Raw genomic sequence first — 57,355 nt, 5'->3', positions numbered from 1 at the left:
CTCCAGGCGGCTGCCTCCTTGAAGCCGATGACGTGCGCGGTGCGGTGGGACAGCAGGTCCACCGCCAGCGACACGACCACCGTCGCGGCGAACGCCACCCACAGCCAGAGCGGGACCTCGAGCACGCCGAACACCTTCACCATGGCCCGCGCGAAATACGCCGGCCTCTACACAGGAGTGTCCGGCATCGCGCCCCCGGGAGCATGCGGAGCGGGTGAGACCCGGCACAGCCGTACCGCAACCAGCCCTCCGCGCACCCGCTCATCGACCTTCCCGGAAGGTCATCGGCGGGGCTGTCCGCCGGCACCGACGGTCCGGGACTGGAAGACGTCACGGCAGTGCCCGGCAGGTGCTGCTGGACGGCGACGAGCCGACCATGGTGGTCGCCCACAGCACGGCGGCACCATCACCGCGGAAGCCGTGGTGAGCCGTGGCTACGGGTGGAGGCCGGCCTCACCCACGACGCGGACGCCCGTCTCCTCCCCCGGGCGGACGGACAGGGGGCCCGCGACGCGGATGCCGACCGGGGTGTCATGGCCCTGGACGGCCACGGTGACCATGGCGTCGTGGCCGTAGTACGAGACATCGGTGACCGTGCCCCTGACCGAGCCGTCGGAGTCCGTGTCGGTCAGCCTGAGCTGTTCCGGGCGGAGGAGGACTGTGCCGGCGCGGAGCCCGTCGGGCGGGGCGGCGAGGGGCACGGCGCCCAGGGCGGTCAGGGCCGTGCCGGCGCCTTCGACGGTGCCGGGGAGCAGGACGGCGTCGCCGACGAAGCCGGCGATCCAGGGGTCGGCGGGGCGCCGGTAGAGGTCCTGCGGGGTGGCGCACTGCGCGACCCTGCCGTCTCGTACGACGGCGACGAGGTCGGCGGTGGACAGGGCTTCCTGCTGGTCGTGGGTGACGAGGACGGCCGTGGCGCCGGTCGCCCGCAGTGCGGACCGCACGTCCGCCCGTACTCCCGCCCGCAGTGCGCTGTCGAGGGCGTTGAACGGCTCGTCGAGCAGCACGAGCCCGGGTCGCGGGGCGAGCGCGCGGGCCAGGGCGACGCGCTGTTGCTGGCCGCCGGACAGCTCGTGCGGCATGCGGTCGCCGTATCCGGCGAGGCCGACCAGTTCGAGCATCTCGTCCGTGACGCGCCGTCGTTCGGAGCGGTCCGCGCCGGTCAGTCCGAAGGCGACGTTGCGGGCCACGCTCAGGTGTGGGAAGAGGGCGCCTTCCTGGGGCACGATGCCGATGCGGCGCCGCTCCGGCGGGAGGTGGACGCCGGGCCCGCTCAGGAGCCGGTCGCCGAGTCGGACGGTGCCCTCGTCTGCGCGCAGGAATCCGGCGACGATGCGCAGCATGGTGGTCTTGCCGCAGCCGGAGGGGCCGAGGACCGCCGCCAACGCGCCTGCGGGGACGGTGAGTTCGAGGCCGCGCAGGATCGGCTCCCCGGCTCCGTAGGACTTGGTGAGCCCCTCGACGTGCAGTGCGTTCATGTCGTTCATGTCCGGTGCCTGCCTAGGAGGTACGAGGGGACGGCGGCCAGCAGGATCAGCACGGCGGCGTACGGGGCGGCTGCCGCGAAGGATCCGGCGCCGGTCTCGGTCCACAGCCGGGTGGCCAGGGTGTCCATGCCGGTGGGGCGCAGGAGGAGGGTGGCGGGCAGCTCCTTCATGCAGACCACGAAGGTGAGCGCGGCCCCGGCAGCCACGCCCGGGGCGGCCAGCGGCACGGTCACCTCGCGCAGCACCTGCCACGGCCTGCGCCCGAGCGACCGGGCCACGTCCTCCATGACGGGCGCCGACTGGAGCACGGCCGCGCGGGTCGCGGCCACCGCGACGGGGAGGAAGAGGACCGCGTACGCGCAGATCAGCAGCGGGAGTTGCTGGTAGAGCGGGTAGGCGTAGCGCACGGCGAAGAACACCAGGGCGAGCGCGACGGTGATGCCGGGCAGCGCGTGCCCCGCGTACGCCGCCTGCTCCAGCAGACGGGCGCCGCGCCCCCGGTGCCGGGCGGCGATCACCCCGACCGGCAGGGCGAGGACCGTGGTGAGACCGGCGCCCGCCGCCGCGACCCCGAGCGTCGCCCAAGCCGTCTCGGCGAGTCCGCCGAGGTCCCAGGTGGCCGAGGAGCCGACGGCCAGCCAGTACCCGAGGGTGCCCAGCGGGAAGGCGACGGCCACGGCCACCACCGCCGCGCACCACAGCAGGGCGAGCGTCCGCCACCGGCCGAGGGCGAACGGGACCGCCGGGCGTGCGGTGCCCGTACCGGTCCTGGCGTGCCCGGCGCGTCCGCGCGTACGGGCTTCGGCGGCCACCAGCGCGACGGTCATCACGACCAGGACCACGCTGAGGGCGGCGGCCGGTGTCCGGTCGAAGGAGGCGCGGTACGAGGTGTGGATGGCCCGGGTGAAGGTGTCGTACCGCATCAGTGACACCGCGCCGAAGTCGGAGAGTACGTACAGCGCGACGAGCAGCGCCCCGCCCGCGGCAGCCGGGCGCAACTGCGGGAGCGTGACCCGGAGGAAGGTCCGCAGCGGCCCGTGGCCGAGGGAGCGGGCCGCCTCCTCCTGCGCCGGGTCGATGCCTCGCAGCGCGGCGGCGACCGGCAGCTGGACGTAGGGAAAGCTGACCAGCGTCAGGGCGAGCGCGGCGCCGCCGAACCCGGCGAGGTCCGGCTCGGCCGACAGCCAGGCGAACGCGGCGACGTAGCTGGGCACGGCCAGCGGCAGCGTGGCCAGCACCGACCAGGCCCGGGCTCCGGGCAGTGCGGTACGCACGGTCAGCCAGGCCAGTGAGATCCCCAGGACGAGGCAGGCTGCCACGACCGCGACGGTCAGGCCGAGGCTGCGGCCGAGGAGGTCGAGGGTGCGTTTGTCGGCGACGACGTCCCAGGCGAAGGCCGGGCCGCGTTCCAGGGCGCGGACGGCCAGGTAGCCGAGGGGCAGCAGGGCGAACAGGGCGGCCACGCAGGCGGGGACGAGCAGGACCAGGGGTGGCCTGCTGTCGGCCGTACGTGGTTTCCGTGGTGGGCGGGACGGCGTACGTGTCCTTCCGGCCATGGACGGCGATGTGCGCACGGCGGGTCAGACCAGTCCGGCGTCCTGGAGCATGGCCAGTGTCTCCTGGAGGGACTCCAGCCTGCCGAGGTCGATGTCGGGCGACTGGAGCGACTCGAACGGCGGCAGGCCCTCGACGGTGCTGGTGACGCCCGCGGCCAGCGGGTACTCCTTGGTCGTGTCCGCGAAGTAGGTCTGCGCGTCCTTCGACAGCAGGTAGTCCACGGCCTTCTGGGCGGTCTCGCTCTGCCCGCCGTCCTTGAGGATGCCCGCGCCGGCGACGTTGATGAGTGCGCCGGGGTCCTTGCCGGGCAGGAAGTGCAGCTTGGAGTTGACCTTGTCCTCACCCTTCTCGGCGACCCGCTCGTACCAGTAGTAGTGGTTGACCAGGCCGAGGGAGACCTCGCCGGCCTCGACGGCGTCCAGGGTGGCGAGGTTGTGGGCGTAGGTCTTGGAGCCGTTCGCCTTGAGGTCCTCCAGCCACTGGCGGGTGGTGTCGTCGCCCTTGAGGACGCGCATACCGGTGACGAACGCCTGGAAGGAGGCGTTGGTCGGCGCGAAGCCGACCTTGCCCTTCCACTCCGGCTTCACCACGTCGAAGACGCTGTCCGGGACCTCGCCCTCGGTGACTTCGTCCGGGTTGTACGCGATGACGCGGACACGTCCCGAGAGGCCGACCCAGTCACCGTCGGATCCCCGGTACACCTCGTCGACCTGGTCGAGGGTGGCTGCGGGCAGCTTCCGCAGCATGCCCTCCTTGGACAGGGCGCCCAGCGCGCCGGCGTCCTGGGAGAAGAACAGCCCGGCCTTGGTGCGGGCGCCCTCCTCCAGGATCTGGGCGGCGAGTTCCGCGCTGTCGCCGTACCGCACCTCGACCTCGGTACCGACGGCTTTCTCCAACTTGTCCAGAAGTGGCTTGACCAGCTTCTCGTTGCGGCCGGAGTAGATGACGAGGGAGGAGCCGGAGCCGTCGTCCCCGCCGTCCTTGTCGTCGGAGCCGCACGCCGCGAGGGCGGGGAGCAGCAGACCGGCCGCGACCAGCGCGGTCATCCGGCGAACCGAGGGGCGTCGCATGGTGTGCCTTCCTGCGGGGCTCGCCTGAACGCCACCGTGGTCATGTCGGTGGAGAGCTAAGGACGAAGCGATCCTGTGTGTTTGCCATGGCTTGATTATGACCATGTTATGAATAAGGTAAAGCTTACCTAATCGTCAAGGGTTCAGTGCTTAGCGGACGTTGCCGCAGAAAGGGCGCGCCCCGTGCCTTACCCATCCAAGTTCCTCTCGATTCCATCCCCCGGGCGCGCGCCGGTTCCGGCTCCCCACCCGACGGCGACGCCTCGCCCGTCCACTGTCCCGAGCGCGCCTCCGGTGCCGCACGAAGACCCGAACCGCGTACCGTTCGCGCGTGGACTCGCTGCGTACGGCGACCGCGTCGCGCTCATCACGCCGACGGGACAGCTGTCGTACCGCGAGTTGGCCGAGCGGGTGGCCGCGACCGCCGAGCGCCTCGGGCCCGTACGGCGGCTGGTGCTGCTGGCGGGGGCCAATCAGGCCGATGCCCTCATCACCTATCTGGCCGCTCTGTCCGCCGGTCACCCCGCCCTGCTCGTCCCCGGCGACAACGAGAGCACCCTCCGCTCACTGACGGAGGCGTACTCCCCCGACGTGGTGGCACGACCGGATGCCCGCGGGACATGGACCCTCGACGAAAGGCATCCCGAGAGCGCCCACGTCCTCCACCCGGACCTCGCCCTGCTGCTCAGCACCTCCGGCTCCACCGGCTCACCCAAACTGGTCCGCCTCTCGCACGAGAACGTCCAGGCCAACGCCGAGTCCATCGCCGCCTACCTCGACATCACCGACACCGACCGCGCGGCCACCACCCTCCCCATGCACTACTGCTACGGCCTCTCCGTCCTCCACAGCCATCTGCTGCGCGGCGCGGGGCTGATCCTCACCGAACGGTCGGTGTCCGAAGCCGCCTTCTGGGAAGAGTTCCGCGCCGGGCGCGGCACCTCACTGGCAGGAGTGCCGTACACCTTCGACCTGCTCGACCGGGTCGGCTTCGAGCGGATGGAACTGCCGCACCTGCGCCGTGTCACCCAGGCCGGGGGGCGGCTGGCGCCGCAACGCGTGGCCCGGTACGCCGAGTTGGGGCGCAGTTCGGGCTGGCAGCTCTTCGTCATGTACGGCCAGACCGAGGCCACGGCCCGCATGGCCTACCTCCCACCGCACCTGGCCGCCGAGCGTCCCGAGGCCGTCGGCGTGCCGATACCCGGCGGCTCCTTCCGGCTGCGGCCGGTCGACGGACACGGCCCGGACACCGGTGAGCTGGTCTACTCGGGGCCGAACGTGATGCTCGGATACGCCGAGAGCCCGGCCGACCTCGCCCTCGGCCGGACCGTGGAGGAACTGCGCACCGGGGACATCGCCCGGCGCGCGCCCGACGGGCTCTACGAGATCGTGGGCCGCCGCAGCCGCTTCGCGAAGATCCTCGGGCTGCGCATCGACCCCCAGCGCGTCGAGTCCCTCCTGGAGCAGCGCGGGGTCACGGCGTACTGCGCCGGGGACGGGGAGGCGCTCGCGGTCGCCGCACTCGGAGAAACCGGCGACCAGGCACGGATCCGGCGGCTGGTGGCGCAGGAGTGCGGGCTTCCGCCCCGCGCCGTACGGGTCCGGGTCCTCGCCCGGCTCCCTCGCCTGGCCACGGGCAAGCCCGACTACGAGGCCGTTCGGCGACTGACACGCCCGGCGGACGAGGAGGCCCCCTGCCCGGGCCAGGACCTCCGCCGTCTCTACGCGGAGATCCTCGACCACGCCGACGTCACCGAGGACAGCAGCTTCGTCGGCCTCGGCGGTGACTCCCTGTGCTACGTCGAGATGTCCCTGCGCCTGGAGGAGGCCCTGGGCCACCTGCCCGCCGACTGGCACAGGAGGACGATCCGCGAACTGCGAGCCGTGGCGGCGCCCGCCACCGAAGGAACTCAAGGGGCCGCGGACGGCGAGGGCGGGCGGGAACCGCGGCGGGCCCCGCCACCCCCGGGACTCCGCAGGACGCTGCGCGCCTGGACCAGCCCGGAGTCGTGGCGGACCCGCCGCACGCTGGAGACCGGCATCGCGCTGCGCGCCATCGGGATCGTCCTCATCGTCGGCTCGCACATCCAGCTCTTCGAGATCAAGGGCTTCGCCCACGTCCTCATCTGCGCCGCCGGCTACAACTTCGCCCGCTTCCAGCTGACCGACGCCGTACGCCGGGAACGCGTCCGGCACATGTGGCGCGGCATCGCCCGCATCGCGGTACCGAGCATGGCGTGGATCACGGGAGCGGTGCTCCTGACCGACTTCTACGACCCGGCCAACGCCGTACTGCTCAACAGCCTGCTCTCCCCGGGAAACGACCGCTTCGACCGGGCCTACTGGTTCGTGGAGGCCCTGGTCCACTTCCTCGTCGTCCTCGCCGCCCTCATGGCCGTGCCACTGCTGGACCGGCTGGAGCGGCGGTACGCGTTCGGCGTCCCGCTGGCACTCACGGCCATCGGCCTCGTCGGCCGCTACGACCTGCTGGACCTGGCGCCCGCGCGCCCCCACCTGAGCCCGACAGTGGTCTTCTGGTTGTTCACGCTGGGATGGGCGGCCGCCCGAGCCGGCACCGTACGGCAGCGGGCGCTGCTGACGGCGGTGCCGCTGCTCACCGTGCCCGGTCTGTTCCAGGACCAGCCCCTGCGCACCGGCATCGTGATCGTCGGTCTGGGGCTGCTGATCTGGGTACCGGTCCTGCCCAGCCTCCGCCCGCTCAACGCCCTCGCGGGTGTCCTGGCGAGCAGTTCCCTCTACATCTACCTGACGCACTATCAGGTCTATCCCTACCTCCAGGAGGACTTTCCGCTCACCGCCCTGTTCGCCTCCCTCCTGGTCGGCATCGGCTACTCGACGGTCGTGACCCGGGTGACGAGGAGGGTCCGGTGGCTGTGACCGCGACGCTCCGCCACCAGGGGCAGACATGCGCGATCGCGACCGCACATCGAGGTAGCAGCCTGCGGGCCGGGCACCCCGGACACGCCACGAGCTGCGTCGGCGGCCGGCCGCCCTTGCGGTCTCGTCGTGCCCGCCGCGTGCCCGCAAGTCGGCGGTGCAGCTTCCTGGGGTGCCGTGCGTACGGTCGCCCGGACCAGGGACCGCGCCGGCCCGGTTACCGCGTCCGATGAGCGGCGTCGCAGTGGGCAGCGTGGCGGTGCCGTCGGCCTTCCCGCCGGGAGCGGGAGGGCCGACGGCACCTCATGGAGCCTCGGACGGTACGGGGGCTCCGCTAGGAGGCGTCACGCACCGTGCCGGTGAACTCCGGGCCCTCGACCGCCTCCCCGTCCTCGTCGTAGGTCCACAGGCGCAGCCGCAGCGACTCCGTGTCCTCGCTCAGTTCATCGGTGACGGTGGGCACGGACATGTCGATGCTCAGGCTGCCCGCGGGCACTTCGGACATGAGCAGCGTGCCGTCCGGCAGTGCCGCGGACAGGGGGCGCTCGGGATCCGGCGAGGCCCCGAAGTGCTCGTCCAGCCACGTCGCGGGGACGTCCGTCGTGGACAGTTCGGTGCCGTCGGAGACGGGGAGCAGCTGCAGGTCCGTCCACAGGACCACGTCGGCGGTGGCGGAGAGGGTGATCCGCCAGACCAGCGGTTGCCCCTCGGTGACCTGGTCCGCGACCGGTGTCATGGTCACCGTGGGCTGGGGGTCGTCGTTCTGCGCGGTGACGCCGCCCAAGTAGGAGCCGACCACCGCGCCGCGTACGGTCTTGACGGCCACCCGGTGAAGATCGTCGGAGCTATAGCGGGTGTTGCCCTCGACCGTCACCGGCACGTCGACGCGGGTGCCCGCCCTGACCTTCACCGTACGTGCGACCGGGCGGTCGCTGCCCGGCTCGTCCACGAACAGCCGGACCTCGCCGCCGCCCGACCCGGAGACCTGTACCGGCACCTGGTAGGTGCGCGTGCCGGAGTCGCCTTCCATGACGGTCAGGTGGCCGACGTCCACGCGCGCCAGCTGCGCGGGCTCGACGACGGGGGTGCCGGGGCGCCAGCCCTGGGCGTCCACCAGCCATGCCGTCCCGGACTCGGTACGCGGGGTCAGGTGCAGGGTTTTGACGTGGCCGAGGTCGATGCGCTCCCGGATCTCGGCGGACAGCGGTACGCGGACCTCACGCGCCCAGTAGGAGGAGGTGCGGGAGGTGCCCGGCACGCCGTCGACGCGGACCCTGCCGAGGTCCGCCCGCTTGCCGGAGGTGTCGGTGAGGGCGACGTCCAGGTCGGTGCCGGTGGTGTTCGGCGGGACGATCACGCGCAGGCTCAGCGACGTCGCGCCGGGCAGGGAGACCGGGTGAGCGGGGCTGAGTTCGGTGGCGGTGCCGGAGCGGCTCCAGTTCATGGCCAGCGCGTACCGGTCCGGCTCCTCGCCGGGGGTCACCCTGCGCCACTGGGCGAAGTGCGGGGAAGCGGTCAGGAGGTCGGGGTCCAGACAGGAGACGCTCGGGTCCGGGTCCACCTGGGCGCACAGCCGGCCGCCGCTGACCGTGGCGGAGGAGGCGGGAAGGAACACCCCCGAGCGGGCGGCGCCGACGGCGTGGGTGAGGACGCGGGCGGGTCCGGCGGAGGCGGCACGCGCGGGGGACCCGTCGAGCAGCGGGCGGGCCCTGTCATCACCGGCGACGAACAGCCGGGCCGCGGTGGCTATGTACGTCGAGCCCGCCTTCTGCTGCTGCTCGGCGGTGAGCCGGGTGGCGGTGCCGGGAGAACACAGCGGGTCGTGCTCGTCGCCGCCGTAGGAGAAGTCGTCGGAGGCCGGTGCCGTGGCCTGGCCGGGGGTCCACTCGCTGTTGAAGTAGTTGTGGTTCGCGCCCGTCATGTAGACCGCGCTGTGCAGGGCCTTGCCGCGGCTGACCCCTCGGGTGCCGTCGACGTAGAGCTCGCCCTGGAGGTCGATGACGTCTCCGTCGCAGCCCGGCAGGATCGTCACCGACGGCACGTCGGGTGCGGGGTTCTGGCCGAAGATCGTGGGGCCTATGAGGACGGTTCCGCGTATCGTCCAGCGGGTTTTGCCGTGGTAGCCGTCCTGGTCGGCGGGCGGCGGGGTGAGGCTGTCCAGCGCGGCCCGGTCGGCGCCCTCACCGCCACGGGAGTGGCCCACCAGGAGCACACGGCCGAGGTCGGCGCGGGGCACCCGTCGTACGACCTCGGGGGCCGTGGACGGGTCGGCGGCCCAGTCCGCCCAGTGGGCCAGGTGCAGCCGTATCAGCGAGGAGCGGGCCTGGGCGCCGGCGTCGTCGGCCTGCCAGTCCTGGGCGTTGACGGAGTTGGCCGAGATCGAGACCGTCACATAGCCCTGGGAGGCCAGGAGTCGCTGGTCGTGCAGGTAACCGCGGTAGCTCGGCACCGACTCGTAGTCGGCCGGGCACGGCCACTCCAGGGTTGCGTCGTCGCCCTTGAAGCAGGTCACGTGGCGCCCGTGGAGGAACAGTGCCAGCGGGCGGCTGCCGGTGGCGTCCTCCGGCGCGACCACCACGGCCTTCATCTCCACCTCGGTGTCGTAGCCGGGCAGGTGGACCGATGGCAGGGAGTACTCACCGCTGGTCGTACGGAACGAGCCGGGCACGCCGGGGTCGACCTTGTTCACGGTCCCCGCCTGGGGCAGGCGCGACGGACTTGACGATCTGTCGGGTCTCCGGCGCTCACGGGCCGCGTCGTTCGCTCCGGCCGCGTCCAGACGGCGGCCCGCGGCCTCGACCCGCAGGTCGTCCGTCCTTCCGAGGCGCACCCCGTCGAGCGGTAGCCGGAAGGTGCGCCCGTCCGCGGCGGGTCTGGGGATGCCCAACAGGCGTTCCCCGCTGCGGAACTCGACCTGGGCATCGCCCACCGGCACCTTCTCGGGCGAGCGCCACACCAGCTCTGCCGACTCACCGGAGCCGGTGGTCAGCCAGCCTTCGGGAAGTCCCGGAGACGCGGGAGCGGACGGCTGCCCGGACTCCGGTTCCGGCGCCGCCAACGCCGCCCCCGGCGCCGCCAGCGCCAGCGCGAGGGCCGCTGCCACAGCGGCCGTCACGCGCGAGACACGGATCACTTCTGTTCCTCCTCATGTTCAGCGCCCCGAGAACCCCACGGGCTCCGGGCTCCCCCGACGCACCAAATGCAACACATCCGATCACCCTGTCGCCTCCTCGCACAGCATTCGCACAACTTCCGTCCCTTTCGGGCAACAGAGCACGTGTAACCAGGGGCAGTTGGTCAGTCGGCGCGCCAACGTCCGTGCACGTGAAGGGTGTTCACTGATCCCCAGTCGCGGGGGTGCGGCGGCGTGCCCGCGCGCTAGGTGGCGCAGGGTCTGGGCTTGCTGATGGTGGGCCCACCACACCCGAGTTGCAGGGGCTCACTCCGCTGCACCGCGACCGGGACTTCGAGCGCGTCGCCGCCGTCACCGGCCAGGCACTCCCGTGGTACTGCCAGGGAGTCGGCAAGCAAACCAGGACGGGCAAGGGCTGCGGCGGAGGGCTGTGCGCCGGCGGAGCGCTCGCCGAACTGGGCAGCCGCACCAGCCGAGCCAAGCGCGGGGCCCCTCCGCTCAGGCACCCTGCCCCCTGCGCTTCGAAGCCGTGCCCACAGCGTGCCCAACAGACCGGACGACCACGGTCAGCAACGGTGCCACCGCGCCCGGGCGACGACACCGGTGCGATGAATCTCCGCAGATCACCTAGTACTCGGCAGGTCGGTGACGCGCGGTACACACGGCAAGTGGCCAAGGCTCGAAACCTGGTGCAACACCTCAGGACCGAGCAGAGGAGCGGCTACCTCGCAACTGTTCGGCGTGGCATCGCCGAAGGGGACCAGCAGACGTGGGAGCAACTCATCGATGTCAGTCCCGAGCCGGCGATCCCGCCCGGGACGGATACCTGGAGGCCGCGACGACCGACACGTACCTCGCAGTCGAGGAGGCCGCCCTCGATCTGGAAGAGGTATGAAGCGTCACCGCCCTGGGTCTCACCGAGGCTGGCAGCACCGCTCCTCAGGTCAGTGGTCCCGGGGTCAGGCCACCGCGTTCAGCAGGCCGGCCAGCACGTCGGGCCGTTCCAGGGCGATGAAGTGGCCTGCTCCCGACACCTGCGTGAAGTCGGCGGCCGGCAACAGCTCCTTGTCGGCTTGCCGGTCCGAAGGACGGGACCAGTCCTTCTCGCCGTAGACGAGGTGGACGGGCGCCTTGACCTCGCGGTAGCGCGAGCGGGCGGCGATGAGGCTGGGCAGGCTCTGGTACACGGCCCGGGCGACGCTCGGGTAGCCGGAGCGGCTGCCCACCTGGAGGAGCTCGTCGACGTAGTCCTCCCGCAGCGCGCTCTTGTCGACCAGCCCGCCCTGCAGGATCCTGCGGAGGGCGGCCTTGGGCTCCACCCCGGCGACCACCGGGCCCACCCCCGGAGTGAGGACACCGCCGACCACCACGCGGGCGAGGAGGCTGGACCGGGCGATTCCGCCGGGGAAGTCGTAGGTGTTGGACGCGACGACGCGCCGGACCCGCTCCGGGAGATCGGCCGCTGTGGTCAGGGCGAGCACCGCCCCCATGGACTCCCCGACCAACGTCACGTCGTGGAGGTCGAGTTCGGTCAGGAGCCGCTCGACGCCCGCGCGCATGGCCGGCTCGTCGTACGACGCCCCGGGCACGATCTCCGAGTAGCCCATCCCCGGCAGGTCGAGGGCATACACGGTGTACTGGTCCGCGATCAGCGGGATGAGGTCGCGGAAGTGCTCGGCCTGCGTGCGCACGGTGTGCAGCAGGACCAGGGGGGCGCCGGTGCCCGCCTTGAGGTAACGCAGGGTTCCCTCGCGGCCGTCGAGCGCCGCGCGCGGGGCGAGGGTGTGGCTGGTGGTTCCCGGAATGTGGATCGTGGGACGTGACTCGTGGCTGGGCATCTCGCCGACTCCTCGGGCGTAAAAGGGGGGTGTTACTTCGCCAGCTGGGTGTACAGGCCGGCCAGTTCGCCGGCCAGGCCGGCCTTGACCTGCCGCGAGATGTCATCGGCGAGCACCTCGTACGCGCCCGTCTCGACGCCGTCGAGGGCGAGTGCGGCGACGTCACGCGGGTCGGACTTGGGCGCCTCGACCTCCGCCGCCAGGTCCGTGTCGACGTAGCCGACGTGAAGTCCGGTGACGGCGATGCCACGCGGCTGCAGCTCCAGGCGCAGGGAGTTGGTCTGCGACCACAGAGCGGCCTTGGACGCGCTGTAGGAGCCGCCGAGGGCCAGCCAGGAGAGCACGGAGTGCACGTTGAGGAGGTGGCCGCCGCCGTTGCGCTCGATGAGGGGCACGAAGGCGCGGGTGAGAAGCAGCGGACCGTAGAAGTTGGTCTCGAACTCCCGGCGTACGTCGTCGACCGGGGCATCCAGGAAAGACGCGCCGACCGAGGCACCGGCGTTGTTGATCAGCACGGTCACGTCTTGCGCCTGAGCGGCGGCGGCCGCCACGGAGGCCGGGTCGGTGACCTCCAGCGCCACCGGGACCGCGTCGGGGTGCGTCACCGTGCGCGGGTCGCGGGCCGTGGCATAGACCTTGCCGGCACCGCGTGCGTACAGCTCTTCCACCAGGGCCTTGCCAATGCCTCGGCTGCCGCCGGTGACGAAGACGTTGGCGCCCTTGAGTGCGGTCATGACTGCCTCCACAGAATGAGAAACCGATCGGTTTCCAGCACTGTAAACCGATCGGTTTCCCGACACAAGCCCAACAGGCCCCCCGGCTTCACCGGGGCGCTCCGTGCCCGTGCATCCCGGCCGGACTCATCGCACCCACCGCGACCGCCCTGCCCCCCCCCGATGCGGCGCACGGCGGCCGGCCTCGCGGCGGCCACACTGTTCGGCTTCGGCGTACCGCGGTGGTACGACCGCAAGGGACAGCCCTTCCCCAGGCCGTCGCCGAGCCCCTTCCCCCGGGACCCCGTGGAAACCGATCGGTTTTTATTTCGTCCGTTTCGGGTTAACCTCGCGGTATGACCACCGAAGTGAAGCTGAGCCCCAGGGAGCGGTTGCTGGAGGCGGCGGCCACGCTCACCTATCGAGACGGCGTCAGCATCGGCGTCGAGGCGCTGTGCAAGGCGGCGGGGGTGTCGAAGCGCTCCATGTATCAACTGTTCGAGAGCAAGGACGAACTCCTGGCAGCAAGCCTGAAGGAGCGCGCCTCCGCCTACGGGGCGACTCTCCTGCCTGCGGCGGACGACGGCCGGTCACCCCGCGAGCAGATCCTGTACGTCTTCGCACAGGTGGAATCACAGGTCGGCGCCCCCGAGTTCCGCGGCTGCCGGTACCTGGCCGTGCAGATCGAACTCAAGGACCAGAGTCACCCCGCGAGCCGGGTCGCCCATCAGGTCAAGGCGAACCTGACCGCCTTCTTCCGCGCCGAGGCCGAGCAGGGCGGGGCGGGTGATCCCGATCTGCTGGCCCGACAGCTCAGCCTGGTCTTCGACGGCGCCAGCGCCCGCGCGGGAATCCAGGCCGACAACCTGACCGGACTCATCGTGCCCACGGTGACCACCTTGCTCGACGCGGCAGGCGTACGCTGACGCGTCGCCCGTCCAGAAGACTCCCTCAGCTCCCTCACCTCCCGGTGCTCGCGGGAAGCCCGATGGCCGTAAGCGTGTTGCCGAGCCTGCGGCACGCGAAGAAGCTTGCGGTCCCGTCGGCATCGGCGCCCCGCGACAGGTGCACGGTTTCCCGGATCGTCATCAAGCCGGCCCGGACGACCTCACCGATCAGGTCATCGCCCTGCGCCTCGGCGGGCCGCCACGGCGGCATATCCCTGCCGCATGGCACACCGCGGATGTCCGCAGGGGACAGGGCGGTGGGCAGGAACCGCCGGGGGGAGCGGGGAGCATGCGATGTCGGTGAAGGGTGATGCGGTGCCGGGCAAGGCGGTTCCTCTCCGTGGCGCGCAGGCATCTGCCATGCAGCGCTGCACGGAGGCCGCCGCGACCGCGGACGCACCCTGCGGGTGCCGGCAGGCTTGCGGATGCTCGCAGGCAACGGCGTGCCGAGGCCGCAGGTCGCAGCGCGGGGGACTGTGCGCTCTTCGTGTTCGTCTTGTGTGGTCGTGGGCTGCCGGCGCTGCCGCTCTCGTGCCGTTGGGTGCACGAGTACCGTGTCGGGTGACTCAGCGGTGGGCGGCGCGGTTCATCTCGACGACGTCGTCGACGGTGGGGTTGGCACCGAGGGCGGCGATGCGTTCCGGGAGGCTGTCGCGGATGGCCGCGTCCTTGACGCGGTCGGCCGCGGCCAGGGCCGCCGGCAGCTCGTCGAGGGTCAGCTCGGTGCAGTAGGCGGGGCTGTTCGGCTGCTGGCGCCAGGAGTCGGCCAGTGTGCCGGTGTCGTAGGGGTCGAAGCCGGTGTCGTCCACCAGGCTCATGGCCACCTTCCGCGCCTCCTCGAAGTCGCCGGCGACGGGGATGGCGAGGCGGCCGGGAGTTCCGGCCGGGATGCCCTTGGTCCGCTGGGTTTCGGCCAGCGCGGCGTTCCACGCCTTGACCACGGGGCGGCCGAGCAGCTCGGCTGTGTACACGCTCTCCACCTGGCCGTTGTCCACCGCCTCGATCGGCTCGCTGAGCATGCCGGGGTAGTAGTTCGAGGTGTCGATGACCACCGTCTCGGCGGGGACCGAGGCGAACAGGTCGGCCAGCTTCCCCGCCACCCCGAAGGGGATGGCCAGGACGATGACGTCCCGGCCCTGGACGGCGTCGGCGAGGTCCGTCGCGCGGGCCCCGGACTCCAGCACCTCGGCCCGGACAGCCCCGGGGCCACGGGCATCGGCCACCTGGACGTCATGCCCGGCCGTGCTGAGCTTGGCAGCGAGGTTGCCGCCGATGGCACCGGCGCCTATGACAGTAATTTTCATGATTTGTTCCTTGAGAGGTTGTGCCGCCCCTGAGGGCAGCGCGATGTGATGGCCGTGCGGTGGTGCCGCCTGGCGTTGCGGGAGGGACGGGCCAGGTGCCTGGCGGTTTACGCCTGGGTGTCCTGGCGGCGGTAGCCGCTCGCGATGAGCGTGCGGAGCCGGTCGAGCGACTCTCCTTCGGTGCCGGTGCCCTTGATCCAGGCGACGGAGCAGGCCGCGAGGAACAGGTCGCGCCCCCGCACCGACGCGCGCACGTGCCCCGCGAGCTGCGCGGCTCGCACGTACTGGTCGGTGGCGGTGATGAGGATGCCGCAGGGGATGGTGAGCGGGTTGTCCGGCTCCTGCGCCCGGGCCGCGGCCATGAGCGGGTCCGGCAGCCCGTTGAAGGCGCTGAAGTAGTCCTCCATCGCCCGTAGCCACTGTTCCAACGCCTGGGCGGCGTCGTCGAGTTGCTCGATGTCCGCCTGGCGGGCCACGAGCTCCTCGGAGCGGGTCTGCAGCACGGCCGCCAGCAGCGCCTCCCGGGTGGGGAAGTGCCGGTACAGGGTGCCGGGCCCGACGCCCGCCTCCTTGGCCACCGCTTCGAGGGAGGTGCCGACCCCGTGTTGCAGGAAGTGACGCTGAGCGGTCTCCAGAAGGGCCGTGCGGTTGCGCTGAACGTCCGCGCGGGGCTTGCGTCCCCGCTGCTCACCGGTGCTCATGCGTCCTCCTGCCTGCCGTGATCTGGCGACCACATCAAAACGGATGCTGCCTCCACACTTGGTCGAGAGTAAAACGGAGGCAGCGTCCGGTCAAGTCGGCGGCCTGAGCGCCGAGCCCGGCCCGCCCCGGTCCAGGGCGTCAGGGCGTGAGCTGCTGGTGCCCTATGACGGAGAGCAGTTCGAGCTTGCTGTGGCTCTCCGTGCCGGGGCGGGTGGTCAGCACCACCAGGGTCTGGGCGCGGTACTCGGTGTACAGGACCTGGGTGTCGACATCGATGCGGCCGAGTTCGGGATGGAGGATGGTCTTGCAGTCGTCGTACTTCTGTGCGACCTCCTGAAGTTCCCACATGCGGACGAACTCGGGGCTGTGTTCCTGGAGTTCGGCGACGATCCGGGCGGCTCGGGGGGTGTCGTTGCCGGCCGTCAGCGCGGCCCGCAGGCGTGCTGCCTGGGCGCGGCCGTGGCGTTCGTGGGTTTCCTCGGGAACCATCAGACGCTCGGCCGGGTCCATGAACCAGCGGTAGTAGCCGCTGCGGGCCAGATCGGTGATGAGGGTCCCCTCACTCGAACCAAGTTGAGAGTGGGGGAGGGTCTGGTCGCCGAGCAGCGCGACGGCCAGCGGGTTCATCGCGAGGGTGTCGGCCAGGTCGGTCTGCACCATGGCCGGGGAGTCGTTCAGGCGGTCCAGGACCCGCATCAGCGTGGGGCAGACATGTTCGGAGGGGCGGTGGAAGCGGGCGGGGCGTTGTGGCCGATGAGGACGAAGAGATGGTCGCGTTCGTCCAGGGTCAGCCGCAGCGCCCGGGCGAGGGCCGTGGTGATCTGGACGGAGGGCTGCGGAGCACGCTGCTGTTCCAGCCGGGCGTAGTAGTCGGTGGACATGCCGGCGAGCTGCGCGACCTCCTCGCGGCGCAGCCCCCGCGTACGCCTGCGCGGCCCCTCGACCAGCCCGACGTCGCGGGGGCGCAGCGCCTCACGCCGTTGGCGCAGGAATGCCGCCAGTTCCTTCTTGTCCATGCCGTCCATCCTCGCCGTAACCCGCCCGGCTATCCAGAGACCGCTGATCCATGGCTGAGCAGTCCTTTCCCCCTCGCGAGAAGCCGCTCGTACGGCCGACGCCGACGCCGAGGGCGCTCGCAGCGAGACGATCCGATGGTCCCTTGACCCACATGACCCACATGACCCACATGACCCGCTGGGAAATCGCTGACCGTCGGCGGTACGCCGCAGGGGCCGCAGGCGGTACGCCGCAGGGGCCGCCGGTACGGAAGGCGGCCCGCGGTGTTCGCGTTCGTTCATGATGTGGCCCGACAGGAGCTGCCCGCGTGCTGATGTACCGCGTCGGTCACTACAGGTCGGTCAGCTGCCGCTGATCATGGCGAGGACGTCGTCGTAGGAGCCGTTGACCTGCGCGTCACGGATGAAACTGGCGCGCTCGACGACCAGCTCCTTCGCGTCGGGCTTCTCGCGCAGCAGATCGAGGGTCTCGGTGAGGAAGTCGTCCAACGGCATGGACTGGTCGCTGTCCTGCTGGCCCAGCAGGGTCGTGCGCACGCCCGGCGGGACCACCTCGATCACCTGGACGCCGGCGTCGGCACCGGCGAGCTGGATACGCAGGCTCTCGGAGAAGGAGTGCAGCGCGGCCTTGGTCGCGCTGTAGGTCGGGGTGCTCTGGTACGGGACGAACGCCAGCGCCGAGGTGACGTTCATGACGACCGCGTCGTCCTTGCCCGCGAGCAGGGGCAGGAAGGCGTACGTCATCCGGATCGTGCCGAGCAGGTTGACCGTGACGTGGTCCTCGGCGATCGGGAGTTCGGCCGGGTCGAGGAGGTTCTCCCGCAGCATGATGCCGGCGTTGTTGACCAGGACGTTCAGCTCGGGGTGGCTCGCCGCCACGGTCTCGCGGGCCCGGGCGATCGAGTCGGGGTCGGCGACGTCGAGGACGAGCGCGTCGATGCCGGGGTGCTCGGTCGTGATCGCGTCGAGGAGTGCCTTGCGCCGTCCGGCGACGATCACCTTGTTGCCGGCCTCGTGCAGCCGCAGGGCCAGACCGAGGCCGATGCCCGAGGTGCCGCCGGTGATCAGGATCGTGTTGCCGGTGATCTTCATGGGGGTTCTGCTCCTTGGGTACGACGGGCTGGTGAGCGCCCGCAGCCTCGACCGTAGGGGCGCCCGCGCAGGGGCGGGAGAGGACCGTTCATCCATGGACCGGCGGTCCCTGGCTGGTGGAGTGGCCCCCCACATAGCGGATCCGGTGTCGCTACGGCGTCACGGCATCCGAGGCCGGCCCTGGCCGCGCCCACACTGGCTTCCCTTTCTCTGACACGCGGTCCGTCGCACCCGGCCAGTGGCTGTGGGTGCGTCCCGGGCACGCGCACAGCTGGCATCCGCCCGGCACGGCCCGCGGCCCGTTCATCCTCGTCAGCGGAAGCAGCGAGGCGAAGTCACGTGCCGTCGCGTTGTCGTCGAGGGTTGCGTCAAGGACGGTTTCTCCAGCGGTCAGGCGGATTCTCATAGGGGTTCTGTCCTCCGGGGCGCTGTTGGAGTGATCGGCTCGAAGTCGGACGACGGCAGACGCGACACCTGTCGTGCGCTCCTGCCGCATTGCGGCCTTTCAGCCCCGCGGTGCGACGCGGTGCGACGCGGATACGGTTCCCGTCAGGATCGGCTGCGAGGAAGGTCAGCCCGAACCCCGCATCATGAGGCTCGCGCAGGATCGTGACCCCCTGGGAATTCCACTGCTCAAACGGTAACGGGTGAGTCCTGGGCGGATAGTTCTTCAACCAGTTCCATACAGCGCAGGCGGGCTGGGGAGAAGTCGTAGGGCATCTTGCCGATGGCTTCGAACGCGCTCATGGAGTCGGCCTCCCGCCTGCCGGAGTCGAGGTCGGCCTCGTCCTCGCCGTCATCGGCGGTGGCAGGGTGCAAAGTGTCCCAGGCGTCGAAGAGGGCATCGTCGTCCTTCTCCAGGCCGGACTCCTCGATGACGGCCTGCAGGGCGCTTTCGAAGGCGTGCCGCTCGACGGCCACTCGAGCCACCCGTGGATCATCGACGGCGACGCTGTCATCGAGTGCCTCCTCGGCGTCATCGATGCGGTCGGAGTCCTCCCGCAGAGTGGGATGCGTGGCCAGGGCGACGAAGCGGGTGGCCTGGACGGCCGCGCCGAGCGGGCCGAAGATCCGCTCCATGACCAGCAGACTGTCCAGGTCCGCCTGACGCAGGGAGCCCTCGGGCAGGCTCTTGAGACGGTCGGTGACGAAGTCGGAGAGCAGGCCCATCCGGCTGCCTTCGGTGCGCATCCGCTGCACAGCGGTCCGCTGCCGCCGCAATTCCGCCTCCTGCTCGGCGAGGGTTTCCTCCAACCGCTCCAGGATTCCCGCGATACCGTCTCCGCTGTCCGCACCGGCGGAAGCCGTACCGGTGATAAAGGCGTCACGGATGTCGTCCAGGGCGATCCCGGCGTCGGCCATCTTGCGAATCCACAGCAGTCGGATCATGTCCTTGTACCCGTAGCGGCGGCGGTCATCGCCGCCGCGCTCGGGCTCGGGGAGCAGGCCGATCTCGTGGTAGTGGCGAATCGCCCGCGGCGTGGTGCCGGCGAAGGCCGCCGCGTCACCGATCTTGACCTGGCGGGGTGGCATGAAGGACGAATGCATGAGCAGGGACCTTTCCTCAAGGGGCCGGGACGCAAGTCCACCGGACCACATGCCGCTACGGAAGGTGCAACCCCATGCACACCGCCCCGCGCCAATGCCAGGAAACGCGCCCTTCCTCCGTAACGACCGCAGGCCCGTCGTTTCCTGTCGGGGCATCCGCACGACGGCAGGCTGAGGGTCCACAGCCACTGATGAAAGCGATGAGCACGCAGGGGCCGCGAACCGGCCGTTCGAGTAGATCAGCGACTACAACACGGCTACAACCGCCCCTCGATACCCGCAGCTTCCCAAGCTGAGAGTGCGCGTTCGATTCTCGTCACCCGCTCCACAGTGACAACCCAGGTAACCGGCCTGGGGTTTGTTTGTTGTCCAGTCCGATTCGAGGGCAGTGCGCCCTCCGCATGTGCTGACTAGTCCGGGCGATCGCCGCGACGCAGCGCGCGGGTGCACCAGCCGATGATCGCGGTGTTGACCGCTGCCCCGAGAGCGACGGCGATGACGGCCATGACGATGTTGTCCGGCAACGCGAGGAGCACAAGGCTGGCGGGGGCGGTGGCAAGGAGTGGGATGACGCCGGCCATGGACTCGTCCGAGCTGTCGCCGATGGTCACCACCAGGGCCCACGCGAGCAGGACGGCACAGACGACGAGGTAGCCGAGGCCTACGACGCCGACGTGGTCGCGCAGTCGGCGGAGGACGGATCGGCCGGAATCGGAATCGGTGTCGGTGTCGGTACCGGTCATGGGGAAACTCCTCGGTTGCGTCTGGGTGGTCAGAGGTGGGTGCCCGGTGGGTTCGGGCGGGCGAGGCCGAGGTCGTACGCGAGGATCGTCGCCTGTACGCGGTCGCGCAGGCCGAGCTTGCGGAGCAGCGCGTTCACGTGGGACTTCACGGTGCCCACGGTGATGCCGAGTTGCTCGGCGATCTCCGTGTTGGTGAGTCCGGCCGCGACCAGGGTGAGGACGCCCCGCTGGCTGCCGGTCAGGCTGTCCAGTTCGGGGGAGCTCCCGGCCGGGACCGCGGCGGGTGGTCCGGACGCGTAGTGGCCGATGAGGCGGCGGGTCGCGGACGGGGCGAGTACGCTCTCGCCGGCCGCCACCTCCCGGATGCCCTGCAGCAGTTGGGAGGGGAGAACGTCCTTGAGGAGGAAGCCCGAGGCGCCGGCGCGCAGCGCGTCGAAGACGTACGCGTCGAGGTCGAAGGTGGTCAGGACGAGGACGCGGGGCGCGTTCTCCCGTCCGGTGATGATGCGGGTGGCGGCGATGCCGTCCAGTTCGGGCATGCGTACGTCCATGACGACGACGTCGGGAGCCAGCTCCTGGGCCAGCCGCACCGCGGCGGCGCCGTCGGCGGCCTCGCCGACGACCGTCATGTCCTCCTCGGCGTCGATCACGGCGGCGAACCCCGCCCGTACGATGCCCTGGTCGTCGACGACCAGCACCTTGAGGCTCATCGGTGTCTCTCCTCGTTGTCCTGGTTGTCCTGGTTGTCCTGCGCGGCGGCGAGTGGCAGCCGGAGGCGGACCGTCCCCTGCGGGCCGGTGGACACGGTGCCGCCGAGCGCCGCGACCCGCGTGGTCAGCCGCTCTCGTACGGCCGAGGCGGCGGCGCGGGGCACCCCGGTGGCTGTGAGCGTCAACGTATCGTTGTCCACGTCGAGTTCGAGCATCGCAGGCTCCTCGCCGCCGGCCGCGAGCAGCGTCTCGGCGGCGCGGTAGGCGGCCAGGTCGACGGCGGTGGGCAGCCGTTCCGGTACACGGTCGGTCAGCCGTATCTCGATGTCCCGGCCGGTGGCCCGGAGTTGGTGGGCGAGCAGGTCGAGGGCCTGAAGGGTGGGCTGCGGCCGTAGTTCGGCCTCCGTCCCGCCCTCCCGGACGGTGTCGAGCAGGGTGCGCATCGCGGCCAGGGCCTCCCGGGCACGGGTCGCTGTCGCGTCGAGTCGGCCTGCCTGCGCCTCGGTGACCATGTCGGCGGCGCGGGCCAACACCGTGGTTTCGAGACCGGCGGCGATGCGGCGGCGCTCGGTCCAGGCGTCCCGGACGGCCTCCTCGGTCCAGGCGGCGAGGCGTTCGTCGTGGGCGCGGCGGTCGGCCTGTCGGCGCCGGGTGCGGAGGCGTCCGGTCAGGTGAGCCGCGGTGACGATGAGGGTTGCGCCGACCGTGGTTCCCACGATGACCGTCCAGAGGGAAGCGGCCGTACCTCGGTCCAGAACCGCGCTGGTGGCGGCCACGGCGTGCACCAGCACCGTGAGGACCGTGAGCAGAACGGTCGTGACGTGGCCGCGGGCCGGTGAGGGCTGGTCGCTCCCCCGCTCATGAGGGATCCCCTTCGCGGCGGAGCCGCCTTTCGAGACAACTCCGCGCCTCTTTCGGGGCGTTGCGGATCGGGTCGGTTCCCTCGCGAGGGCCGCGCACGTGGCCAACAGGCTCAGCGCGGGCGGGAGGAGGACGGGACCGCCGTAGTTCCCCACCGCCATCGCCACCGGCCACAACAGCGCCAGCCCCAGCAGCATCCCGTACGCCGTCCGCGGAGCCCGCCGCAGCCACAGCAGGGCCACCGCCTGGCCCGCCGCCAGCAGGGCGAAGAAGACACCCGCGGATACCCGCGTCGCGCTCGACGCCTCCTCGGCCCGGATGACCAGCACGGGCAGCAGCGGCTGCAGGACCAGGCCGGCCGCCGCCACCACCTGCGCCACGCGGTAGGTCCTCGGCGCCGACGGTTCCACCGTCGTGGCCGTCCGGCCCGGCAGTACCGCCCGTACCTCCCAACCGCCCTCCGCCGTCGGGCCGCTGTGCACCGTGCCGCCCGCCTCCCGTGCCCGGGAGCGCAGGAAGCCCTGCCCGCGGCCACCGCCGAGTCCCGCACCGTGCGCCACCGCACCGGCCTGCGGGGGCGTGCTCGTGACCGCGACGTCGGTGCGGGTGTCGCCGTACCGGCACAGCACCCTCGTATGCGCGCCGGGGGCATACCGTGCCACGTTGGTCAGCGCCTCGCGCACGATGCCGTACGCCGCCTCCGCGACGGCGCCGTCCGGCAGGGGGCCGATCTCGCAGTCCACCCGCTGGTCCAGGCGCCGGAACCCGGCGACCAGGTCCAGCAGGCGTTCCTCCGGTGACGGCACCTCCCCGCGGGAGGGCGCCGGCGCTCGTGCCGCGCCGAGCGCACGGGTGACCTCGCGGCCGGTCTCGACCGCGAACTCCAGTGCCTCCGCGGCCAGTTCGGGACGGCGGTCGCGCAACCCGAGGGCCGCTCCCGCCGTGACCACCACGGCTGTCAGATGGTGGGCGCTGATGTCGTGCAACTCCCGTTCCATACGGCGCCGTTCGACCGCCGGGAGCCGGTGGCGCTCGGACTCGGCCCGCTTCAGCAGTTGTTCGGCGGCTCGCCGTGCGCGACGGGTTCGCCGTACGCGAAGGCCGGCGCCGCACACGGCGGCGTACAGCAGAGCGGTCAGGACGAGGTCGAGCCCGTCGCGGTCGCTGAGCCCGTGCAGGGTGATGCCCTGGAGGAACTGCCAGGCGGCGAGCGCCACCACGCACAGCACGGCGGTGAAGGTGTCGCGTTCGGTCGCCACGGCGAACAGGGCCAGCGTGACACCCGCGGTCCCGAGCACCGCCATCGCCCCGGCGGGCAGCGGTCCGGCACCCAGCGCGCAGGCTGCGGCGACCACGACGAGGGTGGCCACCGGGCGGGTACGGCGCAGGGCGAGCGCGGCCGTCACCACTCCGGCGACCAGGGCCGCCACGAGAAGGGCGGACACGGGAGGGACGGCCCCGCGCATCAGCGGTGCCCCGGGCCACACCACGGCCTGGGCGCAGATCAGCAGGACCGGGAACAGCCGGTCGTCGGTTCGATTCATGGCGGATCAAGGCTATGGCCGCAGGTGAGCGGCCCGACTCCGGCTGGAGGCGGATTCCGGTCTCTTACCTGGGTTGCAGAGTCTCTACCTGTGGTTCGACGCGCCAATCGTCCCGCAGCGCGAGGACGGCCCCATGCCCCCGGCCATAGGCTCGATCACATCGAGAACGCGGTCGGCCACCGCTTCTACGACCACTTCCGAGACCCGGCTCTGCCAGCGGTTCTTCCAGTTGCTCTGCCAGCGGTTCTTCATTTTCTTCCACGTTCTTCCGGGCATCCAGCCCAACTCAGCCACCCATTCAAGGGGATCACCCATGTCCAAGCGCGTTGTCTTCTCGTCGCTCATCGGCGCCGTCGTCCTCGGCGGAGTGGCCGCCGGCGGTCTCGCCCTGGCCGCCGCCCCCACGGAGCCCACCCTGGAGCACGGCTCGGCTCGCTACACGGCTCCGTCCGACGGCAGCGCGGGCTCGCTCACCTACACCGTGGACGTGAGCGACGACTCAGGCATCCGGAGCCTCAAGGTCCTTGCCTGGCCCGCGAGTTCGAAGCTCGACCCGACCGCCGCGGAGCTTCGCTCGGCGGATGAGAGCGCCAAGTGCCGGAGCACCTCGGACGAGACCGTCCGCTGCACCTACGGGGAGAAGGTCACGAAGCAGGAGGCCGCCGACCTGGCCAAGGGCACCTGGTACGTCTCGGTACTCGCGACGGCCAAGGACGGGGACACGGCGTTCGTGCCCCGCGCCGCCACGTTCGACGTCGCACGCTGACACGCCGGTCGAACCGTCGTTCAGTGAGGCGGTCTGCCGGAAGCGCGGCTTCCGGCAGACCGATCCTGCTTTCTGGGCCGATTCCGGGTACCGGCCGACGACCGGGCCCACAACCCGGCGGAGAGGTCCAGGAGATGCTTCCTTGCCGTCCCGGATACCCCAGGCCGGACTGATGGCCACAGGTCACCCGCGCGAGCCACCTGGCTGACAGCTGATCAGAACGGCGAACGTCGAGGAGAATCGGAGTATGGCGAGATGCAGCAAGTGCGGTGTGCGAAAGCGCCGTTGGCCCCGTTCCTGTCCAGGGTGCCGTGCCGGGTCGGCCCGGGCGGACGTGGCCATGGCCGGGGCCGATGTGACCGGGGCGGCAGGACTGTTCGGGTGGATCAGCCGGGCGGTCACGGGAGTAGTGCGACGGATTCTCGACTGGACCTGACCCGGCGGGCGCGATCCTGCTCCCGAAGTCGTCGGCATCGATCACACCGGCCGCCACAGGAAGCATCGGCGGGTCCCTCACCGCAGGCGACATGAACACCGCTGGTGCTTCCTTGCCGTCCGCCCACTCAGCCGGGCTGATGGCCACAGGTCACCGGTGCGAGTCATCTGGCTGACGGTTGCTCAGAACGGCGTTGTCCAGTCCAATTCGGGGGTGGTGGGTTGGGCTGGACGGTCGGGATCCGCCCAGCCCTGCGAAGAGCGGGGCCCGGACAGGCCGGAGGGGGCGCACGATCTCTCGTCCAGCGTGCTTACGGCTTGTCGAGCACCGTCCCCGTCAGCACCGGCCTGTCGGGCAGCGGCTTGGCGTTGCGATCGGCCAGCGCGAGACGCATCGACTCGGTCGGCGGTCACCACGTCTTGCAGACGAACCTGATGACCAGGCGGGAGGACCTTGTCCCCGGCCCCGGCGGACGACAGCCCCGGGCTCGTGTCGCTCTCCCTCAACTGGTCATCGGCACGGCGCACTCCCCTGGCCTTCTCGTTCCAGGGGCGGACGGCTGCTGGAGGCCCGGAAGACCAAGTGGCCGCGTCGGGAACAGCCGGTCCGGTCGGCGCGGTTGCATCGAGCGAGGGACCGGCGTCGTACGGCGGGGAACGCGGAGGCCAAAGTCCGTGGGCCCACCAGGATCCGGCCCCCGGGAGCGCGGTGCGCCCGCCGCGCTCCCTGGACCAAGACGTATGTCCGCAGGAGGACTGTTCCATGGCTGACCGGCCCTTGACTCTCATGGCAGTACACGCCCACCCCGACGACGAGGCCACCGGAACCGGAGGGGTCCTCGCGCGGTACGCGGCGGAAGGCTTCCGCACGGTTCTCGTGACGTGTACCGACGGCGGTTGCGGTGACGGACCGGGGGGTGTCAAGCCGGGTGATCCCGGGCACGATCCGGCGGCGGTCGCCTTGCTGCGCCGTCAGGAACTCGAGGCGAGCTGTGAGGTCCTGAAGATCAGCGATCTGGAGATGCTGGACTACGCCGACTCCGGGATGACGGGCTGGCCGAGCAACGACGCCCCCGGATCCTTCTGGCAGACCCCCGTACAGGAAGGCGCGGCCCGACTCGCGGAACTCATGCGGCACTACCGACCCGATGTGGTCGTCACCTATGACGAGAACGGCTTCTACGGTCACCCCGACCACATCCAGGCCCACCGCATCACGATGGCGGCGCTGGAGATGACCGCGCTGACACCGAAGGTGTACTGGACCACGATGCCCCGCTCGATGATGCAGCGGTTCGGCGAGATCATGCGCGAGTTCCATGAGGACATGCCGGAGCCGGATCCTGCCGAGGCCGCCGCGATGGCCGAGATCGGTCTCCCCGACGACGAGATCACCACGTGGGTGGACACCACCGCGTTCAGCGGTCAGAAGTTCGACGCGTTGGCCGCGCACGCCAGTCAGGGCGAGAACATCTTCTTCCTCAGGATGGGCAAGGAGAGGTTCGGCGAGTTGATGGGCATGGAGACCTTCGTACGGGTCCAGGACACCACCGGCGCGGCCGTACCCGAGAAGGATCTCTTCGCCGGACTGCGCTGATCCGCCCGTCCGATCGCCGGTGCGGGAAAGCTCATCGACCGCACGGCGCCCCGGACAGCGGGAGCGGCTGGTCGACTGGGCGGCTGGTGCAAGGCGGCGGGGATGCGTCCGGCTCCCTGGTCGAGTACGACACCGTGCTCAACCAGATGCTGATCCATCTGCACATGTGGCAGACCAGCCAGGACAGTCCCTTCTCCGTACGGCTGCGGGCGGCGTCCCAGGCGGCGTACGGCCGCCGGAGCCGCCCGTCAGCCTGCCCCGGACGCGCCGGCCGAGCAGTCCTCGTAGAACCGTCGAGGGCAGTAGAGCCGTACGCGGCTGGCGTCGGGTTTCAGCCTCTCTGGAAGAACTCCACCTCCGCCAGGGCCAGTTGACGGCCCGACGTCAGGCCGACGGGTGAGCGCAGGGTCAGGCGTACTGTCTTCACGTCGCTGATTCCGGTGGGGTTCGGCTGGTCGCCCGGTTTGTCGCTGAGGGTGAACTGCTTGGTGTGCCGCTCGCCGTCCGACGTCGTCACCTCCAGGTCCACCTGGAGTGCGCGTGCCTGACTGCGGTAGTCCTCCGGGTTCTTGGACGGGCCGTTGGTGATAAGGATGTCGATCATCCGGAACGGCTTGCCGAAGGTGTAGGTCACCGAGGCGCCGGGCGCGGGCGCACCCCAGTAGCTGTTGCTCAGTCCGTCCGTGGTGTTCGTCGCCGGGTGCCCGGCGACCTCGGCGCTCGCCCTGATGGTCACCGGGGTCACGGGCTTGGGCTTGCCCAGTTTGTCCCGGGTGTCCTCGAACAGGGCGCGTCCGGCGGGGAGCAGCAGGAGAGCACCGGCGCACAGCGCCACCACCACGGCCAGGATCACCAGGAGGCGCACCGCCCTGCCCGAACTCGCCCGCACACGGCGGCGGAACGGCCACACCGTCCGCCACCACGGCAGCGGTTCGGGCTTCGCGGCGGGGTTCAGCGCGGTCGCGCAACGTCGGCAGAACCGACGGCCCGGCGGATTGGTGGTGCCGCAGGAGGGACAGGGGGCGCCTGCCACCTCGTCGGGGGCCTCTACGGGGCGTACGACCGGGCGGGGAGCCACCGGCTTCGCGGGGCGTACGGGCTGGATGGGGGCGGGAGTCGACGTGTCGGGGGCGGGGCCGGCCGGGGGCCGGGGGCCGGGCGAGTTCCGCCCAGTGCCCGGTGGGTTCCGGGGGGCCGGAGCGGGTGGAGTGGCCGGAGCGGGTGGAGTGGCCGGAGCCGGGTGGGTGACAGGGGGCGCGGACGCCGTGCTCGTGGGGGCGGCCTCTTCTGTGCGGGAGGCCGCCTCGCGGGTGGTGGTCGGGCGGGGGGTGGGAGCGGAGGGCTCGGAGGTGTCGGGGCCTGGCCGGGGTGCGGCGGGACTTGCCGTCTCCCCGCGGCCGGAGATCGGCCCGGAGCCCTCGCCCTCGGCGTCCCCCTCGCGTGAGCCCTCGGGCGGCGCCGTGCTCGCCCTCCGCTCCTCTCCCCGGCCGCGCCCCGTCAGCCGGGCGCGCAACGACGAACCGCGGGCGGGCGCGGCGGACACCGGCTCCTCGGCCGGTGACGACGAGGGTGCCGGCGCGGTGGGCGGTGGGGCGGCGTCGGCCTGGACGGCCTCGGGCCGGGCGGCATCCGGTGTGGCCGGGGACTCGGTCGGCGTACCCGAGGACGACGGCTCCACGGGCGTACCCGAGGACACCGCGCTCGAAGACGCCGTACCCGAGGACCCCGTCGCCGGAGTCGACGTACTCGAAGAGGCCGCGCCCGAGGGCGACGTACTGTCCGACCACCCCAAGTACGCCCCGCAGTTGCCGCAGAAGTCGTCCGTGGGGCCGTTGGACGCCCCGCAGGCGGGACAGGCGCGCATGGCGTCACCTCCCTTCGTCGGTGGGCGGGCCGGGCAGGATCTCCACCCGGCAGACGGTGTGCACCGGGCACATGGCCCGGACGACCTCGTGGATCCTGGCCGGGTCCACCTGGGCCTCGCCGTCCGGCCACACCCGGACCAGGACCTCGGCGGAGGGCTCCGGCGGCAGGTCCGCTCCGGGGGTGCTCGACCACGCCGCGCCGCCGTCCCCGGAGACCTCGGCGTGGACGCCGAGCGCGAGCCGCAGCGCCTCGACCAGGCCATGCCTGGTGCCGCGCCACCGGTGCAGCTCCACCGCGCGGAAGACCGCCTCGCGGCGCCGCTCCACCGGCCACTGCGGGTCGTCGGCGGCGCCCACCCAGGACGCCAGCCAGGCCAGGAAGTCGCTCGGAGCCACCCGGGGGTCGAGGTAGGCGGGCAGGTTGTCGAGGGTCGCGAACACCGGGGCGAGGACGGTGTCGAGGCCGGCCGTGAACCGCTGCGCGAAGTCGTCGTCGGCGTACAGGGCGGGGAGTTGCCCGCCGATCGGGTACTGGCTCGGCAGGCCGGGTACGGCGGCTCGGCTGCTCATCCCCGGGCCTCCGGCTGCTCCACGGCCGTGACGACCACCTGGTGCTGGTAGGAGAAGACCAGCGCCCCCGCGGCCACGTCGATGCGGTCCGACGGTGCTCCGCGCCGCCCGGTGATCGGGTCCGCGGCGAACAGCAGGATCTCCTCCACCAGCGCGTTGCCGGTGGCGCGTTGGAGGACGCCGAAGACGTCGCCGTACTGCACCGGCCGCCCGAAGGGCCACCCGGTGCCGTCCGGACCGCCGTGCAGCGGGTTGAGGTGCCGGAACAGCGCGGCGAGCGCCGCGGCGCGCACCCGGTCGGTGTCGCCCGGCGCCGCCGTGAGCCGGGCCACCACGGTGACGCCCTGGTAGGCCGGCGGCTCCACGACGAGGCGGGTGCCGATCAGGCGCCGTTCGTCGAGGCTCGCGGTGATCGCTTCGAGCACCTGGTCGGAGGGGATCAACTGCTCGAAGCGGAGCCGGTCGTCGCCCTCGTCGGCCACCGCGTCGGGCACCACCAGGACCCGTACCGCGCCCGCGCCTTCGGCGGCGTGCAGACAGCGGACCCGGCGTACCGAGGGTGCCGCCTGGCGGGCGATGATCTCGTGGTCCTCGGCGGTCACGGCGCGTTCCTGCATCCGCAGCGCGTCCGGTGCCCGCAGCTTGGCGTTGTCGATGGTCTCGCCGGCCACGCCGCCGCGCGCCGCCTCCCGGTTGACGACCCGGGCGACGTAGGGAACGGAGCTGCGGAGGACCGAGATCGCCCCGCGGGCGACGTTGCCCGCCGGTCCGCCGCCGGTGCGGTAGCGGGCCACCCGTATCCGGGCGCCCTTGGGCGGCACGGCACCGCACTGCCGTAGCGTGCCGTCCGGCTCGCGCAGCACCGGCGGGAAGGCGAACTCGCCGGTGGTGGCGTCGACGCGGACGTGCCGGTCGGCGGGGCCGGAGCGGCCGAAGTGCTCCACCACCTCCCAGCGCTGCCAGCCCTCCTCCGAGGACACCTCCACCACGGGGGGCTCGCCGTCGAGGAGGACCGGCGGGCGGCCGAGCCGGAACGTCTGCCCGGAGACCCCCTCCGAGGTGCCGAGCGGTACGTCGGTCTCGGTCTCGGCATGCTCGACGGACATGGTGCCGCCCACGGTGAACACCACGGCCTCGCGCACCGTCGGGGACTCCGAGTAGAACGGCTGGCCCGGTTCCGGCTCGGTGACGCGGCAGCGCAGCCAGCCGGCCCGGGTGCCGCCGATCACCGACGCCGTGTGCCCGGCCGGCACGTACACGATGACCTCGCCGGGCCGGTTCAGGCCGCCGGTGGTGTCCTCGCCGGTCTCGCACACCTGCCAGCCGCCGCCTGCCCACGCCTCCCACACCAGCGGGGGCTGGCGCGGGTCCACGCCGATGCCCTCCGTGCGGCTGTCCAGCTGTACGGCGACCACGCAGCGCGGTACCGCCGTCGGCAGGCCGAACAGCAGCGCGTCGCCCGGCTCCGGTACGGACTGGAAGCACGGTACGTCGCCGGCCTCGGCGAGCGTCCTGGTCCGGTCGGTCTGCTCACCGGTCCGGGGCGCGGTCACCAGCCGTATCAACTCGCTGGGCAGGATGCGCAGTTCGTCCACGGTGGTGAACACCACGGCCTCGTCGCCCTCGCCGCCCGCGGTGGTCACCTCGGTGCCCGGGGGCAGCGTCACCGGGTCGGACTGCGGCGCCGACAGCCAGAAGTCGACCTCGGCGCCGGCCGCGGCCGGCGGGAACAGCCGGATGCCCAACAGGTCGAGGAAAGCGGTGTAGTTCTTGTCCGGGACCCGGTTCAGCCGGTACAGCAGCTGGTCCACGAGGTAGGCGAACGTCTCGATCAGGGTGACGCCCGGGTCGGAGACGTTGTGGTCGGTCCACTCCGGGGCGCGCTGCTGCACGTACCGCTTCGCCTCGTCGACGAGTTGCTGGAACCGCCGGTCGTCCAGGTTGGGGGAGGGCAGGGCCATCAGTCGGCGACCAATTCCTCGGCCCCCTCCTCGGAGGGGATCGTGTAGAAGGGAAAGACCAGGTTGCGCCGGTCGTTGGTGGAACGGACGGTGTAGTGCACGTCGATGTAGAGGGTTCCGGCCTCGACGGCGTCGTAGGCGACCACCACGTCGTCCAACGCGATGCGCGGCTCCCACCGCTCCAGGGCCTCGCGCACCTGCTGGGCGATGAGTCCGGCGGTGGCGCCGTCGCCGGGGGCGAAGACGTAGTCGTGGATGCCGCAGCCGAACTCGGGGCGCATCGGGCGCTCGCCGGGTGCGGTGCCGAGGACCAGGCGGATCGCCTCCTCGATCTCCCGCTCCCGTTCGACCATGCCGATCCCGCCGGTCGGCCCGACGCGCAGCGGGAACGCCCAGCCGCGCCCGATGAACCGGTCGCTCATGACACCCTCCCGATCCGGACACCCGGGGCGCCGGGCAGCACCACGCCACCGCACGCGGGGCGCCCGGCCCGCGACGGGAGCGGCCTGCCACTCCGGCAGCCACTCCCCCGGTCGCGCCGACAGTCGTGCCGACAGCCACGCCGATCGAGCCGCTCGCTCATCACACGCCCCCGATCAGGACGTTGGGGGCGCCGGCGATGATCATCGCGCCGCATGTCGTCTGGTCGCGCATCCGCGCGGCCGGCAGCCCGCCGATGAGGACCTGGCCCCTGGCGAGCGCGGCCGGGTTGGGCATGACCACGTTGCCCGGTCCCAGGGCCGCGTGCGGCGGCATCGGGCAGGTGTGCACACTGCCCGGGCCGCCGAGGCCGGTGGTCACGGCAGCGGGACGGCCGCCGATCAGCACCCGCGCCACCGCCTGGGCGGCGCGGCCGGGCGGCGGCATGGCGATCACGCCGCCGTGGTTGGTGGGGTCACCGGTACGGGCTGCGGCTGGCATGCGGTGCTCCTTGCGGATGTCGGGGGCAGCGGACAGGGGGTCAGTTGATCTCGATGATCGCGGCCTTGAAGACACCCCGCCCACCACCGTTGACGGTGACGTTCGCGGTGCCCTCGACGCCCACCGTGGCGCCGCCGATCCGCACCCCGGCCGTGGCCTGGATGTCCACCTTCCCGCCCGAGATGGTCACGTCACCGCTTCCCGCGTCCAGGGTGATGCCCTTCGCGTCGAGCAGGACGGAGGAGAGGGGCTGTCGGCTGGTCCTCCGGGCGTACACGGACAACTGGATGCTGTTCCGCCGGTCGTCCACGAACACTACGAGGCGCTCGTCGGCGCTCGTCAGCCGCACCCCGGAGAGACCGGGTGCCCTCTGGTCCAGCAGCTCCACCCGGTGCCCCGAACGCGACACGATGGAACGGCGGTTGACCTTCCCGGTGGCCTTGTCGATCAGCGGGACCTCGTGGGGCGACGGCTTGTCGACGCCGTTGTAGAGCCCGCCGATGACGTACGGGCTGTCCAGCAGGCCCTGTTCGAACCCGACCAGGACCTCGTCGTTGACCTCGGGGCTGAACACGCCTCCACCGCCCTTGCCGCCCCACTGCACGGTACGGACCCAGTCGGTGGTGTAAGTGTCGTCCAGCCAGGGGAACTTCAGCTTCACCGATCCGCTCTCGGCGCCGGTCTCGTGTACGTCCGTCACCACGCCGATCGCCAGACCCGGCATGCGCGAGCCGCGGCCGGGCGCGCCCGCTCCGATCACCAGGCCGGTCAGGGAGCGGTCCGGGCTGGCGCTCACCCACACCGTCGTCCGGTACCCGCCGTGCGGTTCGAGGACGTGCCGCACCGCCGTCGCCGTGTACTTGCCGGAGAACGCCTGCCCGACGTTGCCGAGCGCCACGGGCTTGCCCGCCCGCAGCTGCGGGTTGCCCTCGGCCACCGCCTCCAACTCGGCGAATCCACTGCTGACGTGATCGGCCACCGCGTCCGCGACCGCCGTCGTCTCGGCCAGGGTGCGGTACGGGGTGTCCGTGACGGTCAGCTTCGACTTGCCGAACCGGGCGGCGAACGCCGGGCTCAGCCCCGGCAGCACCGTTTCGCTGTTCACCGACGCCTTCGGGGACACCAGCGGCTTCTTGGTGGTGACGTCCCAGCCGCGCACCTCCACCTGCGACGCCCCGTCCGCCGCCGACAGCGAGGCCCGCAGCGCGAGCAGGTTCGCCCCGTACTCCAGGACCATCGGGTTGCGGGACGACGAGGTCGACGGCGCGGGCGCGCCGGACGCCTTGACCGGCTTGGTGAACTGGAGCAGCCCCTTGTCGTCGACGCGCACCAGCGCGCCGCTCTCCGCGGCCAGGAACTGGAGGAAGTCCCAGTCGGACACGTTCGCCTGCGAGAGCTGCTTGTAGGTGATCTTCCCGGCGTCCACGGTGCCACAGGCCAGCCCGGCCCCGGCGGCCACCTTGCGGACGATCGCCGACGCGGTCATGTTCTGGTACGCCACCACCTTCCGGCCCCGCTGGAGGCGGTGCGCCTTGGAGTAGGCGCGCACCACGGTGAACGCACCCGTGCTGTCCCGGTCCAGTTCGAGGGCCGTCACCTCGCCGTTGAACAGCCGCTCACGCGCCTTCCCGGACACGGTCACCACCGACACGTTGAGCGGGGTGCCGATGGTGATGCCGGTCGCCCTGAGGAACTCGTGGTCGGGGTCGCGGAAGGTGAGCTGTGCCGCGTCGGGCAGGCCCACGTTCTCGTCCACCACGCAGCTCACCAACTGGGCGGCCCAGACCTGCGGAAGTTCGGCGGGCGTCCCCACCACGGGGTCCGCCGCGAACAGCCGGCCCCTTGCCTCGGTGGTCATCGCTCCTCCTCACCGCCCGCGTCCGGCAGCCCCGGCACCACCAGTTCGGTGCCGGGCGCGAGCGCCATCGGGTCGTCGATTCCGTTCGCCTCCGCGATGACCCGCCAGGCCGTCGCGTCCCCGTACTCCCGCCAGGCCAGCATCGCCAGGCTGTCGCCCGCCACCACGGTGTGCGTACTGCGGGCGGTGCGCGCGCCGGACGTCGGGTTCTGGCCCGCCGGGCCGACGCTCGCCTCCTCGATCGACAGCGCGCAGGTGGCCCGCAGCGGTCTGCCGTCGACGTCGAACAGGGTGTACGACACCGACAGGCTGGAGAGCACCCCGTCGAACGCGGTCGTCCGGGCGGTGCCCCAGGTGAACCGCACCCACGGGCTGGCCGGCTTCTTGCGGCCCAGGCTGGCCGGGGTCGGCACGCACGCCTTCATCAGCTTCTCCACCGCCCGCTCCACGGAGTTGTCGTGCTTGGCGGTGGCGTCCAGGAACACCTCCAGGCTCAGCGTGCGCGGGCCGCTGCCGACGAACTCGGGGAGCGCCGACTCCCCCGCCATCCGGGACGGGGAGCGCCGCCACTCGGTGCTCTTGCTCAGCTGGAGGGTGGAGGGGTTGAACTGGAGGTCGAGCTGTGTGATGGTCCCGCCCGGCTTCGCGCCGACCGACGCCGGGGGCTCCTTCAGGGTCAGCTTGGCCCTGGCCCGGCTGGTGCGCGCTGGTGACATGGCGGGACCTCCTTTCCGGGGGCCGATACGTGGTCGTTATGTGGTCAATACGTGCGGGAAAACCTGTTGCTGAGGGTGTGTCAGGACGGGTCGGGACGTGTGTGTCTGGACGTGTGTGTCAGGACGGGCGCAGCCCCTCGTGGGCGATCTCCAGGGTCTCCACCGCGGCCTGTGAACTGGCGGGGTCGAAGGACGGCCCCTGCCAGCGCACCGGGACGATCCCGAACACCTGCCAGCTGATGATCTTCGTCAGGTCCGGTTTCAGGGCCACGATCTCGCCGTCCTTGGGCTCCACCCGCTTCAGCGTGTCGTCGAGCCAGCGGGCGATCTTCGCCGTGTCGGCGGTGACCGGCCGGGTGAGTGTGATGTTCGACCAGGTCACGCGGCCGGGCAGTTGCCAGGTGAAGCCGTTGTTGCCGCCCTCGGCGTACGTCTCCATCTCGACCTCGGCGCCCATGCCGGAGCAGGTGTGGAAGGCGCCCAGGTCGTTGCCGCCGATCGCGAGCCGGAAGAACACGCTCGTCGCGAAGATGCTGTCCGTCATTCGTCCGTCATCCGTTCTGGCTCTCAGCGGCGTCCGTCGTAGGGGCGGCCCGTGCGGTCCCGGCCACGGCGCAGTTCGGTGCGCAGCAGCCGGGCCACCGGGTCGAGCAGACGGCGCGCCAGGTCGTCCAGGTCGACGCCGGGGTCGTCCTGGGGTGTCTTCGTGTGCAGCAGCCGGCCCACCGGGCCGAGCAGACGGCGCGCCAGGTCGTCCAGGTCGAGGTCGTCCTGGGATGTCCTGGTGCGGCGGGCCGCGTTCTTGCCGGAAGCGTCGGACGTCGTGGCTGACGCGGAGGCCGCGGACGCCGACCGCTTCCGGCCGGCTGCCTGAACCTCCTTGGCCGGTACGCCTGTTGGCGACGCCAGGGGCGCGGAGGGCGCGGAGGACGATCGCGGGCGGCCTGGTGCGGCGCGCTGCACCGCGAGTGCCGCGTCGCCGGTCCCGCCGGCCACCGTGACGGTCCTCGGCCGGACCACGGGAACGGCTCCCCCCGGTGCCGTGGCGGCCGACGGGCGGGCCGCGAGCGGCGGTGCCTGCGGGGCGGTCACCGGCAGGGGCTTCGCCGGTACGGCGGCGGCCTGGGCGATCGTCCCCTGGCGGGGCGGCGCGGGCCGGACGGCCGGGACGCGCTGAACGGAGGCCGGGGCGCTGCTCGTCGGTCCGCCCGAACCCTCCGGTCCGGGGTACGGGGCTGCTGCTGCCCGTTGGACATGCGGCCCGGCAGGGGCGGACGGGCCGGGCGTCGGGCGCGCGAGGGTCCCGGGGCCACCCGGCGAGTGCGCCGAGGGCACCGAGGGAGCTGATGTGCCGGACCGGCGCGGGGGCGCCCCGGTGGGCGGCGCGGTGTCGCCCTGGGAGGCGGACAGTGCACCGGGCCAGCGCGCCGCCACCACGGGACGGCTGCCGGAGCGGGCGGCGGCGGCCGGGGCCGCCCCTTCCGGGGTCCGGGTGCTCAGGACGAGCGGGCGGGCGGCCAGCAGCGAGAGGGTGCGGGGTGCCGCCGTGGCGGAGTACGCCGCCGAGCCGGTCACGGTGAGAGGGCTCGGGCCTGCCGAGCCGGCGGACCGGGTGCCTGGGCCGCCTGCGCTGCCTGGAGTGCTTGCCGTGCCTGGAGTGCTTGGGGCCACGGCCCTGGCCACGACGACCGGGCCCGGGGCGGCGGGGCGCCCGGGCCTTGGCCGGCCGGAGCCCGGGCCGCCCGCCTGGAAGCTGCCGGAGGTCGATCCATCAGCGCGCGATCCGCCCGAGCCCTGCCCGCTTGCGCCCGGCCCGCTTGCGCCCGCCCCACCGGACGCCGTGCCGGGGCGTCGCGCTCTTCCTGCCGCGCCTTCCGCGGGTACGGCGCTTGCCGGTTCCGGGCGGTTGGAGGCGAGCGCCGGGGAGGGCGTCACCAACGGCGTGGCGGGCCCGTTTCCGTGGTCCGCGGGAGTGGCCCGGGTGGTCCCCCCGGTGGTGGGGTGGTCCGCGATGCTGCGCTGGACGTCGGCCGTCCCCAGCAGCGGGACATCCGCTCCGGGGGCGAGGGGCGCGGCCCCGGTGGGCGGCACCGGAGCGGCTGGGGAGCTCTGGCCCTGACGTACGGGAGCCCGCTGGACGTCCGGGCCGGGCGTCGTACGAGACGCCTGGGACGCACGGGACGCGGTGGAACCGGGCAGTTCGGCGCTCGGCGGCAGCGCGGGCAGCGGAACTCCGAGGCCACCGCGCGCGCGGGCGCCCGTGCTTCCGGGGGCGTGGGTCCGGCGCGGGGCGCCGGCGTCGGCCGGGGCAGCGGGTGCCGTCCCCTTTGCCCCGCCCGTACCCCGCGCACCGCCCGTACCGCTCGCACCGCCCGTACCGCTCGCACCGCTGTCGTACGGCCCCGGTGTGTCGGCCTGGCGCTGGACGACGGGCAGTGTCGGACCGGACGCTGATGCGGATGCGGATCCGGACGTGGCGCCGGACGCGGGGGTGTTCTGCGCCAACGATGTTGCTGTGGAGGGGAGTTCGCTCAGCGGGGCGCCGAGGGGTGCGCGGCTTCGCGCGGGCACGGCGGTGCGCTGTACCGGGGCGCTGGATCCCACGCCCGTACTGGCCGGCGTGGTGGTGCCGGCGGCGTCGGGCGTCGGGGCGGTGCCGGACACCGGAGGGTTGGCGGACCGCACGGCCGTGACCCGGCGCACAGGTCCGGCCGGGCGCCGGGCGACGGTCAGGCGCGGTCCCGACGGGCCGAGCCGGACGGCCGGTTGGGCCCCGTCGGCCCCGGACGTACGGGATGTCTCCGTCGCGGCACGCTGCACGGCCGGGCGGGACCGCTCGGCGCCGGAGCGGGCGGGCCGGGCTGCCGTCGTCCCGTCCGCGGCACGCTGGACGGCCGGGCCCGACGGTGTACGGCCCCCGGAATCAGTCCTGGGCCCGGCCGTACGACCGGAGTTCGTCCCGGAGGCAGATCGGGGCGCGGCCCCGTCGGCGGCTGCGGGCGGCACGACCGCCACACGTCGTACGAGCGGAGTCCTGGGAACCGGCTGCCTGCCGGTGTCGGCGGGGACCACGGCCGGGCTCTCGACGGCCCGTTGGACGGTGCCAGGCGACGAGGTGAGCACCGAGGGTGAATCCGTGAACGCGAGGCCACGGGACTCAGGAGCGCCGTCCCTCGAACTCACCTTCCCCACAGGGCTGTTACCACCGGCATCGGCACCGGAGGGCCGTACGGCGGACGGTCCCGCACCGGAGGGCCGTACGGCGGACGGTCCCGCACCGGATTTCGTCGACCCGGGCTTCCGCCCGCCCGGATCCTTTTGGCGGGCAGTCTCCGCTGCCCGAACGACCGTTGCCCCCTCCGAGCCCCCGTCCCCGTCCCCCGGACCGCCCGCCCCCTCCGGCCGCAACGCCCTCAGCAGCAGCGGCCCTCCGGCGGTGTGCGTGGGCCGCGGGGCGGCCGGGCGGGTGACACCGCGTACCAGGCCGGTCGGAGCGGCGGGCAGCAGCGCATGCCCGAGGCCGCTGTCGAAGGACGGGTTCTGCCAGGCGGCCAGGCCCGCGCGGAAGGCGAGGCCGTCGCTGACTCCCAACGGGGCACGGGACACGGTGAGTTCCGGCGCGGCGGTGCGACGCCAGCCGCCGTCCCAGTCACCCGGCAGGGAGGAAGCCGGCGCACCGGAGGAACCCGGGGCACCGGACGCGGACGGCGCCGGGCCGTCGGGCGCGCCACGGTCCGGGCCCGCGCCGGACGGGCCGTCCCCCGAGACTCCGGAGCGGTCCGCGGCGGCCCGGCGGCGCAGCCTGTCCCGCCATGCCATGTGCTCAACCGCCTTCGTTCACACGGGTGTTGATACGGGCGATCTCGGCCACCCACTGCCGGCGTTCGTCGTGGGTCAGGTCGAGGATCTCCTCGCGCCGCCAGTGGAAGTGGTAGGCGATGTACGCGATCTCCTCCCGGAGCCGGGGAAGGGCGTACGTCACGATTCCCCCAGGCGCCCACCCGAGAGGTCGACCTCGAAGCCGCCCTCGCAGTGCGGGCAGGTCACCGCGGCGCGGGTGTGGCCCTCGCTGTTGACCCGGCGGTAGAAGTCCTGGAGGAAGGCGACGTCGGTGGCGTACATCCGCTCCACGATCCCGGCGTGCACATCGCTGATCGAGCCGATCCGGGTGATCACCTGGCTCAGCAGGACCACGCTCAGGTACGCCGGGTTCTCCTTGACCCGCAGGTCGATCTGGGGCCGCAGTTCGTCACGGGCCGTGGCCAGGCGCATCGAGCCGTGGCGGTGCACCGTGCCCGCCTCGTCGACGTACCCTCGCGGCAGCTCGAACTCGAACTCGGTGCGCAGCCCGTGGTCCTCGCGGCGCGGCGGGGCGGCGGCGGGAGGTGGAGCCGCCTGCTCCGACGCCTGGGCGGGCTCCGTCACCTGGAGGAGCTCCTCCAGGTTGCCCGCCGTCACCGTACGACGCCTCATTCGACGATGATCTCCTCGAACACGATCGTGACCGACTCGGTGGCCGGAGACGACTCGCCCGCCTTCAGGGACGGGCCCTCCCACTTGGAGGCCCAGCCCTGCATCAGCTGGATACGGCGCACCGTGTTGCCCTCGGTGTCCTTGATCTCGATGGTGAGGTTCTGCCGCGCGGAGTTCACGGCCCCGTTGTTCAGGGTCTCCTTGATCCACTTGGTGAACTCGCTGCTCTGGTCGAGTCCCCGGGTGATCGTGATCTCACCTGCCTGGCGGGCGCCGGGCTGCTTGCGGATGATCTGCTTGCCCTCCGCGCTGACCTGCTTGACCTCGACGACCTCCTCTTCGACGGTCAGTCCGCTGATCTCCTGGATCGACTCGACCAGATAGCCGCCGAGTTGCACGCCGAAGACGTGGGTGGAAAGAGCATCGCCCGTTGCCATGACTGTCTGTCACCTTTCCTTGCGGGTCTTTTTCTCTGCTTCGCTGCCGACCCGCAGGTCACTCGTCGATGAGGCTGGTGCTGTCGGAGAACTGGGCCAGCCGGAACACCACGAACTCCGCGGGCTTGACCGGCGAGACACCGATCTCGCAGATGACACGGCCCTGGTCGATGGACTCCGACGGGTTGTTGTCGCGGTCGCACTTGACGTAGAACGCCTCCTCGGCCGTACGGCCGAACAGCGCGCCCCGGCGCCATTCCTCGGTGAGGAACGCGGTGACGTTGCGCCGGATGCTGGACCACAGCCGGTCGTCGTTCGGCTCGAAGACCACCCACTGGGTGCCCAACAGGATGGACTCTTCGAGGTAGTTGAAGAGGCGGCGCACGTTCAGGTAGCGCCAGGCCGGGTCGGAGGAGAGGGTGCGGGCGCCCCAGATGCGGATGCCGCGGCCGGGGAAGGCCCGTACGCAGTTGACACCGATCGGGTTGAGCAGGTCCTGCTCGCCCTTGCTGAGCCGGAGCTCCAGGTCCACCGCGCCGCGGATGACCTCGTTGGCGGGCGCCTTGTGCACACCGCGCTCACCGTCGCTGCGCGCCCAGACGCCGGCGATGTGACCGCTCGGCGGGACGGTGGTGTTGCGTCCGGTGGCCGGGTCGAAGACACGGACCCAGGGGTAGTAGAGGGTGGCGTACCGGGAGTCGTAGCCGGCCTCGTCGTTGCGCCAGGTGCGCACCTGCTGGGCGCCCAGGCCGGGCGGGGTGTCCAGGACGGCGACGCGGTCGCCCATCTGCTCGCAGTGCGAGATCACCGCGAGCTGCACGGTGCGCACGCCCTCGGAGTCGATGTCGCCGCGCTGGTAGGCGCTCATCAGGTCCGGCACCGCGACCATGGTGATCTCGTCGATGGTCTCCAGGCCGCCGAACCCGGTGCGGGCGGCGGCGTCGCCGACGTACTCCGCCGGGTTGAGGCGGGCCACCTCGCCGGAGCCGTTCGAGGCGGGCGCGGCCGGGGCGTCGGGCACGGCCAGGGTCTGGCTGGCGGGCCTGGTCTGGGCGGCGGCCTGCTGCTCGGTGACCTGGATCAGCTTGGAGGCGCGGGCCTGGTTGACCAGGTAGCCCTTGACGTTCTTGCGGGTGGAGGCCTCGTACGTCTCCGCGACCTGGTCGCCCTGGCGGACCAGGACCTTGAAGCGGTCCTCGGGCGGGTTCTCGCCGTCCGCGTCGGCGACCTCGACCGACACCCCGGTCACGCCCGGCCTGGCCGCGACGAGGAAGCCGCCGAGGGCCACCGGCTCCGCGGCCTTGTCGCCACGCCGGCCGCCGTCGACCGCCGGGGCGGAGGCGTCCTCGGCCTGGCCGCCGATCCGCACGATGTACGCGGCGCCCCCGCCGTTGGCGAAGTAGCCGTGCACCGAGAGGGGCAGGTAGGCGCCTTCGGTGAAGCCGCCGAACGTCTGGGTGTACTGGTCCCAGCTGGTGACCAGCGTCGGCGTGTGGAACGGCCCGGTCTCGGCGAATCCCACGAACGCGGCGACGGCGGTGCCGACCCCTTCGATAGGTCGGGCACCGGACTGCACCTCCTCCACGTACACGCCCGGGGTGAGGTACGTCGGCATGCTCGCTCCTTCGCGTCCTGCGGGTTGGTCACCTGTGTCCAGGGCGATTCTGCGCGGGGGTCCGCGGGGACGACAGGGCCGTGGGGACCTGGTGAGGGGCAGGATCGCTGCCTTTGCCCGCACGTGCCACCGGTCCGGTCGCCGCCCGGACTTGCCCTCGTTCTGCCCGTGCGGGCCTGGACATCGCGTTCGTCCGGGCGGTCCACTGGGGGTCGCACGAGGGCTGCGCCGACGAGGAGGCAATGCATTGCGGACGTCCGGGGCGCACGCCGAGCAGCATGAGAACCGGCAGGCCACGCGCGGCCCGGCCAGGGCTCCCCAAAAGGCCTCCGGCAGCCCCGCCGTACCGCCGCCGCTCAGCGCCGACGGCCTCCGGGTGGCACAGCGCGCCGTGGGCAACGCCGCGGTGACCGCGATGATCGCGCGCCGCGTCCGCCCCGCACCCGCGATGGAGCGGCCGGACCACGGGGTGGACCAGGTCCTGGGCTCCGCCGGCAAACCCCTCGCCACGCCGGTGCGCCAGGACATGGAGTCCCGGTTCGGCACCGACTTCTCCGACGTACGGCTGCACACCGGCGCCGCCGCCACCCGCTCGGCCCGCGCCATCGGGGCCCGCGCCTACACCTCCGGCAGCCATGTCGTCCTCGGCGCCGGCGGCGGCGACAAGCACACCCTCGCCCACGAACTCACCCACGTCGTCCAGCAGCGCAACGGTCCGGTGTCGGGCACCGACCACGGCAACGGGCTGCGGGTCAGCGACCCCCGTGACAGCTTCGAGCGCGAGGCCGAGTCCACCGCCCGGCGCGTGCTCACCGGGCCCACGCCGGTGGCCCGTGCCGTCGACGAGCACGCGGGGGCGCACGGCTGCACCGCGGCCGACGGAGCCGCCGAGATCCAGCGGAAGGTCGGGTTCGAGTTCGAGACCAACATGTTGGTGCGGGCCGACGAGAAGCCGGTGATCTCCAAGGACGAGAAGATCTTCGAGGCCGCTTCGGGCGACTGGTACATCACTCCCGATGCCAGCGCGATGGAATTCGTGACGGTTCCCTTCGAGGAGGAGGGAGACGCCCCGGAGCTGGTGAGGATGGCGACAGCGGTCCGCGAAATGGCCGAGGCGTTCGGGCTGTTGCACACCTCGGCGAAGATGGCGAGTCTCATGGACGGGAACGCGGAGCTTCACGAGGTTCTGTCGGGACAGGGCACGACCCATCAGCACAACGGGAACAACGTCTACGTGCCCGGCGCGGACCGCCTGTACCCGCCTCTGGCCAAACCGCAGGCGACCGGTGGCGTCAGCCTCGAGAAGGTGCTCGCCCTGTTCAAGGCGGTGGTGAGCCAGGAACTCCCTCTCACCTCCCCGTCGAACCCCGAGGACGTGCACATCCTGGACGAAGAACCGGAGGAGCGCACCAACACGACCGCGCTCGGCGGCGCCAACCCGAAGCGGGACGCCGCGATCCTCACGGATGCCCAGGTCCTCACCGACAAGTACGTCACGGACCTGCCGACAGCCGAAACACGGGAACTCAAGGGGCTGCTGGCTCTGGTGTTCTCGTATCTGCTGGCCGGCGCCCAGCAGTCCGGCCGACAGGATCAGGCGAAGTACTTCCTGCCCCTGATGAGCCGGATGAGCTTCTCCGCCATGTACGCCGCGCTGCCCGCGGAAGCGCAGTCCGCCTTCGACCCTGCCCGCGTTCTCGAAGTGGCCGCTCTCGCCCCGGGTGATCCCGTCTACAAGGTGGGCTTCGCCGACCATGGCGCGGGCGACAGTACGAAGTCGCAGGGCCCGCAGCGCAAGCAGTGGCTGGACAGCATCGCCTCCGGTGGCCCGGACCTGATGTCCGCGGGTGGTGGCAGCACGGTGACCGAGGGGATGAAAGCCAGCTCCCCGGCCATGGGCCAGCACCACCGGCTCGACCCCGGGCACGCGCCCGGTGCGGCCGATCTGCTCCAGGTCGAGCTCCGCCGCCTGCCCGGCCAGGTCCCCCCGGAGGAGTGGCTGCCAGTCGCAACGGCCCTCTTCGAGATGTTCAGGCAGGTCCAGGGAACAAAGCCCTGACCTCTCCCCCACTCAGGCGCCGGTGGCCTCCGCCAGATACGGCCCGAACTCGCCCTCCAGGACCAGCCGTCCGAGTTTGCGGTACTCCTGCGCGACGGACGTCACCAGCTGCCCCATGGTGAGCGGGGTGCCGGACTCCGCCGCGAGGTAGGCCGCGGTCACCGCGCAGGCGCGGATGGAGCCGCCGGCGAGTTCGAAGCGGTCGGCGCAGAACGCGAGGTCGAGGTCGGCGGCGCGGGGCAGGCGGTCGCCCAGGCAGCGTTCCCACAGGGCGAGCCGCTGGCCGGAGTCGGGCACCGGGAAGTCGGCCACCACGTCGAGGCGCCGTGTGAACGCCTCGTCCAGGTTGGCCCGCAGGTTGGTGGTCAGCACGGCGATCCCGTCGAACGACTCCATGCGCTGCAGCAGGTACGCCGACTCGATGTTGGCGTGCCGGTCGTGCGCGCCCTTCACCTCCGAGCGCTTGCCGAAGATCGCGTCGGCCTCGTCGAAGAGCAGCACCGCGTTGACCGCGGAGGCCTCGGTGAAGATCCGCTCCAGGTTCTTCTCGGTCTCCCCGATGTACTTGTCCACAACTGTGGACAGGTCCACCACGTACAGGTCCATGCCCAGGTCGGCGGCGACCACCTCGGCGGACATGGTCTTGCCGGTGCCCGACTCACCGGCGAACAGCGCGATCACGCCGCGCCCCCGGCCGCCGCCGGGCCGCATCCCCCACTGCCCGAGGACCTGCTCGCGATGGCGGGCGCGCAGCGCGAGTTCACGCAGTTGCCGGTCCGTGGTGGGCGGCAGCACCAGGTCGTCCCAGCCGACGCCCGGCTCCACCCGGCGGGCGAGCCGGTCGAGCCCCGCGCCGTTCTGGGCCCGTACGGCGGTGCGCAGGTCGTCGGGGCGGACCGGGCGGCCCGCGAGGGCGGCCGTGCGCACCGCGACGTCGGCGGCGCGACGCAACTGCCCGGAGTCCAGGCGGTGCGCGGCGACCGCGTCGGCGAGCGCGTCGACGTCGCCGATCGCAACGCCGTCACCCGCGGCATCGTCGAGGGCGTACCGCCAGCGCGCGGCCTGCCGTTCGGGCGAGGGCGCCGGCACGGGCAGGACGACGGGGGTGTCGGCCGCCCACTCCGGGGCCCAGCCGACGGTGCCGTGCGTGAACAGGGGGATGCCTCGCAGCGCCGCGCACAACACCCCGAGCGTGCGGGCCCGTTCGGCGGGTTCGCCGGGCAGCGCCTCCAGCGGGCCGAGGACGACTCCGGCGCCGGTCAGACGGGCTTCGAGGGCGGCGATCCGGGCGAGTTCCGGTACGTCGCCGGGGCGGCGGGCTAGCACCACCGCGTCCAGGACGAGGGGGCGCAGCCCGGCCGCGCGCAGGGCGGCGGTGGCCAGCCCCGCCGCGTCACCGCCCCGGCTGCGCAGATGGACGAGGCCGGTACCGGTCCCGGCGGCGGACGCCGTCCGGCGGACGTCGGACATCTCGGCGGTGGGGTCCTCGCGAGCCTCGCCGAGCACCCCGGCGAGCCGGGCGTCGGGCCGGGCGCTGCCCAGCAGATGCCCGGTGACCCGGTCGGGCACCACCAACACCCGTGACAGCGGCGGCCGTTCGGGCTCGGTGACCTCCACCAGACCGCCCTCGACCAGCGGCGCTCCGGGAGCGAGCCGGAACCGCGCGGAGGCCGCTCCGGCGAGCCCGCACAGCTCCAGGGCGAGCCCGACCGTGGGCCGACGGCGGGTCAGATCGTCGTTGAGGTAGCCGTAGAGCTGCTCGAACCGCGCGTCGAGGTCGGGTGCCACCGCGACCAGGAGGAGGTCCAGGTCCAGCGGGGACAGCCCGAACCGCCGGGCGAGGCCGTCGAGGACGGACCCGGCGGGCGGCTGCCAGGGCTCGTGCGCGGGTACGCCGAGGCCACCCGGCTCGTCCAGGATGCGGGCGACAGCCTCGGGGCTGAGGTACTGGCCGCGGTACGGGTCGTCGGGATCGGGATCAGCCGCACGCCGGACGGCCACGGCATGCCGCACCCGCGCCTCCACCAACTGAAGCCGCGCCCACAGGACTTCCACCCCGGAGGACACCGAATCGGCATCGACGGACACCGATCCGCCGACGACATCAGGTTCAACGGTGTACGTCACAGCCGGCGGTCCCTCTCGACGACAACGGTGAGCCGCACCCGCTCCACCACCAACTGGAGCCGCTTCCACAGATGTTCCACGGCAACGGGAACAGGGTGGCCGTCGGCGGACACGGATTCGGTGTCGCTGGACACACCGTCGGCCCCGACGACGGGTTCGGCGGTCTGCGTCACGGCTGGCGGTCCCCCCGGCGGCGGCGACGGGCGGGGGCGGGGCCCCGTTCGCGTGGGCCGGCGAGGCCGCCGGCCGGGCCCGGGTCGGTCGCCTCCCTGTAGCGCAGTCGGCGGCCCGGCGTCGCCTCCCCGTCCTCGCTCAGGGTGGCCGAGCGCACGACGAGGCCTTCGGTGACCGGCGGCGCGGTCTCCGTGGTCACACCGGCGAGCGGCGCGCTCACCCGTATCTGGAGCGAGGCCTTCAGCTCGCCGCCGAGCGCCGACCACACGTCGGCGGCGGCCGGTGCGTCGAGCCGGGTCCCGCCGGCGTCCAGTCCCACCGCCAGGCCGAGGCCGGCGAGCGTGCCGGTGAGCAGCCGGGCGGGCAGGGTGTCGCCGGCCACCAGGGTCGCCAACACCTGGGAGAGCAGGCGGTGTTCGTCCTGCGGGCGGCTCGCCCACGCCGTGACCAGGTACGTGAGGTCGAACCAGCGCGGCGGGGTGCGCCGCGCCACCAGGTGGCCGTCGGCGTCGTACACCTCACCGGCGCCGCTGCCGCGCCGGACGGCGTCCTCCCGGATGTCGTAGAGGAAGACGCAGACGGTGGGGGCGCTGCGGCGCGCGGCCCAGTCCCGGGTGGGGGCGTCGAAGACGACGTCGACGCCCGACGCCTCCAGGCCGGACTCGCCGAGCAGCCTGCGCAGTCCCTCGTCGACCTCGTGGATCACCGGCGGATCACCTCGCCGGGCGGCTGCACGGTCCCGCTGACCACCAGGAAGTCGGTCGTCACCGGCGAGAACCCGCGGCCCCTGGCGGTGATGACGCGCGGTCCGGTCTGATCCTTGGCGAGGATGAGCAGCTGGCCGATGAACGTGCCGTCGGCACCGGGGACGGTCGGCGCCGCCGCCGCGGTGATCCCCGGCTTCCAGACGAACCTCACCGGCGTGCCCGGCGGGAAGTCCTTGCCGCGTACGGAGGTGACGAAGCCGGGCTTGCCGACGTTCGGCACGGCGACGATGCGCGGCTGGAGGATCCGCAGTCGCTGCCGGGCGGTGTTGTCGCCCGTGTCGGCGTCCGTGCCGGTGGTGGTGAGCCGGCCGGTGACGTTGCCGGTCAGCGCCTTGTCCGGGCTGAGGACGACCCGGACCACGGTGCTCGCGCCCGGCTCCAGGTCCGGCAGCGCACACACCCAGGACGTGTCGCAGCCCGCCGGCTGCCCGTTGTTCGGGATGCCACTGGGCAGGCCGATGCGCAGCCGCAGCCCGGTCGCCAGCGCGTTGCGGCCGTTGCGGACGGTGTAGGTCACCACGACGCGTCCGCCGACGTAGCCCGGGTTGGGCTGGGCGGTGACCCGCACCCCGGGTCCGGCGTCGGGCGCGGGCGGCTCGGCGGGCACCGTGGGCACGGGCGGCGGCACGGTGGGCACGGTCATCGTGGGCGTCGGGGTCGGGGTCGGGGTCGGCGGGGCCTCGCGCACCGGGACCACGGTCCGGCCGGAGTTGTCGCTGGGCTCGGGGTCCAGGACCGTGCCGGTGACCGACCAGTCGACGGGCTGGTCCCCCTCGGTGAGGCCGGTGAGGGTGACGCTCACCGTGACGGTGGTGCCGGGCTGCACCACGCCGACGACGCACTGGAGGGAGGCCGCGTCGCAGGTACCGCCGGGCCAGGTCACCCTGGTGACCTGTACGCCGCCCGGCGGCGCGATGGTCAGCGTGGTGCCGGGGGAGGCGGCGGGCCCGTTGTTCACGACATCGACCCGGACCGTCGTGGACCTGCCGACGGTGACCTCGGGCGTGGTCCCGGGCGCCTGCACCGCGAGGTTCACCGACTGCTGGACGCTGGGTTCCTTCTGGCGTCCCGGGAGCGTGCTGGTGAGCGGGGTGAGGTCGCCGGAGTCGACGTCCAACAGGCTGAGTTTTTCCGGGCTGTTGGCGGCCACGGCGGCCCGCGAGCTGATGACCAGGCCCGTGCCGTCGGCCGTCCAGGCGGCGTCGCGCGGCTGGAAGGGTCCGGTGGTGGAGGTGTCCGGCAGCTGCCGGCCGCAGGCGCCTGGCAGGTCGCGGGCGGCTGCGGGGCTCAGCACCCGGCAGTCGTCGCCCGACAGGGATGTCAGCAGGATGCCGCCGCCCTCGTCGACCGCGCCGCCGCCGCTCTTGCGGTTGAAGGCGATGCCGGTACCGTCCGGCGAGAACGCCGGGCTGTCGTCGATGACCTCGCAGTCGCCCGGGCAGATCGTGGCACTCAGGTCACGCTGCTGGTCCAGACTGCCCACGGGCACGGTCCAGATGTGCTTGTTGCCGCCGTTCCCGTCGATCACCTCGCTGCGGGTGAAGGCCAGGGTGGTGCCGTCGGAGGACCAGGTGGGCTGGGCGTCGCCGCCCGTCTGCTCCCCGGCGGGCGGGGTGATCTGCCCGGTGATCGCGCCGGTGGCCACGTCCGCGACGAGGATGCGGCTGGGACCCGCGGCCTCACCGACGCCGCCCGGCGAAGTCCGGGTGAAGGCGAGGGACTTGCCGTCCGGGGAGAACGTCGGGTCGGTGTCCCAGTCCGTCGCGGCGCGTCCCGCGAGCGGCAGCGGCGCCGCGTTGGCGCCGTCGGCGTCCGCCATCCAGATCCGCTCGACACGTCCCTCGGAGCCGTCCTCGAAACGGGTCAGCACGATCCGGCGGCCGTCGGGCGTGTAGTTCTGCCGCTCGGTCCACGGGTCGTACCCGGCGGCGGGCTGGAACAGCGGGTCCTTGGCGGGATCGGTGTTGGTGTCGGCCGCCGGGTCCTCCTTGAGGATGGTCAGCCCCAGGTCTCGCGGGTCGGACCCGTCCACCCGGGCGTCCTGGAGGGTCACCACGTGCGGGCCGGCCGCCGAGGTGCGCTCGACCACCGCGCCGCCGCCGTCGAGCGAACCGGACCAGGTGACCGAGGAGACCTCCCGGTCCTCGTTCAGTACGAGCGAGGGGACCTGGGGATCGTGGGCGATCGTCCGGAACACGTGGTCCCAGTCGCCCTCGCACTCACAGGTGATCTCGGGGCTCAGGAACACCACACCGTCCCCGTCGGGCAGCCAGGTTGCCCCGTGGGCCCGCCACTGTGCCTGCGCGCCCCCGAGCAGTGGCTCGTCACCGTTCGCGTTCGCGTTCGCCACCCGCAGCCGGGGCACGCTCTGCCCGTCGACGGTGGTCGTGGCGGTGTACGCGATCCAGTCCCGGTTCTCGTCGTCGTCGACCGGGTTCCACACGGGTTCGGTGCCCGTGCCGTTCGCGGGGGAGGTGATCCGGGTGGCCGTGCCGCCCGCCAGCGCCCGTACGTAGACCTGCTCCCCGGTCAGTACGTCGCTGTCGCTCACGTACGCCAGCCGCTGCCCGTCGGGGGAGACCGTCGGGCTCTCCTCGTTCGCGGGGGTGTCGGTGAGCCGCGTCAGGCCGGTGCCGTCGGTGCGCACCAGCCACAGGTCGCGCTGCGTCCCGTCGCCCAGGCCCCCGGCCTCGGCCGCGTCGAACACCACGGACGTGCCGTCCGGTGTCAGCCGGGGGTGCGCCGCGTCCATACCGCTGGTCAGACGCCGTACGGCACCGTCGGCGGACCGCAGATAGATCTGCGGGGTCTCCTCGTCACGCAGGCTCGCGAAGACCAGCTGGTCGCCGAGGGCGGACGGCTGGACGTCGTAGTGGGCCGGTCCCGCACCGAACAGCGGGGTGCTGGAGGTCGTGGTGGCCACCTGGCCGAGACTGCGGTGCCGGGTGCCGGCGTAGGCCATCCGGGTGTTCGTGGTGTCGGCGACCGCGGCCCGTGTCTCGGTTTCGGCGCTGCCCTGCCCGGAGGCCACCGTCACCCCGAGCAGTGGGACGAGCAGCAGCAACGCCATGCCGAGTCGTCCCGGGCGGTACCGCCCGCCGGGGCCAGCGGTTCGCATTGGGGGTCTCCCTCGCGGTCTGGTGCGGCACGTGGATGTGCCCCCACCACTCTGCGACGACCGCGCACGACGCGACAGGGGGACGGGGCCGTACCTGGGGGAAACGTGCGGTGCGCTTTCGGGCAGCACCGACGTACCCCACCGTCGTCAGAGCTGTCGTCAGAGCTGTCGTCAGATGAGTCCGTTCCGCAGCGCGTAGCCCACCGCATGGGTCCGGTTGCGCAGTTGGAGGCGCGTGATGATCTCGTGCAGGACGTTCTTGACGGTCCGTTCGGAGTACGCGGTCTTGCGGGCTATCTCCGCGGTGTCCAGTCCCTCCGACACCAGGCGCAGCATGTCCGCCTCCCGTGTGGTCAGCGTGGACAGGGACAGTCCCTGCGGATCGAGGGCCGAGCGCTGCAGGCTGCCGACGTGCGAGAGCAGCTTGCCGAGCAGGTCACCGGGCAGCACACCCTCGCCGTTGGCCGTCGCGAGGACCAGGTGGACGAGCCGGTCCTGGTCGGCCTCGGCGCGCCGCAGCACCGCCGAGACACCGCACTCGATGACGCGCTGCAGCGCGCCGGAGCCGAGGGTGCCGACCACGAGGCCCACGCGGGTGGCGGAGTTGAGCCGCAGCCGGTGCAGCAGGGCGGCGACGTCGTCCTCGACGTTGTCCACGACCACCAGGGACACCTGGGCCCCCTCGGCGTCGGTGTCGGCGAGCAGGTCGACCTCGGGGCGGTGGCGCAACTGCTGGACGACACCGACACGCAGGATCGGATCGGCGGCGTAGACGGCCACGGTCACCCGCTCCGGCCGGCCACTGGGAGAGACCCAGCGCCCGGAACCGACGGTGGCGTGCTCGTAGGACGTGGAGGCAGACATGGCAGGGGTGTTCTCCTCTGCGCAGGGCATGGGGGGGTACCTGTTCGTGAGTTCGTGGGGAGGATCGCTGGGGCGGGACGAACACCGGAAGGCGGCGCGCGGGAGCCGTCGAATAGCATCAACAACCCACCGCTGAGGGCGAGTTGACGGTGCCTTCGCGGGCACCACGACTGCCCGGATGTTGCCCTCGCGCCCCTCGGCGAATCCCGGTGGGTGCTTCTACCGTGGTGGCGTGACGCCTTCTACAGCCTCTTCCGGTCCCGGTGCGCCCGGACTCGACATCCCGGTCGTGACAGTGGCCCCTGGCGGCACCGCCACGACCAGTCTGACCGTCCGCAACGACAGCGACATCGTCGAGGCCTACAGCCTGGAGGCCGTCGGGGACTGTGCCCCCTGGACCACCGTGGAACCCGCGCGGGTCTCCCTCTACCCCGGCACCTCCGAGACGGTGACGATCCGTCTGGAGCCGCCGCGCTCCCCGGAGATCCGGGCCGGCGAACTGCCCCTCGCGATACGGGTCCTGCCGACCGAGCACCCCGACGCGGTGCGGGTTCCCGAAACCATCGTGCACATCGAGGCGTTCCACGAGCTGCGCACCGAGTTGCGGCCCCGCCGCCGGCGCGGCTGGCTGCGCGGCCGGTATCGGCTGGCGGTGCGCAACGAGGGCAACACCCCGGTGCGGGTGGGCTTCACCCCCGGCCAGGCGGGCGAGGAGCTGGCGTTCACCTTCAACCCGGCCGAGCCGAAGCTGGAGCCCGGCGAGTCGGTCGAGGTCGGGCTGCGGGTTCGTACGGGCAAGCCCGTGTGGTTCGGCTCCCCGGTGGTGTGGCCCTTCACCCTGGCCACCGCCGAGACCCGCGACCAGGACGAGACCCAGCCGGACGAGACCGCCGAACGGCCTCCGCAGGACGCGGAGTTCGTCCAGATTCCCATCTTCCCGATATGGCTGCTCGCCGTGCTCGCGGCGCTGCTCGCGCTGCTCCTCGCCTGGTTCACCCTGGTCCGCCCCGCGGTGCGCAGCGCCGCGAAGGAGGCGGCCAACGAGGTGGTCCAGCCCCGTCCCACGCCCGCGGGAGAGCAGGGCGGCAGCGGACAGGCACCCGGCACCGGTTCCGGCGGCCCGAGCGCCTCGCCCGACGGTCAGGACAACAAGGGCAACGGTCCCGCGGCGGGCGGGGAAGGCACCTCGCCCGGGAACGGCACCACACCCGGGGACGGCACCACGGTCGGCGGCGGTCAGCAGAGCTCGGCGACCATCGACCTGAAGACCTCCAGCGGGGAGACCGGACCGGGTACCTACCAGGTGCCCGAGAAGCACGTCTTCGGCGTGACGGACATCGTCGTCGCCAACTTCCAGGGTGACGAAGGGGTTCTGACGATCAGCTTCGGCGATCGCAAGATCACCACGATCGCCCTGGAAACCTTCCGCAACCAGGACTACCACTGGGTCACCCCCATCAGAATCCCCGCGAACGACACCGTGACCATGGAAGTGACCTGCACGAAGCCGGGCACTCCGGCCACCGGCCGCCGGGCGCAGGGGTGTCACGAGGTCCTGAACGTGAGCGGTGTGCTCATCCGCACCGAGCAGTGAACGGACCTAAAGTCTCCGATCATTTTTGATCAGTGCCGACTACATCTGTAAAGAGTGGGCACTAGTTCTGTCCAGAAATCGATAACCCTGGACTCAAAACCGGCATCCTGCCGCAGACGTCACACCCACGAGCCATCACCCCACGCTTCGGCGCCCTCGTCACGGAGCCGAAGCGTGGGCGGCCATGTCCTGGCCGCGACCGGAGCACGCTGGGCCGGGTGGCCGTGATACTCGGGTACCGCCGCGTCATCACTCCTATCGTGAGACGGCACGACGACGCTCAGTACCGAGTCAGACGGGGCAGGACATGAGGAAACCGCAGATCGACTACGCGGCGGTCTTCCGGGCCCTGCCCGGCATGGTGGCCCTGCTCACCCCCGACCTGGTGTACGCCGACGCCAACGACGACTTCCTGCGGCTCGCCGGGCGCACCCGCGAGCAGCTGCTGGGCCGCTACATCTTCGACGTCTTCCCCGAGAACCCGGACGAACCGGCCGCGGCCGGCATGCGGGAAACCCGGGAGTCGATGCTGCGGGTGGTCGACACCGGCGACCGCGACACGATGGCACTGCTCCGCTACGACATCGAGGACCCCCAGCGGCCCGGCCACTGGCAGGAGCACTACTGGAGCCCGGTGAACGCGCCCGTCCTCGGCCCCGGGGGCCAGGTGGCGCTGATCGTGCACCGGGTGGAAGAGGTCACCGAACTCATCCACGCCCGCGGCGGCGCGAACGGCGACAGCCGGGCCCGCGTGCTGGAGGCGGAGCTGTACGCCCGGGCGCGTGAACTGCAGGAGGTCAACGAACGGCTCCGCCAGGCGCACGCCCACGAACGCGAGGTCGCCCTCGCCCTTCAGGCGGCGATGCTGCCCGCTCCCGGCCCGACCGGGCCCCACGAGGCAGCCGTGCGCTACCAGCCGGCCATCGGCGCGCTGAACGTGTGCGGCGACTGGTACGACCTGGTCGAACTGCCCGGCGACAACCTCGCGGTCGCCGTCGGCGACGTGGTCGGGCACGGCCTCACGGCCGCCGGTGTGATGGGGCAGCTGCGCAGCGCCCTGAGCGCGGCCTGCCGGGTCGCCGACGGCCCGGCCCTGGCCCTGGAGGCGCTCGGCCTGTACGCCCGCTTCGTCGACGGCGCCGAGGCGACCACCGTCGTGACGACCTTCGTCGACTGGGACAGCCACACCATCACCTACAGCTGCGCCGGCCACCTGCCGCCCGCCCTCGTGCACCCCGACGGCACCATCACCTTCCTGGACCGGGCCACCGACCCGCCGCTCGACGCCCGCCCCGAACACCTCCCCCGCCCCCAGGCCCGCACCCCCTTCACCGAAGGCGCCACCCTCGTCCTGTACACCGACGGACTGATCGAGCGCCGCGACGAGGACATCGACACCGGCCTGGCCCGCCTCGCCGACTCCCTCACCCGCCACCGGAAGTCCGCCCCCGAGACCCTGGCCGACGCCCTCCTGGCCGACCTCCTTCCCCCCACCGGCACCACCGACGACACCGCCCTGATCGTCCTGCGCCTCTGACCGCCTCGCAGATCACGCCGTGAAGCCATCAAGCCGAATGGACGGCGGCACCATTCGGCCCATTAATCACTTGTGCAGATATCACAGGGAATTATTCCATTCCAGCTACCTCGCGAGGATGAACCGTAAGCGGATCACTTTCCTGCGTAATATTCCCGCCGCAGAATCAGGCGGTTCTGCGCGGCCGAGAATCGCCAAGATCATCCCCTCAAAGGAGTTGGCCCCTCGATGACGCTGAATATCCATGACGCGCCCGTACGGCGCACGATGTCGGTGTGGATCGCGGCGGTGGCGGCCGTGGTGGCCGCTGCTGTCGTCCTCGCTCTGATGCCTACACGCGCGCACGCCGTCGCCACCCCCGTGCCGCTGGGCACGGCGGCCGACTACGGAGTACTCGCCGGTGCGACGGTCACCAACACCGGTCCGACGGTGGTCGAAGGTCTCAACGTCGGCGTGAGCCCCGGGACAGCCATCACCGGGTTCTTCGCGTCCGACGGAGGACCCGGCATCGTGACCCCGCCCGGGACCCTGCACTCCGCCGACGCCGCCGCGGGTCAGGCCAAGGTCGACCTGACCACGGCGTACAACCAGGCCGCCGGACAGACTATGACGAACGCCGTGTACAACGACGATCCCCACGAGTTCGGTGGCCAGACGCTGACGGCGGGCCTCTACAGGGCGAACAGCCGCGCGCAGATCACCGGCACCCTCACCCTGGACGCCCAGGGCGACCCCAGCGCCGTCTGGGTGTTCCAGATCGGTTCGACGCTCACGACGGCAGCCGAGAACAGCTCGGTGAGTCTCGTCAACGGCGCCTCGCCGTGCAACGTGTACTGGCAGGTCGGCAGCTCGGCCACGCTCGGTACCAACACCTCGTTCGTGGGCACCATCCTGGCCGACACGTCGATCACCGCCACCACGGGAGCGACCATCAACGGCCGGCTGCTGGCCGACGCCGGCGCACGCGGTGACGGCGCCGTGACGCTGGACAGCAACAGGATCTTCCTGGGGCCGTGCGGGACCGGCGGGACCACGGGCGGGCTGATCAGCGGCGGTGTCATCGCCGGAGCCACGACCGGCGGCACGACGACGGGCACCACCACGGGCACCACGGGCAGCACCACCGTCGGCGCCATCGGCGGCGTACCGACGGGCGGCGGAACCGGTGGCGCCCTGGGTGGTCTCCTCGGCGGCGTCCTGACGACGGGCGGCACCACGGGCGGAGCGCTCGGCGGCCTTGTCGCCGGCACCACGACGAGCGGGACCACAGGCGCCACCACTGGCGGCGGCGTCAACGGCGGCGGAATCGGCGGCGGACACGGCGGCGGGACCGGCGGCGGACACGACCATGGCGGGCAGCCGGGCAAGCCGGGTGACCACGACCACGGCGGGAAGCCCGGAGAGCACGGCGGTGGCGACCACGGAGAGAAGCCCGAAGAGCACGGCGGACACGGCGGGCACGACGGGCACGACGGCGAGCCCGGTAAGGACGACGGTTTCGCCGACGCTCGTCACTGAGTCGTACGTGCGTCCCTGAACGGACGGACGGCGCGCGGCGGATCGTTGTCGATTCCGCCGCGCGCCGGGCGCCGAAAGCTCAGGAGAAACAGCGAGAGAATCCGGGATCGAAAGGCCGGTGGAGCCGTGCTGAGTGGCACCGCATCGACGGATGCGAACGAATCGGTGGACGGATCTGCGGACGGATCTGCGGACGAATTCACGCGGGAATCGGCGCATCGACCGACCGAAGTACCGCCCGAAGTGTCCACGGAAAAGCCTGCGGAAAGACCTGTGGAAAGACCAGTGGAAGGTTCCGCGGAACAATCGGATCCTCCGCCCGTCCTCCTGCGAGCCGCGACGAGTGCGGCCGTGTTCCTCTGCCTGGCGACGGCCCTGGTCCATGTGCTCCTGGTGTTCCTGCACGTGGCGCCCCCGAATCCGCTCTCCCAGCAGTACAGCCGGCAGGTCGACGCGTGGGTCTTCCCGCTGTTCGAGCAGAACTGGCGGCTGTTCGCCCCGGATCCGGAGTCCGTCAACCGGCAGATCTCAGCGAGGACCACGCACACGACGCCGGACGGCACCGTGCGGGTGAGCGGCTGGTTCGATCTGACCGCCGTGGACAGTTCCGCGGTGAGGCACAACGCCTTCCCGAGCCACACGGCGCAGAACATGCTGCGCCGGGCCTGGAGTTCCTACCTCGAGAACCACGCCACCGACGACCAGTCGCGCTCGCAGCGGGCACTGATGACCCAGCGTTACCTGACCAACATCGCGTCGGACCGCGTCGCCGCGCACCGCGGCGGAAGTTTCGAGGCGATCCAGCTACGGGTGGTCACCGTGCCCATCACCGCACCCACCCCGGCGGGCGGCCCGGGCGTGGCCCCAGTCGCGCGGGGAGCGGGCGACACGCGGTATCTGCCCTGGTGGAAGGTGGAGGCGGACTCCCATGGAAACTGAGCCGGTACCCGCACCGCACCCTCGTACCGTCCAGCGGGCGGAGGCCGACGCTCCGCGCCGCGCACCCGACCATGTCCGTGCGACTCTCGCCTCCCTGACCGAGCGGCCGGTCTCCCTGTACGCCGCCGCGGTCCTGCGCATCGGATACGGGCTTCTCTACCTCGTCTTCCTGCTGCGCGAGTTCCCGCACCGCCACCAGATCTGGGGTCCGGGATCACCCTGGACACCGGAGTTGGCGAGGCAACTGTTCGACCAGACGGGATGGGTCAGCATCCTCACCCTGTCCGACAGCCGGGCCTACTTCGAGGCCTGTTACGCGCTGGCCGTCGTCGTATCGGCACTGTTCGCCCTCGGCTGGCGGACCAGAGCGGTGTCCGTGCTGTTCGCGGTCGTCGTCGCGTCGTTCCACGGCAGGGCGATCTTCATGACCGACGGAGGAGACAACCTCATCCTCCTCATGGCCGTCTACCTGGTCCTGACCGCCTGCGGTCGCCGCTGGTCCCTGGACGCGCGCAGAACCCGGCTTCGCACCTGCGCGGGTACCGCGGAGAGCATGCCGGTGGACCGGATCGCGGGCGGGCTCCGGCCTCATCTCCGTACCTCCCGGCGGACCCTGACCGCCGTACTGCACAACTGCGGGATGTTCGTCATCGCGGCCCAGGTCTGTTTCCTCTACGGGTCCGCGGGTCTGTACAAGGTGCAGGGCGGATCCTGGGGCAACGGCACCGCCCTCCACTACGTCCTGAACCTCGACCTGTTCCGGCCCTGGCCCGGGCTCTCCCTCATGGTGGACGAGCACGACGTACTGATCTCCGTCGCCTGCTACCTGACGGTGCTGTTGCAGGTCGCCTTCCCGTTCGTCCTGTTCGGGCGGCTCAAGTACCCGGTCCTGACCATGCTGTTGGGCATGCACCTGGGGATCGCGGTACTCATGGGACTGCCTCTCTTCTCCGGCGCGATGATCATCGCCGACGCCGTCTTCCTGCCGGACCGCTTCTACCGGGCTCTGGGACGGCTGTGGCAGCGCACGGCTCAGGGGGCGGGTTCCGGAAAGACGGCGGAGGCGGACCGCCCACTCCGTGCACCGGTGCCTGCGCAGAGCGAACCGGCCGGCTGAGGCGGGGCCCCGGCCGACGGCACTCAGGGCCGGGTCGGGGCGTCGATGTACGTCTTGGTGGTGTCGGTGATGAGATCGCGGCTGCTGTCCGGGGTGAGGGCCAGGGTCCGGAGGTGGTCGTGGATCACGCCGTAGTTCTCCACGTCGGACGGCTTCTCCAGATAGAGGTCGCTGGCGAACCGTTCCAGGTACACCACCCCTGCCTCGGGACCGTCGGCGAACCGCAGGATGGAGAACTGTCCTGACAGGCCCGGGTGAGCGCCCGCCGTATGGGGAAGGACCTGCACCCTCACATGCGGCTCCGCGCTGAGCGCCTTCAGATGCTCCAGTTGCTCACGCATGACGTCCGGGCCGCCGACGACACGGCGCAGTACCGATTCGTCGAGGACGGCCCACAAGCGCAGCGGACAGGCCGGGGCGTAGATCCGGTGCTGGCGGCGCAGCCGCACCTTGAGGCGTGTGGCGGCCTGTTCGGCAGTGAGCCGAGGGATCGTTTCCTCGATGACAGCCTGGGCGTACGCGGGGGTCTGCAGCAGATCGGGCACCACCATGGGTGCGTGAGTGTGCAGGGAAGCGGCGTCTGTCTCCAGGCCGATGTAGACACTGTCGGAGAGGTCGCCGTAGGTGTGCCACCAGCCCCGCCCGCCGGATTCCCTGGCCATCTCGGTCAGGGAGTCGATGACCTGCTGGTCCGTCACTTCGTAGATCGCGCACAGGTCGCGCACGTCTCGGGGGCTGATGGCACGGTTGCCGTTCTCCAGATGACTGATCTTGGGCTGGGAGACCATGAGCCGCTCAGCCACTTCCACGCTCTTCAGCCCACTGGCCACACGCAGCCGGCGAAGCTCGGCCCCGAGCCGGCGTCTCCTGACGGTGGGATTGCTCTTCGCCGCCACGGGCGGTGTACCTCCGGCTCCAAAAGGCTGTGTCAGCACGCAGGTTGCCATGACACGAGGGTTGTTGATCACGCGCAATGCCGCCGTCCGAGCCGACAACCGAATCGGACTCTTACGTTGGCAATTGCCATGGTCCGCACGGAGCACACGGAGCACACTACGATCATCGGCCATGGACTGGCTCGAACGCACCGCGACGCTGAGACAGTGAGGGTTTTCAGCGGTGCCGCTCCAGGGTGAGGACGGCCTTGGCGATTGACGTCATGCG

Annotated in this window: 46 protein-coding genes and 4 pseudogenes (1 of these 50 cut by a window edge); 12 read left to right on the top strand and 38 right to left on the bottom strand. The window is 71.9% G+C overall.

The window, feature by feature from the left end:
- The 4 genes from IEY89_RS35380 to IEY89_RS35365 form a co-directional block, all read right to left on the bottom strand.
- Positions 1-125, bottom strand: partial view of a TerC family protein gene (locus IEY89_RS35380; protein WP_189151637.1) — the start only. Its footprint begins 931 nt before the window's first position; 125 of the gene's 1,056 nt are visible here — the first part of the coding sequence; its start codon is at positions 123-125; its stop codon lies off the left edge, out of view.
- A gap of 309 nt (positions 126-434) precedes the next feature.
- Positions 435-1,478: an ABC transporter ATP-binding protein gene (locus tag IEY89_RS35375; protein WP_189151645.1), complete on the bottom strand. Its 1,044-nt coding sequence runs from the start codon at positions 1,476-1,478 to the stop codon at positions 435-437.
- 5 nt (positions 1,479-1,483) lie between these two features.
- A complete protein-coding gene (locus IEY89_RS35370) occupies positions 1,484-3,043 on the bottom strand; it encodes an ABC transporter permease (protein ID WP_189151636.1) in 1,560 nt (519 codons plus the stop codon).
- Between the two features lie 24 nt (positions 3,044-3,067).
- The gene (locus tag IEY89_RS35365; RefSeq protein WP_189151635.1) at positions 3,068-4,114 is read right to left on the bottom strand and encodes an iron ABC transporter substrate-binding protein; all 1,047 of its coding nucleotides are present in this window, start codon (positions 4,112-4,114) and stop codon (positions 3,068-3,070) included.
- A 294-nt stretch (positions 4,115-4,408) separates the two neighbouring features.
- Here IEY89_RS35365 and IEY89_RS35360 point away from each other — a divergent pair, with 294 nt between their 5' ends.
- Positions 4,409-7,012 (top strand): AMP-binding protein, encoded by a 2,604-nt coding sequence (locus IEY89_RS35360; protein WP_189151634.1) that lies wholly within the window; start codon positions 4,409-4,411, stop codon positions 7,010-7,012.
- Between the two features lie 334 nt (positions 7,013-7,346).
- Here the strand turns inward: IEY89_RS35360 and IEY89_RS35355 are convergent, their stop codons facing one another.
- The gene (locus IEY89_RS35355; RefSeq protein WP_189151633.1) at positions 7,347-10,145 is read right to left on the bottom strand and encodes a hypothetical protein; all 2,799 of its coding nucleotides are present in this window, start codon (positions 10,143-10,145) and stop codon (positions 7,347-7,349) included.
- A 287-nt stretch (positions 10,146-10,432) separates the two neighbouring features.
- Here IEY89_RS35355 and IEY89_RS41170 point away from each other — a divergent pair.
- Positions 10,433-10,540 (top strand): annotated as a pseudogene (locus IEY89_RS41170) (PIN domain nuclease); the annotation flags it as partial.
- 564 nt (positions 10,541-11,104) lie between these two features.
- Here IEY89_RS41170 and IEY89_RS35350 read toward each other — a convergent pair.
- Together IEY89_RS35350 and IEY89_RS35345 are read right to left on the bottom strand one after the other, a co-directional pair.
- On the bottom strand, positions 11,105-11,983 hold the full coding sequence (locus tag IEY89_RS35350; RefSeq protein ID WP_189151632.1) for an alpha/beta fold hydrolase: 879 nt from the start codon (positions 11,981-11,983) through the stop codon (positions 11,105-11,107).
- Between the two features lie 32 nt (positions 11,984-12,015).
- Positions 12,016-12,717, bottom strand: a complete 702-nt coding sequence (locus IEY89_RS35345; RefSeq protein ID WP_189151631.1) for an SDR family oxidoreductase — start codon at positions 12,715-12,717, stop codon at positions 12,016-12,018.
- 335 nt (positions 12,718-13,052) lie between these two features.
- Here IEY89_RS35345 and IEY89_RS35340 point away from each other — a divergent pair, with 335 nt between their 5' ends.
- On the top strand, positions 13,053-13,622 hold the full coding sequence (locus tag IEY89_RS35340; RefSeq protein WP_189151630.1) for a TetR/AcrR family transcriptional regulator: 570 nt from the start codon (positions 13,053-13,055) through the stop codon (positions 13,620-13,622).
- 587 nt (positions 13,623-14,209) lie between these two features.
- Here the strand turns inward: IEY89_RS35340 and IEY89_RS35335 are convergent.
- From IEY89_RS35335 to IEY89_RS35320, 5 genes are all read right to left on the bottom strand, one after another.
- Complete coding sequence (locus IEY89_RS35335) at positions 14,210-14,947, bottom strand: NADPH-dependent F420 reductase (protein ID WP_189151629.1); 738 nt, start codon at positions 14,945-14,947, stop codon at positions 14,210-14,212.
- 107 nt (positions 14,948-15,054) lie between these two features.
- Positions 15,055-15,648, bottom strand: a complete 594-nt coding sequence (locus IEY89_RS35330) for a TetR/AcrR family transcriptional regulator (protein WP_189151628.1) — start codon at positions 15,646-15,648, stop codon at positions 15,055-15,057.
- 139 nt (positions 15,649-15,787) lie between these two features.
- Entirely contained in the window at positions 15,788-16,345 is a 558-nt protein-coding gene (locus IEY89_RS42235; protein ID WP_425579465.1) for an MmyB family transcriptional regulator, read from the bottom strand.
- On the bottom strand, positions 16,345-16,665 hold the full coding sequence (locus IEY89_RS42230) for a helix-turn-helix domain-containing protein (protein WP_425579466.1): 321 nt from the start codon (positions 16,663-16,665) through the stop codon (positions 16,345-16,347). Before IEY89_RS42230 ends, IEY89_RS42235 begins: the two co-directional genes overlap by 1 nt.
- Before the next feature lie 342 nt (positions 16,666-17,007).
- The gene (locus tag IEY89_RS35320; protein ID WP_189151627.1) at positions 17,008-17,757 is read right to left on the bottom strand and encodes an SDR family oxidoreductase; all 750 of its coding nucleotides are present in this window, start codon (positions 17,755-17,757) and stop codon (positions 17,008-17,010) included.
- Positions 17,758-17,972: 215 nt separating this feature from the next.
- Here IEY89_RS35320 and IEY89_RS41165 point away from each other — a divergent pair.
- A pseudogene (locus IEY89_RS41165) lies at positions 17,973-18,068 on the top strand (helix-turn-helix domain-containing protein); the annotation flags it as partial.
- 38 nt (positions 18,069-18,106) lie between these two features.
- Here IEY89_RS41165 and IEY89_RS41160 read toward each other — a convergent pair.
- From IEY89_RS41160 to IEY89_RS35290, 7 genes and pseudogenes are all read right to left on the bottom strand, one after another.
- Positions 18,107-18,163 (bottom strand): annotated as a pseudogene (locus IEY89_RS41160) (hypothetical protein); the annotation flags it as partial.
- Between the two features lie 118 nt (positions 18,164-18,281).
- Positions 18,282-18,395, bottom strand: a pseudogene (locus IEY89_RS41155) (VOC family protein); the annotation flags it as partial.
- The gene (locus tag IEY89_RS35310) at positions 18,391-19,305 is read right to left on the bottom strand and encodes a MerR family transcriptional regulator (RefSeq protein ID WP_189151626.1); all 915 of its coding nucleotides are present in this window, start codon (positions 19,303-19,305) and stop codon (positions 18,391-18,393) included. The gene IEY89_RS35310 and the pseudogene IEY89_RS41155, both read right to left, overlap by 5 nt.
- Positions 19,306-19,715: 410 nt before the next feature.
- Positions 19,716-20,048: an SCO4225 family membrane protein gene (locus IEY89_RS35305; RefSeq protein WP_189151625.1), complete on the bottom strand. Its 333-nt coding sequence runs from the start codon at positions 20,046-20,048 to the stop codon at positions 19,716-19,718.
- 29 nt (positions 20,049-20,077) lie between these two features.
- Positions 20,078-20,758: a response regulator gene (locus IEY89_RS35300; RefSeq protein ID WP_189151624.1), complete on the bottom strand. Its 681-nt coding sequence runs from the start codon at positions 20,756-20,758 to the stop codon at positions 20,078-20,080.
- Positions 20,755-23,163: a sensor histidine kinase gene (locus IEY89_RS35295; RefSeq protein WP_189151623.1), complete on the bottom strand. Its 2,409-nt coding sequence runs from the start codon at positions 23,161-23,163 to the stop codon at positions 20,755-20,757. The genes IEY89_RS35300 and IEY89_RS35295 overlap by 4 nt, the downstream gene beginning before the upstream one ends.
- An 84-nt stretch (positions 23,164-23,247) precedes the next feature.
- Entirely contained in the window at positions 23,248-23,508 is a 261-nt protein-coding gene (locus tag IEY89_RS35290; RefSeq protein ID WP_189151622.1) for a hypothetical protein, read from the bottom strand.
- On the opposite strand from IEY89_RS35290, the gene IEY89_RS35285 reads away from it, so the two are divergent.
- Complete coding sequence (locus IEY89_RS35285; protein WP_189151621.1) at positions 23,477-23,929, top strand: DUF5707 domain-containing protein; 453 nt, start codon at positions 23,477-23,479, stop codon at positions 23,927-23,929. The two genes, IEY89_RS35290 and IEY89_RS35285, sit on opposite strands and share 32 nt — an antisense overlap.
- A 1,198-nt stretch (positions 23,930-25,127) precedes the next feature.
- Positions 25,128-25,961, top strand: a complete 834-nt coding sequence (locus IEY89_RS35280; RefSeq protein WP_189151620.1) for a PIG-L family deacetylase — start codon at positions 25,128-25,130, stop codon at positions 25,959-25,961.
- A 331-nt stretch (positions 25,962-26,292) separates the two neighbouring features.
- Here IEY89_RS35280 and IEY89_RS41150 read toward each other — a convergent pair whose 3' ends face one another.
- From IEY89_RS41150 to IEY89_RS35215, 13 genes are all read right to left on the bottom strand, one after another.
- Complete coding sequence (locus IEY89_RS41150; protein ID WP_229695598.1) at positions 26,293-27,825, bottom strand: zinc ribbon domain-containing protein; 1,533 nt, start codon at positions 27,823-27,825, stop codon at positions 26,293-26,295.
- Between the two features lie 4 nt (positions 27,826-27,829).
- Positions 27,830-28,396, bottom strand: a complete 567-nt coding sequence (locus tag IEY89_RS35270; protein ID WP_189151619.1) for a phage tail protein — start codon at positions 28,394-28,396, stop codon at positions 27,830-27,832.
- Entirely contained in the window at positions 28,393-30,357 is a 1,965-nt protein-coding gene (locus tag IEY89_RS35265; RefSeq protein WP_189151618.1) for a putative baseplate assembly protein, read from the bottom strand. The genes IEY89_RS35270 and IEY89_RS35265 overlap by 4 nt, the downstream gene beginning before the upstream one ends.
- A complete protein-coding gene (locus tag IEY89_RS35260) occupies positions 30,357-30,779 on the bottom strand; it encodes a GPW/gp25 family protein (protein WP_189151617.1) in 423 nt (140 codons plus the stop codon). Before IEY89_RS35260 ends, IEY89_RS35265 begins: the two co-directional genes overlap by 1 nt.
- 160 nt (positions 30,780-30,939) lie before the next feature.
- Complete coding sequence (locus IEY89_RS35255) at positions 30,940-31,278, bottom strand: PAAR domain-containing protein (protein ID WP_189151616.1); 339 nt, start codon at positions 31,276-31,278, stop codon at positions 30,940-30,942.
- Positions 31,279-31,318: 40 nt separating this feature from the next.
- On the bottom strand, positions 31,319-33,136 hold the full coding sequence (locus IEY89_RS35250) for a VgrG-related protein (RefSeq protein ID WP_189151615.1): 1,818 nt from the start codon (positions 33,134-33,136) through the stop codon (positions 31,319-31,321).
- Positions 33,133-33,852: a CIS tube protein gene (locus IEY89_RS35245; RefSeq protein WP_189151614.1), complete on the bottom strand. Its 720-nt coding sequence runs from the start codon at positions 33,850-33,852 to the stop codon at positions 33,133-33,135. Before IEY89_RS35245 ends, IEY89_RS35250 begins: the two co-directional genes overlap by 4 nt.
- 118 nt (positions 33,853-33,970) lie before the next feature.
- Complete coding sequence (locus tag IEY89_RS35240; RefSeq protein ID WP_189151613.1) at positions 33,971-34,396, bottom strand: phage tail protein; 426 nt, start codon at positions 34,394-34,396, stop codon at positions 33,971-33,973.
- A gap of 23 nt (positions 34,397-34,419) precedes the next feature.
- Positions 34,420-37,671 (bottom strand): hypothetical protein, encoded by a 3,252-nt coding sequence (locus tag IEY89_RS35235; protein WP_189151612.1) that lies wholly within the window; start codon positions 37,669-37,671, stop codon positions 34,420-34,422.
- Between the two features lie 4 nt (positions 37,672-37,675).
- Positions 37,676-37,834 carry a DUF6760 family protein gene (locus IEY89_RS35230; protein ID WP_189151611.1) on the bottom strand — a complete coding sequence of 53 codons (159 nt, stop codon included), beginning with the start codon at positions 37,832-37,834 and terminating at the stop codon, positions 37,676-37,678.
- Entirely contained in the window at positions 37,831-38,325 is a 495-nt protein-coding gene (locus tag IEY89_RS35225) for a zinc-ribbon domain-containing protein (RefSeq protein ID WP_189151610.1), read from the bottom strand. The genes IEY89_RS35230 and IEY89_RS35225 overlap by 4 nt, the downstream gene beginning before the upstream one ends.
- Positions 38,322-38,762, bottom strand: a complete 441-nt coding sequence (locus IEY89_RS35220) for a phage tail protein (protein WP_189151609.1) — start codon at positions 38,760-38,762, stop codon at positions 38,322-38,324. Before IEY89_RS35220 ends, IEY89_RS35225 begins: the two co-directional genes overlap by 4 nt.
- A 58-nt stretch (positions 38,763-38,820) precedes the next feature.
- A complete protein-coding gene (locus IEY89_RS35215; protein ID WP_189151608.1) occupies positions 38,821-40,377 on the bottom strand; it encodes a phage tail sheath family protein in 1,557 nt (518 codons plus the stop codon).
- Between the two features lie 247 nt (positions 40,378-40,624).
- On the opposite strand from IEY89_RS35215, the gene IEY89_RS41145 reads away from it, so the two are divergent.
- The gene (locus IEY89_RS41145) at positions 40,625-42,436 is read left to right on the top strand and encodes an eCIS core domain-containing protein (RefSeq protein ID WP_229695597.1); all 1,812 of its coding nucleotides are present in this window, start codon (positions 40,625-40,627) and stop codon (positions 42,434-42,436) included.
- A 12-nt stretch (positions 42,437-42,448) separates the two neighbouring features.
- On the opposite strand, the gene IEY89_RS35205 is transcribed toward IEY89_RS41145, so the two are convergent.
- The 5 genes from IEY89_RS35205 to IEY89_RS35185 form a co-directional block, all read right to left on the bottom strand.
- Entirely contained in the window at positions 42,449-44,524 is a 2,076-nt protein-coding gene (locus IEY89_RS35205; RefSeq protein ID WP_189151643.1) for an ATP-binding protein, read from the bottom strand.
- Between the two features lie 35 nt (positions 44,525-44,559).
- Positions 44,560-44,736 carry a hypothetical protein gene (locus tag IEY89_RS35200; RefSeq protein ID WP_189151607.1) on the bottom strand — a complete coding sequence of 59 codons (177 nt, stop codon included), beginning with the start codon at positions 44,734-44,736 and terminating at the stop codon, positions 44,560-44,562.
- Entirely contained in the window at positions 44,733-45,443 is a 711-nt protein-coding gene (locus IEY89_RS35195) for a Pvc16 family protein (protein WP_189151606.1), read from the bottom strand. The genes IEY89_RS35200 and IEY89_RS35195 overlap by 4 nt, the downstream gene beginning before the upstream one ends.
- A complete protein-coding gene (locus IEY89_RS35190; RefSeq protein WP_189151605.1) occupies positions 45,440-48,622 on the bottom strand; it encodes a DUF11 domain-containing protein in 3,183 nt (1,060 codons plus the stop codon). The genes IEY89_RS35195 and IEY89_RS35190 overlap by 4 nt, the downstream gene beginning before the upstream one ends.
- A 171-nt stretch (positions 48,623-48,793) precedes the next feature.
- Complete coding sequence (locus IEY89_RS35185) at positions 48,794-49,486, bottom strand: helix-turn-helix transcriptional regulator (RefSeq protein ID WP_189151604.1); 693 nt, start codon at positions 49,484-49,486, stop codon at positions 48,794-48,796.
- Between the two features lie 232 nt (positions 49,487-49,718).
- Here IEY89_RS35185 and IEY89_RS35180 point away from each other — a divergent pair, with 232 nt between their 5' ends.
- The 5 genes from IEY89_RS35180 to IEY89_RS35160 all read left to right on the top strand — a co-directional run bounded on the left by IEY89_RS35180 (position 49,719) and on the right by IEY89_RS35160 (position 56,191).
- The gene (locus tag IEY89_RS35180) at positions 49,719-51,080 is read left to right on the top strand and encodes a COG1470 family protein (RefSeq protein WP_189151603.1); all 1,362 of its coding nucleotides are present in this window, start codon (positions 49,719-49,721) and stop codon (positions 51,078-51,080) included.
- A 307-nt stretch (positions 51,081-51,387) separates the two neighbouring features.
- Positions 51,388-52,617 (top strand): PP2C family protein-serine/threonine phosphatase, encoded by a 1,230-nt coding sequence (locus IEY89_RS35175; RefSeq protein ID WP_189151602.1) that lies wholly within the window; start codon positions 51,388-51,390, stop codon positions 52,615-52,617.
- A gap of 228 nt (positions 52,618-52,845) precedes the next feature.
- Positions 52,846-54,135 carry an ice-binding family protein gene (locus tag IEY89_RS35170; protein ID WP_189151601.1) on the top strand — a complete coding sequence of 430 codons (1,290 nt, stop codon included), beginning with the start codon at positions 52,846-52,848 and terminating at the stop codon, positions 54,133-54,135.
- 351 nt (positions 54,136-54,486) lie between these two features.
- Positions 54,487-55,074 carry a DUF5819 family protein gene (locus IEY89_RS35165; RefSeq protein ID WP_308437479.1) on the top strand — a complete coding sequence of 196 codons (588 nt, stop codon included), beginning with the start codon at positions 54,487-54,489 and terminating at the stop codon, positions 55,072-55,074.
- The gene (locus tag IEY89_RS35160) at positions 55,064-56,191 is read left to right on the top strand and encodes an HTTM domain-containing protein (protein ID WP_189151600.1); all 1,128 of its coding nucleotides are present in this window, start codon (positions 55,064-55,066) and stop codon (positions 56,189-56,191) included. The genes IEY89_RS35165 and IEY89_RS35160 overlap by 11 nt, the downstream gene beginning before the upstream one ends.
- Before the next feature lie 23 nt (positions 56,192-56,214).
- On the opposite strand, the gene IEY89_RS35155 is transcribed toward IEY89_RS35160, so the two are convergent.
- Entirely contained in the window at positions 56,215-57,087 is an 873-nt protein-coding gene (locus IEY89_RS35155; RefSeq protein WP_189151599.1) for a helix-turn-helix domain-containing protein, read from the bottom strand.
- Between the last annotated feature and the right edge of the window lie 268 nt (positions 57,088-57,355).

This window comes from Streptomyces lacrimifluminis, assembly GCF_014646095.1.
Lineage (GTDB): Bacteria > Actinomycetota > Actinomycetes > Streptomycetales > Streptomycetaceae > Streptomyces > Streptomyces lacrimifluminis.
This window is presented reverse-complemented; position numbering and strand designations above follow the sequence as displayed.

What these genes read in the sequence shown, in the direction of transcription:
- IEY89_RS35375 (WP_189151645.1), bottom strand. Translation starts at nt 1,478, where the DNA reads ATGAACGCACTGCACGTCGAGGGGCTCACCAAGTCCTACGGAGCCGGG.
- IEY89_RS35370 (WP_189151636.1), bottom strand. Translation starts at nt 3,043, where the DNA reads ATGGCCGGAAGGACACGTACGCCGTCCCGCCCACCACGGAAACCACGT.
- IEY89_RS35365 (WP_189151635.1), bottom strand. Translation starts at nt 4,114, where the DNA reads ATGCGACGCCCCTCGGTTCGCCGGATGACCGCGCTGGTCGCGGCCGGT.
- IEY89_RS35350 (WP_189151632.1), bottom strand. Translation starts at nt 11,983, where the DNA reads ATGCCCAGCCACGAGTCACGTCCCACGATCCACATTCCGGGAACCACC.
- IEY89_RS35345 (WP_189151631.1), bottom strand. Translation starts at nt 12,717, where the DNA reads ATGACCGCACTCAAGGGCGCCAACGTCTTCGTCACCGGCGGCAGCCGA.
- IEY89_RS35340 (WP_189151630.1), top strand. Translation starts at nt 13,053, where the DNA reads ATGACCACCGAAGTGAAGCTGAGCCCCAGGGAGCGGTTGCTGGAGGCG.
- IEY89_RS35335 (WP_189151629.1), bottom strand. Translation starts at nt 14,947, where the DNA reads ATGAAAATTACTGTCATAGGCGCCGGTGCCATCGGCGGCAACCTCGCT.
- IEY89_RS35330 (WP_189151628.1), bottom strand. Translation starts at nt 15,648, where the DNA reads ATGAGCACCGGTGAGCAGCGGGGACGCAAGCCCCGCGCGGACGTTCAG.
- IEY89_RS42235 (WP_425579465.1), bottom strand. Translation starts at nt 16,345, where the DNA reads ATGCGGGTCCTGGACCGCCTGAACGACTCCCCGGCCATGGTGCAGACC.
- IEY89_RS42230 (WP_425579466.1), bottom strand. Translation starts at nt 16,665, where the DNA reads ATGGACAAGAAGGAACTGGCGGCATTCCTGCGCCAACGGCGTGAGGCG.
- IEY89_RS35320 (WP_189151627.1), bottom strand. Translation starts at nt 17,757, where the DNA reads ATGAAGATCACCGGCAACACGATCCTGATCACCGGCGGCACCTCGGGC.
- IEY89_RS35310 (WP_189151626.1), bottom strand. Translation starts at nt 19,305, where the DNA reads ATGCATTCGTCCTTCATGCCACCCCGCCAGGTCAAGATCGGTGACGCG.
- IEY89_RS35305 (WP_189151625.1), bottom strand. Translation starts at nt 20,048, where the DNA reads ATGACCGGTACCGACACCGACACCGATTCCGATTCCGGCCGATCCGTC.
- IEY89_RS35300 (WP_189151624.1), bottom strand. Translation starts at nt 20,758, where the DNA reads ATGAGCCTCAAGGTGCTGGTCGTCGACGACCAGGGCATCGTACGGGCG.
- IEY89_RS35295 (WP_189151623.1), bottom strand. Translation starts at nt 23,163, where the DNA reads ATGAATCGAACCGACGACCGGCTGTTCCCGGTCCTGCTGATCTGCGCC.
- IEY89_RS35285 (WP_189151621.1), top strand. Translation starts at nt 23,477, where the DNA reads ATGTCCAAGCGCGTTGTCTTCTCGTCGCTCATCGGCGCCGTCGTCCTC.
- IEY89_RS35290 (WP_189151622.1), bottom strand. Translation starts at nt 23,508, where the DNA reads ATGAGCGACGAGAAGACAACGCGCTTGGACATGGGTGATCCCCTTGAA.
- IEY89_RS35280 (WP_189151620.1), top strand. Translation starts at nt 25,128, where the DNA reads ATGGCTGACCGGCCCTTGACTCTCATGGCAGTACACGCCCACCCCGAC.
- IEY89_RS41150 (WP_229695598.1), bottom strand. Translation starts at nt 27,825, where the DNA reads ATGCGCGCCTGTCCCGCCTGCGGGGCGTCCAACGGCCCCACGGACGAC.
- IEY89_RS35270 (WP_189151619.1), bottom strand. Translation starts at nt 28,396, where the DNA reads ATGAGCAGCCGAGCCGCCGTACCCGGCCTGCCGAGCCAGTACCCGATC.
- IEY89_RS35265 (WP_189151618.1), bottom strand. Translation starts at nt 30,357, where the DNA reads ATGGCCCTGCCCTCCCCCAACCTGGACGACCGGCGGTTCCAGCAACTC.
- IEY89_RS35260 (WP_189151617.1), bottom strand. Translation starts at nt 30,779, where the DNA reads ATGAGCGACCGGTTCATCGGGCGCGGCTGGGCGTTCCCGCTGCGCGTC.
- IEY89_RS35255 (WP_189151616.1), bottom strand. Translation starts at nt 31,278, where the DNA reads ATGCCAGCCGCAGCCCGTACCGGTGACCCCACCAACCACGGCGGCGTG.
- IEY89_RS35250 (WP_189151615.1), bottom strand. Translation starts at nt 33,136, where the DNA reads ATGACCACCGAGGCAAGGGGCCGGCTGTTCGCGGCGGACCCCGTGGTG.
- IEY89_RS35245 (WP_189151614.1), bottom strand. Translation starts at nt 33,852, where the DNA reads ATGTCACCAGCGCGCACCAGCCGGGCCAGGGCCAAGCTGACCCTGAAG.
- IEY89_RS35240 (WP_189151613.1), bottom strand. Translation starts at nt 34,396, where the DNA reads ATGACGGACAGCATCTTCGCGACGAGCGTGTTCTTCCGGCTCGCGATC.
- IEY89_RS35235 (WP_189151612.1), bottom strand. Translation starts at nt 37,671, where the DNA reads ATGGCATGGCGGGACAGGCTGCGCCGCCGGGCCGCCGCGGACCGCTCC.
- IEY89_RS35225 (WP_189151610.1), bottom strand. Translation starts at nt 38,325, where the DNA reads ATGAGGCGTCGTACGGTGACGGCGGGCAACCTGGAGGAGCTCCTCCAG.
- IEY89_RS35220 (WP_189151609.1), bottom strand. Translation starts at nt 38,762, where the DNA reads ATGGCAACGGGCGATGCTCTTTCCACCCACGTCTTCGGCGTGCAACTC.
- IEY89_RS35215 (WP_189151608.1), bottom strand. Translation starts at nt 40,377, where the DNA reads ATGCCGACGTACCTCACCCCGGGCGTGTACGTGGAGGAGGTGCAGTCC.
- IEY89_RS35190 (WP_189151605.1), bottom strand. Translation starts at nt 48,622, where the DNA reads ATGCGAACCGCTGGCCCCGGCGGGCGGTACCGCCCGGGACGACTCGGC.
- IEY89_RS35185 (WP_189151604.1), bottom strand. Translation starts at nt 49,486, where the DNA reads ATGTCTGCCTCCACGTCCTACGAGCACGCCACCGTCGGTTCCGGGCGC.
- IEY89_RS35175 (WP_189151602.1), top strand. Translation starts at nt 51,388, where the DNA reads ATGAGGAAACCGCAGATCGACTACGCGGCGGTCTTCCGGGCCCTGCCC.
- IEY89_RS35170 (WP_189151601.1), top strand. Translation starts at nt 52,846, where the DNA reads ATGACGCTGAATATCCATGACGCGCCCGTACGGCGCACGATGTCGGTG.
- IEY89_RS35160 (WP_189151600.1), top strand. Translation starts at nt 55,064, where the DNA reads ATGGAAACTGAGCCGGTACCCGCACCGCACCCTCGTACCGTCCAGCGG.